Below are 57,671 nucleotides of genomic sequence, written 5' to 3'. Positions count from 1 at the left end.
TAATCAGCTGGCTAACTCTTTTTATCTGCCTGCGGTTACAGTGGATAATGCACCGTATGGCGGATTGAAAATTGTGCTGCAAGACATTGAAGCATTATTGGAGCGCCAGACCTCATTGGCACAGCTATTGCTTAGCTCGGCCCAACATATTTTTGGGGCTCTGGATTGTAGTTGTAGTCTCTATGGAGCCAATCGAGTTAAGCGCCGCTTACAGCAAGAGGGTGAGGACGAGGAAAAGACAGAGATGTTGGCCGCTCTTGAAGTCGCCTACATTCCAGACAGCACATACTATCAATGGATGCAGGCCCTCCGCCTCCTGACCGCGCGCCTCCAGTACTGGCAGCAGTGCAAGCATGCATGTGGATCGTTCAGCATCATCTTTGCCAGCCAGACCCTGCTCCATCCCACCCTATCCTCAATTGACATAACGCTGAATCAGTTGCGCGAAAATATCCAGACCATCTTTGGCACCATTCTGCCAGAATTCCACACCATACCCCGTGGAGACGATGCAACCCTGGCAGTCCACCTGCTCAATCTGATGCAATATGTAGACCTATTGCTGAAGCATATAGATAGATTAAGGGGAGCCATTCAACTCACAGCAAACCAATGTATGCTGGTGTCACAATGATCTCAACCGAGGTAACACCGTCTTAACAAAACCATAACCATAATCATGCTATCTTTATATCCATATAGCAGTATCCTTAGTATGAGTACATTCGAATTATTTTTCATCTAAGGAGTCGTGTCATGTGCAAGAAGGCATTATCACTTCCTGCATTTTCGTTGATTGAATATTCAGTAACATCTATTAACAGTGTGCAAGACGTCACTACAGCTATGCAACATCTGATAGCAGGCGCCACATCTTCACTGGCACTGATTATCTTGCCGCTGCACTTCGACTCCAGAGACAGAGCTCATAGTGCTGACACAGCGCACATCCAGCAGAGTATACAATATTACGCCGAACACCTGCGCAAACTCGTGCGCAAATCCGACCAGGTCCTCCTGCATGAAACGACCCTCTATATTCTCCTACCTAAGGCCGATATGCATGGAGCGGCGATCGTCCAGGAGCGTCTATGGGAAGAGCTTCTATGGCGCGTTCACAACGCCCCCGAAATAGAGATACTACGTCCTGCAGTAATGGCCATTGGTCATAGCGCCTATCCCCATCCAACCTCTGACATTCATAGTTGCATCCTGGCGGCCCGTAACAGCCATCTGCTCTTCGAGGTTCAACCCACCCAGAGCCATAGCGCCACCATAGAGCACGAGGAGCTCTCGCAGCAGGCACGTCAGCTTGGTATTCCTTATCTATCATTGTTGCCTCGTAAGGTACCGGCTCGTGTTCTGCAAGTTGTGCCACCCCAACTGGCCCAGGAACTCCACTGTTATCCAGTCGGTCGTGAGCGCAATACGCTGACCGTTGCAATGATCAATCCACACGACAACCAGGCCCTCACGCGCCTGCAACAGGTAACTGGGCTGCAGATTTTTCCAGTGATCGTTTCACCGCAAGAGTTACAAACGGCACTAGACCGATTTATTTGATATTAGCCCTCCCTTCTGCTACAATGAGCGCGGAATGGCGCAAACTGTAAGATTTGGGCCAGCCAGTCCAGATCGAGCTGGACTACATAGCAGCAGAAAGGTTCTGGCGCTTTATGAGAATACTGATTACCGGTGGAGCTGGCTTTATTGGCTCCCATATCGCAGATCACTATCTGGCAGAGAACCACGAAGTAGCGATTGTAGATAATATGTGGGAAGAAGGAGGGGGAAAAGAGGCCAATATCAATCCTGCTGCCCGCTTCTATAATGCAGATATCACTGATGAGAGCGCGCTAAGCCGCGTCTTCGAGGAATTCCAGCCCGAAATTGTCAATCATCACGCCGCTCAGCATAGCGTGGCTATCTCCACCAAAAATCCTCAATTCGATGCACGCGTAAATGTGCTTGGCTTACTTAATGTTTTAACCCAGAGCAAGCGGGTCGAAGCACGCAAAGTTATCTTTGCCTCTTCAGGCGCCACGTATGGAACACCGGTACGCTTGCCCATAGATGAAGATACACCTCAACGTCCCGAATCACCTTATGGCATCACTAAAATGGTGGCCGAACACTATCTACGCTACTGGCAAGAGTCCCAGGGACTCAACTTTACCGCACTTCGCTATGGTAACGTGTACGGACCACGGCAGGATCCCAATGGGGAAGCTGGCGTGATTTCTATCTTCGCAAAGCGTTTCCTGAACCACGAAGGGGTACGCATCGACTGGGATGGCGAGCAACGTAAAGATTATGTTTTTGTAGGAGATGTCGCACGTGCCAACGTGCAGGCGCTGCAACGCGGTGATAACGAAATCTTCTGTATCGGCAGCGGCCGACCCGTCTCAGTGAACGAGATCTACCATATCCTCAGCACCTTTACTGGTTTTGAAGCGCCGATTACCAGAGCGCCCAAACGACCAGGCGATATCTACCAGGCCGTCTTCAATGCCAGCAAAGCCGAGCGTCTACTGGCCTGGAAGCCGTCCGTAAGCTTTGAGGAAGGCGTGAAGGCCACCGTTGACTTCTTCCGTCAACAGGCATAACATATGCTCTGAGTATGCTTGAAAAGCATGCGTTGTGTGTCTGCGACCCCTGACGATTCGCGCCTGCGGCGCTCAAAAAGTCATTATGTTGGGTGCAAAATATGCGCCTTGCGCATATTTTGCACCCAACATAATGAAAAAAAGAGTGGGGACGTCAGCGTCCCCAGAGCCTTGTGCACGCTCTATCCTTGCGTAATCGGCTGGCGCATCGCTTCGATCAGTACGCTTGCCACTTCGGGCCGCGAAAACTCGCGAGGTGGAACCTCACCCGCCTGCAACATCTGGCGCACTTTGGTGCCGCTCAACATCACATGGCTCTCACTGCCATGCGGGCAGGTCTTTTTGGAAGCCATAGCGTCACAAACTTTGCAGAAGAAGGTATGGTCGAAAAACATCGGTGTAATACCCAGCTTATCGGCATCAAATTCGGCAAAGATATGCTGGGCATCATAGGTACCATAATAATTACCGACGCCCGCATGGTCACGCCCAACGATAAAGTGTGAACAACCATAGTTCTTACGCATCAGTGCATGGAAAATGGCCTCGCGAGGTCCCGCATAGCGCATGGCCGCCGGAAGCACGCCCAGAATCACCCGATCCTGCGGATAATAATTTTCCAGCAGGATTTCATAGCAACGCATGCGTACATCAGCTGGAATATCGTCGCCCTTGGTATCACCCACCAAAGGATGCAAATACAGACCATCCACGGTTTCGAGCGCACACTTCTGAATATATTCATGGGCACGATGGACAGGATTGCGGGTCTGGAAAGCCACGATACGCTTCCAGCCGCGCTCAGCAAACAAAGCTCGCGACTGAGTTGGGGTGTAGCGGTATTGCGCAAAGGTCTGCGGCTGCAATGCCACGACCTGAACCGGTCCACCCAGCAGCACATCACCTTGCTGATAAACAACCCTCACGCCGGGATGCGCCTCTTCTTCTGTACGATAGACTTGGCGAGCTTCCAGGGCCTTATCATAGCCGAACTTTTCCTGCACTGTCAGCACTGCCTGCACAACACCATCAGCATTGACCAGCGCCACTTCAGAGCCTTCTGGTATCTCTGCCGCCTGCTCAGTCGTCACCGACAGGGTAATTGGAATAGACCATGGTAAACCATTGCTCAGATGCATCGTATTCACCACAGACAGATAATCCGCCCGCGTCATAAACCCGCGCAACGGACTATATGCTCCATTGGCCAGCATCTCCAGGTCCGCCAGTTGCCGCGAACCAATCGTAATCTGAGGCAATGCGGCAGCCCGCTCCACCAGTGCCGCCCTCTCCGCTTCCGCTACCTGATTAATAATCAATTCCCCACCATGGGGCGCAATCAAGCCATTTGACATAATACACTTCCCTCTACATAAGAAACAAGTAAAGAACTAGTGTCCTGTGCGCCATTTACAGGCGCTTTCCTTCCAGACAATGACAGGCGAATTGGATTACACGCGTCCAATAATTGCCTCTGGCTCCAGGTAGCCTAACTCTTCTAATTTAGCAAAAATACGACCGACACTCTCCTCGATGGTTTCTTTATCTGTCTCGATAACCAGCTCGGGATGCTCTGGTTCCTCATAGGGATCATCCACACCGGTAAAATTCTTGACTTTTCCCTCATCCACAAGCTTATAAAGACCCTTGACATCACGCTGGCGACACACATCAATAGGGCACTTCACATAAACTTCCACAAAGTTTCCGATCTCCTGCCGGGCCCATTCACGAGCCTCACGATAAGGAGAAATAGCGGCAGAGATACAGACAACACCATTGCGGGTCAGCAAGCCACATACGAACGCGATACGCTTGATATTAGTGTCGCGATCCTCCTTGCTAAATCCCAACCCTTTACTCAGATGAGTACGCACCACATCTCCATCCAGAACTTCAACATTGCGGCCCCGGGCCCGTAAGCGCTGCTCAATAATCTCAGATAAAGTACTCTTGCCAGCACCAGACAGACCAGTGAACCAGATAGTAAAACCAGCGTTTGCCATAACGAGTCTCTCCTTTGTCAAACAGCAATCATCAGGATGAAATTTATCCTATCTAGCAATCAACTATGGCCTGATACCACACTACTGCGAGACAGACAGCCTGATTGCATGGATTAGATTTTTCGTAGGAATATTGTAACATCAGTTTCAATTAAATACTATAATTTGCGCAATGGCCAGCATTTATCGTGCAAAATAGCAACGCCAGTCACAACTCGTATGGTCAGAATATATATAATACGCTGCATTTTTTTGCAGCCAATGTCGAGCAGCAACAACAATACTTCCTTCTGGACTTTCTTCTGGTTTTTTGAGCGTGTTTGATTCCCGTACGCGCTATGATCTCTACGTATACGTTTTCGCGCCCCCGGTGCTCAAAAAAATGTGATGTGGAAAATGTGCCGGGGCATATTTTCCACATCACATCACAAAAAAAGGTGCGTCCGCCCGCAAACGGTCAACTCTTTGCAGAAGAATTATAAAAGAATTATTGGCAATTCATATTTCGTTGGGGGTATATTAATACGCAGCGTAATCTTTTAGCTGCATTCAGGTATAGCTCTTTACTGCTTTATCTGAATGAAAATTACTTATTTTTCAGGGAAATAAGCTCACTCAGGGACAGGACTCCATTCACATGTCTTTTCTGGTCAATCGGTTGATGTTTATTTCTCTGAATAAATGTGTAAAAGTACATCGTAGAGGAGTCACAGACTTAATGGCTAATAACAAGAAGGTACGTGTAGCGATTATTGGCGTCGGTAATTGCGCCAGCTCGCTTGTACAGGGAGTCCATTACTATCAGAATGCCCAGGAAGAGGACTTTGTGCCAGGCTTGATGCATGTCAATCTAGGTGGCTATCATATTCGCGATATCGAGTTCACAGCAGCTTTCGATATAGATAAGAACAAGGTCGGTAAGGATTTAAGCGAGGCCATCTATGCCGAACCCAATAACACCTATCGCTTCGCGGATGTGCCCCATCTAGGGGTCAAAGTCTATCGTGGCATGACCCATGATGGTCTGGGCAAATATTTGTCTCAAATCATCACGAAAGCACCGGGCCAGACCGATGATATCGTCAAAATTTTGAAAGAGACCAGAACCGATGTGGTCATCAGTTATCTTCCCGTTGGATCAGAGACCGCGACCAAGTGGTATGTAGAACAGATTCTGAAAGCTGGCGTGGGCTTTGTCAACTGCGTGCCGGTCTTTATTGCGCGTGAAAAATACTGGCAAGAACGCTTCAAAGAGGCGGGACTACCAATCATTGGCGATGACATCAAAAGCCAGGTAGGCGCCACCATAGTCCACCGTATGATGACGCGCCTCTTCCGCGAACGCGGCGTCAAGCTGGAACGCACCATGCAGTTAAATGTGGGTGGTAATACCGACTTCTATAATATGTTGGAGCGTGATCGCCTGGAATCGAAGAAAATCAGCAAGACCAATGCAGTCACCAGTCAGTTAGATTATGATATCGGCGACGACAATGTACATATCGGCCCATCGGACTACGTGGCCTGGTTGAAGGATCGCAAATGGGCCTATATCCGACTGGAGGGCCGGACCTTTGGCGATGTACCTCTAAATGCCGAGCTCAAACTTGAGGTCTGGGATTCACCTAACTCGGCTGGCGTAGTCATCGACGCGGTTCGCCTGATCAAGCTGGCCCTGGATCGCGGTATCAGCGGTACCCTGGAAGGTCCGAGCTCTTACCTGATGAAATCACCACCAGTGCAATATCATGATGATGTCGCCCGCGAATTGACTGAGGCCTTCATCACCAAGGAAGCAGCCAACGCAGACGCACCGGCTACGCCCATAGAGCGTGTCAACGGCCACAAAACTGAAAGCACGATCGAATAACAAAAAAGTTCGTACCCACAAATTGTGGGTACGAACAAACAACGCCCTTATAAAAGATTCTGGGAAAACCCCAAAGACGTTCTAAGCTTCCATACCACTTCAGCACAGCTCGTATCTTGTTGCCTGACGCACCATTCTACGCCTCTGGAGAAGAACACCTATTCTGTCTGGAAATCAGCCAGGGGAGCCACCAGAAAACGCAATGCCACAGGTTGTCATTATCGAGGTTGTGGTTGAGCAGGAGGCGTAGGTGTATTCGGATTTGTTGTTGGGTTTGTGGCCGGGTTTGGAGCCGGATTCGTACCCGGCTCTGTAACATTTGTACGCAACAGTTCCTCACGCACAATAGTCACATCAGGGGGCGCACTAATCCCTATTTTGACGCGCTCACCCTCGACAGCCAACACTGAAATGTTGATCACCCCAGCAAGCACAATACTTTCACCAACTTTTCGTCGCAAAACAAGCATGTAAAGCTCCCTTCATAAGAAGCATAGCCTAAGCGTCCCTGCGCCGCGACTAACATTAGCAAGGGCGCCTCTTTCAGCGTGACCGCATAAGAAAAATCAAGTAGCGCATGCGGGTCGCCATGCAACTTTCATTAGACGCAAAGGGATAACACGGTGGGTAGAGCAAACCTGGCTAATTCAAATCACAATTACTCTTGATGTATACATACAAAATGGGTTTCATTTCTTAGTATACACCTTGCCAGGGCAATACTATCAACACTATAGGCACCAATACGAATACACGTTTGCAATTCATCAACACGAGCCTCATATTCCACCGGTGCCAGCGGTGCGATACCTATCAACCATGGTATTGTGACCATACGCGCTACACGAGCCACCTGATCTAACCAGGACAATGACCTCTGCCGAGACGGCTGATTGGTGCAATCTCTCTGCTGCGCATTAATCAGGTACAATTGCGAGCCCACACTACCTACTTTCATGGAAACGACTCCCTATAAGAAAACACGTCGCATGAGCGTCAGACGTTCCATTAATTTCAGCCCATCCATTCTCCCTTTCCCATCATACACCATAGTATCGGACCCAATTTTTATGTTCAATAGGGCCAGATCAGGCCAGGCTTCGCGCAGCGTCAAGAAATTTTCCTGCGACCACGCGACCCATTTCCTGACAGCGCTTTTGTTTTTCTCGTTTCCTGATTCGCATAGGTATGAGAGACAGAACCCGTGTTTTCTTTTGGGCGAGCGTTCCCTTTTGCCGCGCCTGAATGTTTCTTACGACCCCGACCGGCACTGACTGTTTCCCCCTGCTCCCCTTCGTCCAGACGATACGTATGGAGAGCGCTTCGCAGCCGCATAATAGCCTGTATATGCAGCTGACAGACACGTGACTCCGAGACACTTAAGACTTTGCTGATCTCCTTCATAGTCAATTCTTCTTGATAGTACAAAGCTAATAGCAGTTTTTCACGCTCGGGCAAATGATCGACTGCCTCTCCCAGTATATCTGTGAGTTCCTGCTGTTCAGCCTGTTCGACAGGCCCAGGAGAACTTTGATCCTCTAGCAATTCAGAGAGGGAGGTCACTTCGTCATCTTGGAGGAGAGAGCCAAGTGGAGCATCAAGAGAGAGTACCGTGGCGTTCATTTCTAACAGCATTTGCCGATAGCGTTCCGTCGACACCCCTATTTCCTCCGCTACTTCGTTTTCCTTAGCTGGCCGCCCCAGACGCTGCTCCAGTACTGCCAATGCACTTTCAACCTGGCGCACCCGTGAGATCGCTGAGCGTGGTAGCCAGTTGAGAGAACGCAGTTGATCAATGACAGCGCCGCGAATGCGCACGGAAGCAAATGCTTCAAAGCGAACCCCACGAGCAGGATCAAAGCGATCAATAGCATTAATTAGGCCAATCATACCATAGCTGACAAGATCCTCGGCATCCAATAATCCTGTCGGAGGTATTCCTAAACGTCCAACCACAAATCGGACAAGAGGAGCATAGAGTGTAATTAATTCATTGCGAAGTTCAGCAGTCCTGTGCTCGACGTATTTTTCCCAGAGTATATCTACTTCAGCTGGCGCATCTGTACCCATACTACACCCCTTTTTGCATAAAACTTTCGCCGCACATTCCCCGCCCACTGTTGAGTAGAAGTGTAACGTCCAGGCAAGCTTTCTTAATATTGACACAGGTCCCTTGATTACTCCTGCAAGAGTCCTCAAGTCATAGGGGTATAGTTTGGCCTGTGGAGAGCCGATAGAAGAAGGTATGACAGCAAAATGGGGAGGCCAGATACAGGGAGGTGCAAGTTCACAATACCGCAGAAACGAAGGCTGATAAATAGAGGAGACGTGCGATGAGAGATATGCAACCACCCAACGGATTTACCGACCAGCCAAAACACAGCGCTCGCAAACTTGAAACGAAACACTATAGTCCTGGCACCAACAAAGATCAGCTTATGTTAGACTATCTGCTGGATAGTGGTTTCCAGTGGGAAGAGGCTGTAACATTACTCAATCTGCGCGAGCACCTCTATGAAAACGCGGAAATGCGCCAACGTATAACGGAAGATTATCGCATGCATTTCGTCAAATGGCTCTACGAACACGGCCTGGTGAACGACAGCTTTTAATCTTTATCATTTGCCAAAACAAGTAAAAAGCCACGCTGGGGTTTCCAGCGCGGCTTTTTACTTGTTTTTTCTTACCAGCCTTCGATGATATAAACATAGGCCTGAGCCTGGGGGTCCATGCAGGAGAGCCAGGCTCCTCCACAACCACTCACAGCACTATCCACGGCACCAGGGCCAGCGTTATAGGCTGCCAGCGCCTTGGCATAATCACCGTGAAAGCGGTTGTTAAGATTGCCCATGAATTTGGCGCCTCCATCCAGTGCTGCCACCGGATCCATTGGATCAAAGCCCATCTCGGCCGCCGTGGCAGGCATAAACTGGGCAATGCCGACCGCTCCAACGTAGGAATAGGCATTGGGATCAAAATGACTTTCCTGTTGAATCTGTCGCACATAGAGATCAGGGCTAATGCCATATTTCAAGGCATCGGCACGCGCCAGGGCCACATATTTGGCCTTGGTACCGCTCATCGGCTCATTGAAACCATTCAAAGATGGATTAGCGCTGCCGCTCCGGGTTAACAGGTCAAGGTCTCTGGACCTGGGAACACTGGTCCAGTGTAGCAGGCCATCAATACCTGCGCCATGCTGTTGTCCGAGCGGTGTCAAAGATAGCATCATGATCATGAATGTGCCCAAAATAGCCAGAACAGCCAGGCTGTGCCGCCAACGTATTGATAAATGATGCTTTCTTAAATCTATGACCTCTGTATCGGGCAGGTGCTTTCTTTTTCCAGGAATAACCAGCGGCACTTTTCTGTCACGCGACGCTGTAACACGCCGAGGATGGGGGGTCGCCGGAACATTGCTCAATGGAATTGAGATCGAGATAGGGTTCGGATACAGCTGCCCCGTCGTTCTGACAGCAGGCAGATTCTGCTGCCCTACAGGCAGGCCGCTCTCGCTCGTGGGCTCCATCGGCACCTGTGTGCGATTTCCATGGTGTGCAGGGCGCTGCATCGCAGCGGATCTCCATAAGCTTCCACCAGCATTCATACGAGGCATCGGTATCGTTTCTGGCTCTGGCGGCAATTTGTGCGTGGCATTCGCATCAGCGTCAGAAGCGACCAAAATAGTGTTGGCACGATGATCTCCTGGTGGGTTCTTCTTATTAAAAGATTGCTTTGATTGAAATTGAGACATTTCTGTACTCTAACCACCTTCGATATATTCAGTGCGCGTCACAGTGAAAATAAAACCATGCTACTTATTACACACCACAGACAGCTTAGCGAAAGAGTAATATATAGGTCAACTACGCTGTAAAGGACAGGACCTTCGGTCCATTCTGCGCACGTATTTAGTACTAAAAAAGGGCGCAAAAAGACTCGCCATCCCTACAAAAGTCATGTGTTTGAGTGGATAAATGCACTTTCTGGCTAGCGCCAGGCTAGAACTTTTCAGTTCTAGTTTTTGCCGCCTGCGGCAGCTGAGGAGAAGAGAGAGGGGGTGGAGGCACAGCCCTCATCCCCTCCCTCACTTTCGATGCTCAGGCACTCAATTTGACGATGGTGGCTCCGTCACCGCCTTCTTGAGGTGGCGCGGTGACAAAGGATTTGACTAATGGATGGCGGGATAGCGTCTCGCGTACTGCGGCACGCAAGGCGCCGGTGCCTTTTCCATGGACGATACGTACCGAGGACATGCCATACAGGACAGCATCATTAAGATAGGTGTCCAGCTCTTCCAGCGCATCTTCGACACGCCAGCCGCGTATATCCAATTGCAATCCCACGGGGGGACGCTCTTCTACTTCCGTTCGCACAACGCTCGGGCGCGCGCTGTACTTCTCTTCGCTACTGGCTTTGCGCTTACTGATGCGCTCGATATTGTCGACGTTGACGCGGAAGCGCAACGCACCCATCTGAACCTCGGCCTCATTACGATCAGCTGAGAGGCCAACCAGATCGGCATTCTGACCAAAGCTGAGCACGCGCACGGTATCACCGATTTGCAACGGCCCCTCCAGCTTCTCGATCTGCTCAACTGACCTCTTACGCTGTGGCTCAGGTACCATTGATACCTTTTCCTCCAGGCCACGGGCCCGCTGGCGCGCATCGTTGAGTCGCTCACGCGTCAATTGACCACGATTAACATCAACGCGCACTTTAGCTAATTCGCTCAGGACACTATCCAGCTCACGACGAGCCTGGGCACGCGCCTCATTTAAGATGCGTACACGCTCAATTTCTAGATCCTGTCGCTCTTTTTCCAATTGCTTACGCTGATATTCGGCCTCGGCATGCTCCATACTTAGCTGGAAACGCTCATCCTCAGCAGCCTTGCGCTCACTCTGCAGATCTTCAAGCAGATTCTCCATACGCACGCCTGCGCTGCCAAGGAAGCGGCGTGCGCCACGAGTAATGCGCTGATCCAATCCCAGCCGCTGCGCAATCGCCAGCGCGTTACTGCGTCCCGGCAAGCCTATGCTCAGCTTGTAGGTTGGCGACAACGTCTCTACATCGAACTCCACTGAAGCATTAACTACGTTCTTCTGTTCGTGGGCAAATGCTTTGAGCTCGGTATAGTGCGTGGTTGCCACCGTGGTAACATGGCGATCCAACAAGAAGGTTAGAATGGCACGCGCCAGGGCTGAACCTTCACTTGGATCGGTACCGGCACCCAGTTCGTCAAAGAGAACCAGCACGTTGACCGGCCTGGCCTCACGCTGAGCCAGTTCTTCGCCAAGTTTGCCGCGCAAGTCTGGCTTGCTACGCTTGCGCTCATCCTCAATCGTGCGCAAAATCTCAATGATGCGGCTAAGGTGAGAAGAAAAGGTACTCAGATTTTGTTCAATACTCTGCTCATCACCAATATCAGCAAAGACATCCTGGAAGATAGAGATCTCAGAGTCATCATCCACTGGAATATGCAGACCTGATTGCGCCATCAACGTTAACAGACCCACGGTTTTCAAAGCCACGGTTTTACCGCCAGTATTTGGACCCGTTATAACCACCATATAAAAGTCGCGCCCGATATGGAAATTCGTAGGCACAACTTTTCCAGTGAGCAACGGATGACGGGCATTGCGCAGGTTGATAATACCATCAGTATTGAGTTTGGGAGACGTTGAGCGGGTCATGCGGCTATAGCGGGCCTTGGCCAGATTGAGATCAAACTCAGCCAATAGCTCGACTCCCAGTTTTAACGCCTCCGCCTCTTTTCCAATCTCTGAAGAAATGACGCGCAGGATACGCTCAACTTCTTGCCGTTCCGCCACCTGGAGCTCGCGCAGACGATTGTTCAGCTCTACAATCACCATTGGCTCAACAAACACGGTCGCGCCACTGGAAGATTGATCATGGACGATGCCGCGCACCTGCCCACGCGCATCCGATTTTACCGGCACAACGTAGCGATCATTACGGGTCGTGATAATCGCTTCCTGCAAGGCAGGACCAAACTCGTGTACCAGGGTGCGCAAACGATCCTGCAAGCGTTGATTAGCGCCACGAATATCAAAGCGCAGCTTGCGCAGCGTGGGGCTGGCCGTATCCAGTACCTCTCCATCCTCACTGACCGTCTCCTCAATACGCCGCACGATCTGTGGCTTTTGTGGAATATCGGCTCCCAGAGCGCGTAGCAGTGGGAACGCATCCTGGTCCAGCTTATCCAACGTGCGCGCCACATACAGAATACTACGGGTGGTAGCCAGCACCTCGACTAGATCGCTGGCAGTCAACACACCATCGCGGGAGGCACGCACAAGCAGTGGGCGAATATCATGGGCACCCCGTACTCCAATATCCGCATTCAAATCAATTAAACGCGTTGCTTCAGAGGTAAACGCCAGGCGACGGCGCGCCTCATCGATATCAGTGGTCGGTTCCAGAGAGAGAACTAATTCTTTACTGGCCGAAAACGCCGCCTCATGCGCCACCTTTGCCAAAATTTTAGGAAATTCTAGCGTTTGTATACTTTTCTCGTGCATAATCTCGTCTTGGGTCCTTCTTTACACAGCACTGCGCCAACCCTGGACACAGCTTCTCTACACAAATTCTCATGGCATCTGCCCCGCATGGGTAATTCCCGCAGGTGCGCTCTATAGCTCTCCGGATAGGCGAAGCTCTCCATCTAACATTTTCGGAATATCCAACGTAAAATAGAATACACGGAGAGAATGAGTGCACAACGCTTACTTACATAACAGGCGTACTTCTTTCATAGAGGACATTTCAATCCCATTCATACAAACTGAGAACAACAAACGTACAGACAATTTCAGGCAGGTTTGTTGGTTTTACACATCAAAGGAAGAGAACACGATGGCAAAAGCACTTGGTGACACACACGACATCCATCAGACCCTGACAAAGGCGCCCACCATACAAACACTATGGGTGACGCGCTTCACAATCGGCCTGGGTATCGTACTATGTGCACTCATCTCGCTTGTAGGCACAAGCTGGGATATTCAATGGCATCTCTTTGTCGGTCGGGATCGCACACTGATCCCGCCTCATCTTATGATGCTTACAGGCATAACATTGGGTGGTCTCCTGGCATTAACAGCTGTCGGCGTAGAAACAATAGTGGTCCGGCGTAAACCCCAACTAGCACAGTATAGCACACAATTCGCTGGAATGTTCTACAGTTCGTTGGGAACCTATATTGCTGGCTTTGCGGCTCTGGATGCGGCAATCGCTTTTCCACTCGATAGCTACTGGCATTCCCTGTATGGTATCGATGTAGCTCTATGGACGCCATTTCACGTTATGATTCTGATGGGTATGGGCAGTATGCCGCTGGGAGCTACCTTTATGCTGCGCTCGGCGGGACAATTGGCGCAGATTGCCAGACAGCGGCGCGGTGAGCAGGTCAGTACATTGTTTACTTGCGTGGCATTGAGCCTGGTACTCAGTATTTTTACGATCCTGCTCTCAGATGCCCTCACACTTACCAATTATCTGGACCTGGGGCTCTTTAAGATCAATCTCTATCCCTTGCTGGCAGGTCTACTAACAACCTTTATCTTGATGGCGGCCCAGACCGCTGTACGCAGTCGCTGGGCGGCGACAACGGTCATTCTGGTCTATATTGTAGTGGCCTTGATCTTTACCACCTTTGTGCCACCAGCCACGAGCTACCTGGTTGGACTTGAACACCTGCAATATCGCCGTGCATTGAATGCATTCGCCTTCGTTTCAATCCTGGCGGTACGCCTCTGGCCTATCCTGCCTATCCTGCTGGCGCCCATCTTTGATCTCCTGATCAATCAGGCCCGAAGCCAGCAGTGGTCCTGGCGCCGTCTACACTGGAGCAGCGCCATATTGGGTTTACTGACCTGCATACCGATGACCGTCTTTCAACTTAACTCGGCGCTTATCGTCGCGAACCGCAGCGGAATAATCGGCGCTATAGCTGGCTTATTGCTTGGCTTGCTGGGCACCTATATAGGCACCACGCTAGGTCGGCAAACGGGCGAAAATATTCGGCAGGGAGATGCCAGCAATCAGGTCAGCGTACCTGGTTAGGATGACCGGGGCGCTCACATTTGGAACTATCTTCTACATAAGCCGTATACCAGATAGAGAGAAAAACATAGGCGAGAGCTAAATAAACAAGAAATTGGAGTGAGCATCGTGATTTTACATGTAGGAGAACGTGTCTTCTGGGGTGCCCCGGAAGTCATTTATCTGGAAGGTATTATTGCCTCACTACAACCAGCAAAACAATTGGCGATCGTGCATATTGACCGTGCGACTCCCCATTCTGCTCATTTGATCGATACTGATGTGCCCTTTGCAGCTAATGGCCTGGTTCCATTGAAAGGTGAAAGCCCTCCAGGTACCACGGATAAGCGAAGCGCGGAACGCCTTCCACCCCCTCAACTGAGCGACGACGAAAAGGTCCGGCGCACCGCGGCTACCGCAATCCACCAGATATACGGTTATAACCTGCCACCGGATAAAGAAGGTGCGTTAATCGAACAGGTCAAACAAGAACTGGAGCAAGATCCGGCCAGGCGCGCCCAGATCATCGCATCAATGGATGCGATTTTGAAGCGCGAATGGTAAGAGTTTAGCTTTATGATGTAACAAAAAATGTGTGAGATCCCCCACACATTTTTTGTTACATCATAAAAACACTAAAAAAAAGAAAGCGCCGTCGGGCCCTCTAGAAACTTTCTATCTACCTCATAGACTTTTTCATAGACAATAGCTATAAATCCGCATATACTTAAAAGTAACATCATCATTCTCTATGGAGCAAATTTGTCCATGAAGTGTCAACGATGTCAGACGCAACTAAGCCCGAAGGGGCGTTTCTGTCCACATTGCGGCGCGTTAGTGGAAAAGCCAGAGCCGACAGCTACAGAGGAAGATGCGTCAGTGGAGGAAGTGAAAAAGGTGGTAATCCCCGAACAACCTTCGACCGAGCTAGCGCTTGACGCCTTACACCTCTATGCCAGCGTCCCACTTCCTCAGGCGCCCGTTATACCTCAACATTTTACAGAGGAGCTACCGACCCAGCCTATCTCCACAGCCAACGTAACCCATCCAGAACTTCGTACAGCAGACGAACAACAATTAACCACTTCCCAGACTGCATTGTTACCATTACAGCAACCCTTCCCGTTATTATATTATAAGTTAAACACAACATCGAAAGGGTCTCAAATGTTTCCAGCTGTTATAAACTCGGCCTCTTCACAGAGTAAAGCGCAACACCGCAAGCGAAGCAAGGGTGGCTGTATTCTGGGTTGTCTCACCACCATCATTTTGCTCCTGGTTATCCTGGGGGCTGGCTGGGTCTTTATTCTGCGTCCCTATGCACATAATATCGCTCAAACAGAGCTAGATAAAGCTATGACATCCGCGGTCGACCAGGTGCCAACGTCTCAACTTACTCAACTACTACCACCGGGCTCAACGTTGCCAATCAATGAAAGCACAATCAACAATCTCATTGTGCTTAATCTGGCACCTTCTAACCCGGTCCAAAAACCTGAGACAAGCATTACACCCCAGCGGGTACGTATAGCTTTTCAGGTCTATGGCTATCCGTCTGCGATCAGTATGGTGCCAGCTTTAAATAGTAGCGGGCGCCTGGTTGCTAATGATGTCAACGTCGAAGGAGTGCTGGCTTTCATCATGTCACCGGATGAGCTAAAACCGCTGCTGGATAAGCATCTCTCAGATGCGCAGAACAAACTTGGGCGCTCAATCAAGGCCGTCAAACTCAGCGATCAACAGTTGAGCTTTACACTTTAATGTATAAATTTATAAACGCAAACAACAAAAAGGAGCAGGTTAGACGCCTGCTCCTTTTGTTATTGCATTGCTGTTTATGAGCGCTTTTTGTAGCTGCCAGTACGGCGGCGTTTCCACTTACTCCACCCGACAAAAATACTGGGCAGGAGCAGCATTCCGGCGGTACTCAAAGGATTGGTGCGCTGCTCAGCTGGGACAGCAACCTGAGCCTGCGCGGAGGTAGATGCAGCGGACGCGGTTGCAGGTTGGGTATGACGAATGGGGCACATATTCGTCCCGCTAGCGGCCTGCTGTGGTGTGGCGACCTTGTTATAGACAGCAGAAACGCCTGGCAAAAAACCATAGTTGTCCTGTCCTAGCGGCCAGTAGACCAGAGCCGCGCGCCCAATAATATTCTGTTGCGGAACACAACCCCAATCTCGTGAGTCAGAACTCCCATTGCGATTATCACCGAGCACAAAATAGGCTCCCTGGGGGACTGTCATGTTGGTAATGGGAGGATAGGGATTGCCCTGTCGGTATGGGTCCACATAGGTTTCGCTCAGTTGCTTATTATTGACGGTAACGCGTGTATCCTGTACTGAAATAACATCTCCTGGCAGGCCAACAATACGCTTGATATAATCCTGGGTAGGGTTTGGAGGAGCCACAAATACGATCACATCTCCATGAGCTGGTGCGTGAAAAAAATAAGACCATTTATCGACAATGACCAGCTCCTGGTTGTGTAAACTGGGTTCCATACTCATACCATCGATGTTAAAATTCTGTACCGCGAGACGAATCACCAGGAACATTAAAATAGTTAATACCAGGGTTTCTATAACTTCACGAACGAGTCGATATCGTTTCTCAAAATCAAATTCTAAATCCACCGATTTTCCTTTGCACTCTGGCTAGTATGAATAACTATCTCGACCAGAACGACGCTACCAGTGTTCGTGGTTACCTTGATAGATGCTAACCTGCTCATACACTATGCATTGTGTGCGCGGCTATACGCTTTACGCACATTATGCAAATCATCCAGATTGCACAAGCAGATCGTTGACCAAACAGCCTGCAGTAAAAAGCATTTGGGAATGCCACTTACTTGCAGCTAGCTACGCCGCCACGGCTCATTCTAAAGAATGACTCAGTTTCCAGAAACGGCACTGGTTTTCCAGGCGGCTCCGCTCATCCAAATGAATGGTATGCTACGCATCAGGATGTTTTTATTTTATTATGGTGCACGCTATGTCAACGTTTCTTTTTATACCTTGAGCATACCAGGAAAACTCCAGGTATAGCGAAAAATATCACTCCTTCCTCCCCAAAAGTACTATTTTCCAGGGGAACGTTGCCGGGTAAGTTATCTGCCTTGGAAGCATTGGCTGAAACGTGCGCAAATACAGCAGACACGTCGGGCAAGAAACCGCTATTCCCATCGTTTAATGGCCAGTAAACGAGAGCCGCCCGCCCAATGATGTTCTGGCGCGGCACAAACCCCCATAAACGGGAATCAGAACTATTTTTGCGGTCATCACCCATGACAAAATACTGGTCTTTGGGCACAACTCTGTTTATGATTGGCTGATAAGGATTTCCCTGGTACGAGGGATCAACATATGTCTCCTGTAAGGCCGTATTATTGATCTTAACGGTTGTGCCCTGGATGGTAATCACATCACCGGGAATACCAATAATACGCTTGACATAGTTCAAAGATGGATCTGGCGGAGCCACAAACACAACTACATCTCCACGGGCTGGATTATGCAGATGGTATGAGACTTTATCTACCATGATCCGCTCTTTATTATGCAAGCTTGGTTCCATACTGGGACCATCAACATCATAGTTTTGTACGGCCAGGTTAATGATAACAAACATCAAGATTGTGAGAATAACCGTCTCGATAATCTCGCGTATGAGGCGATGTTGTTTGTTGAGTTCTTTTTTGTCTTTCAAACCATTCACCTTGTCATTGCAGCGTATATGGAACAGTATTTGAATGAAAACCATCAATTGGTCGCTCGCTTAAACCAGACGGCTTTCAGCAACGCCCATCTTTATTATATATGCCCTCTAAACTTGACCTCCATATCAAATACGTCCACACCTGCACCTCTGTAATTAAGTATACCAACTTCGAGCGCTCTGGTTGTGCACAAGGGAGTTGGCAATTTGTTTAAAAAAGCTAGCATTTTAACTAAACGCTGGATGAAATATACATTTATTATACATTTTTTCCGCTACCACAACAAATTGCGACTAATTTATGGTAGGCTTAAGAGTGTGTCTGAATGCCATCTTTTCGCGCCTTCGGCCCCTGACGATTCGCACCTTCGGTGCTCAAAACGGTTGTAATTGGTGGTGCAGAAAATGTACTATGCACATTTTCTGCACCACCAATTACAACGGGTGCGGGCGTGCGTACGGGCGCGCTTTATTTCTCATTGTAATGGACTTCAGACATTTTCTAAAGAAATATCGCATGTAGCGCGTCCATTCTAGTATGGTAGATACTTTCAATAAAGGAGCCGCTCACAATGGAATTGACCAGTCAGCAAAAACAAAATTTCTTTGAACAGGGCTTTGTTAAGCTACCGGGTATTATTCCGACGCCATTGGTGCATAATGCATTACGTGCAATCAATACATCGCTGGGATCCAGGGGAATCGATCCGGCCCAACTACCAACGCTGCGCTCACGTTCTTATTGTCCGGAAATACAAGATTCTGAGGCCATTACAGGTCTGCTCAACTCTTCACCGCTCTGGAGCGTGGCCGAGTCAGCGATTGGCCAGGGACACATTAAACCAGTACACTCCGGTCAGATCGCCCTGCGCTTTCCACAAGATGGTCCAGCTCGTGTAGGTAACCCTCATCTTGATGGGATGCATACCCCCTCAATGGAGTGAAAGAAGGGATAATCGGTAATTTTACGGCCCTGTTCGGCGTCTTTCTGAGCGATATTCCACAGTCCTTCATGGGCAACTTTACGGTCTGGCCAGGGACGCACCGCCTCTATGAGCAATACTTCCGTACCCACACACCGCAAAGTCTGCTGCAGGGAATGCCGGACACACCTTTGCCAGAACCTCAGCAGGTCACAGCCAGAGCTGGCGACGCTGTATTGGTACATTATCAGCTCGCTCATAGCATCGCGGCCAACACATCGCCTTTCATTCGCTATGGCATCTTCTTTCGCCTTTCACACATTGATCATGATACCTTACACTGGGATTGTATGACTGATATCTGGCGGGAGTGGGCGGGGATGCGTGATGTCGTCAGTGCGACCGGGCACTGATGTTAACAATTATAGCAACGATTGATTTCACCCGCAAATGAGAACGGGAAGAGTGGTCGCTCGCTCGATCACTCTTCCCGTTCTTTCTGATATAGCATTGATATCGCTACCAGTTTCTGCACATGCAGAGTGGCAGGGAATAGAGCCATCGTCAAATTTGTTTTCTTTTATGAGTGGGATATGTGGAAGAGGTGTTTGTACATCCAGTATTCGCCTGGCATTATGCGCTACGAACATACCATCCGTTCTATGCAGCCTTTTTCCTACCTATGACCTATTTCAGGACCACTTGACGTCAATGGAACAAGTATAGTAGTGTATATGGAACGTTTGTTTGTATTAACGCCCATGAAATAATCAGTTAGTAACGGGTGGATTAAAAATATGCCCCAAGATAAGATCGTGATTCGTGGTGCCCGCGAGCACAACCTGAAGAATATCGATGTGATCATTCCCCGCGATCAACTCGTAGTCATTACGGGCCTGTCCGGTTCAGGTAAAAGTAGCCTGGCATTCGACACTATTTTTGCTGAAGGACAGCGCCGCTATGTTGAGTCCCTCTCAGCTTATGCGCGCCAGTTCCTGGATAAAATGGACAAGCCCGATGTAGAACATATCGATGGGCTTTCCCCGGCTATCTCCATTGATCAGAAGGGGGCCTCACATAACCCTCGTTCGACAGTGGGCACCGTCACTGAGATCTATGATTACCTGCGCTTGCTCTATGCACGTATTGGACATCAACACTGTCCTCAGTGCGGACGAGAAGTAAGCCAGCAAACTCTACAACAAATTGTCGATGCGGTCCTGAGCCTGCCTGACAGTTCACGCATCCTGTTACTCGCTCCCCTGGTTCAGGGGCGTAAAGGTGAGTATAAAAATATCTTTGAAGAAATGCGCCGTTCAGGCTACGTCCGTGTGCGTGTAGATGGCAAGATTCTGGATCTAAGCGACGAAATCGAGCTGGATAAACAGAAGAAACATACCATTGAGGTGGTGGTGGATCGCCTGATAATCCGCAAACAGAAAAAACAGGCGGAAGAGGGGTTGAATGGCAGTGCTCCCCTGAAAAAAGTTGCGGAACCGGCTGCTCTCTACGAGGTAAATGCTGCAAAAGAGTCGCACATAGATGAGAGCGGGATTGCCGAACCAGCTATTCCAGCCATCCTGCATGAAGAAGTAGATCCTGCTTTTCGACAGCGTCTCTCAGATTCGCTGGAGACCACGTTGAAGCTGGGCAATGGAGTGGTGCTGGTAGCGGTAGTGGATGGCGAGGAGATCCTGTTTTCCGAAAAGGCCTCCTGCGCCTATTGTGGTATCAGCCTGCCAGAGATTGCTCCTCGTACCTTTAGCTTTAATAGTCCACACGGCGCCTGCCCCACCTGTACAGGACTGGGAACGCAATTAGAGATCGACACCGAGCTGATTGTGACCAATCCTGATTTGAGCATCCTGCAAGGGGCTATCGCGCCATGGAGTAAAGTAGTCAATGGTAGCCAGTGGTATATGGCCACATTGGAGGCTCTGGCCCGGCGCCATAACTTTGATCTCAATCAACCATGGAAAGAGTTGAGCACCGATGTTCAGCAGAAGCTACTCTATGGGGATGATGAGCCTCTGAGTATTCGCTATACGCCACAGCATGGTCATACCAAAACCTATACAACCAACTTTGAAGGGGTTATTCCTAACCTGGATCGCCGTTATAAGCAGACCGAGAGCGAGGGTGTACGCGAAGACATCGAGCACTACATGTCGGCCCGCCTCTGCCCGGATTGTCGAGGGGCACGCCTGAAACCAGAGGCCCTGGCGGTCACGGTAGGCGGTCGTAACATTGTGCAGGTAACGCGCCTGGCTATCTCGCGCGCACAGGCCTTCTTTCATGAACTTGAAAATGGCGCGGCCGAGGTAACGCCTCCGATCACCCATGGAGTTGCCAATGGTAAAGGTAAGGGTCGCAATAAAAAAGCTACCAGCAACGGCTCTCTGCTTGGTGATCCATTGACGCCGATTCCTGCCAAAGGTCCCTTGCTGCTGAGCACCCTGAGTGAGCGTGATCGCTTTATCGCTCGCCAGATCTTAAAAGAGATTCGGGCACGCATCCAGTTCCTATTGGATGTCGGTCTGGATTATCTGACCCTGGATCGTTCAGCAACCAGTCTGTCGGGCGGCGAGGCCCAACGTATTCGCCTGGCAACCCAGATCGGTTCTGGCCTGATGGGCGTACTCTATATCCTGGATGAGCCCAGCATCGGTCTACACCAAAGGGACAATAATCGGCTGATCCAAACCCTGGAACGGCTGCGCAACCTGGGCAATACACTGCTGGTGGTTGAGCATGATGAAGATACCATGCGAGCCGCCGACTATATCATCGATATCGGTCCCGGTGCCGGTGAACATGGTGGACACGTGGTAGCGGCCGGTACCTATGACGAGATTGTGGCCAACACCAACTCGATTACAGGCGACTATCTCTCACATCGACGCCGTATCGAGGTGCCCCAGGAGCGCCGTGCGGGCAATGGCAACTACCTGACGATTCGGGGAGCCAAAGAAAACAACCTGAAAAACGTTGATGTAGATATTCCGCTTGGTAAGTTTGTGGCGATCACAGGCGTATCTGGTTCCGGTAAAAGTACCTTGATCACCGATATCCTGTATCGCAGGCTCTCGCAGCACTTCTTCCGTGCACATAACAAGCCTGGTCAGCACGATAGTATTGAGGGGCTCGAATACCTGGACAAGGTTATCGATATCGACCAGTCACCGATTGGACGCACACCGCGCTCTAATCCAGCCACATATACCAACGCTTTTACCAGCATTCGCGAACTATTCTCCCAGGTGCCAGAGTCAAGAATACGTGGCTACCAGGCTGGACGCTTCTCCTTTAACGTCAAGGGTGGACGCTGTGAGGCCTGTCGTGGTGAGGGTATCGTCAAGATCGAGATGAACTTCTTGCCAGACGTCTACGTTCCGTGTGATGTCTGTCAGGGCAAACGGTACAACCGCGAGGCGCTGGAGATCCATTACAAAGGCAAAACCATCTCAGATGTACTCGACATGACGGTGGAAGAGGCCCTGGACTTCTTCTCCAATGTGCCATCCATCCAGAATAAAATGAAGACATTGTATGATGTTGGTCTGGGCTATATGCGTTTAGGGCAGCCAGCCACCACATTATCAGGTGGTGAGGCCCAGCGCGTCAAACTGGCTACCGAACTGTCTCGTAGAGCCACTGGACGCACCATGTATATCCTGGACGAGCCCACGACAGGGCTGCACTTCGCCGATGTGGAACGACTGTTGGATGTTCTGCAGCGTCTGGTGGACGCTGGTAACACCATCGTTGTCATCGAGCACAACCTGGACGTGATTAAAAGCGCCGACTGGTTGATCGATCTGGGACCCGAAGGTGGCGATGCCGGTGGTAGCATCATTGCCCAGGGCACGCCCGAAGAGGTCGCAGAGAATCCTAAATCTTATACTGGCCATTTCTTGAAGCGCCTGCTCCACGAAGAGGTCGAAAATAAAACCGGGCGGGTTCTGACCAGCGTCCCCAATTAACAAATCGGGCGCATAATCTTTAACAAATAAAGCAGATATAAAGCGGGAAGGTGCAGGAGGGGCTGGCCGCCCCTCCTGCCGGGGTTTGGGCGAGCATGATCAAGTCCCCAAATTCCCTTCCCCCCTCCCGCCGCACGCGGGATATAGAAGAGGTCTTTTATACCTTCTTAAAAGATGAAAAATCATAGGCCCGAACCTACGGGAGGCGTTTATGTGGGCCTACGTATAAATCGGGCGCAAGGCCCAAACCTATGAGGAAAGAGGTCGCGACGGAGCGCTATTAACCACCTTTTCTGGTTGCTCGGCAATCGGCTCCCCATTGGGGCCAGGCTCATGATCATCATATGGGACACTTGTGACCGGGTCTTCAGTCGTTGGCACATCATTGACCGGACCCTTTGTGCCGGGATCAGATTTGTCCAGTTTGATTGGCAAGCCGCGTTTTTGCTGGCGCGAGTCGATCCAGACGATCAGTCCAGCCATCGTTACCATAACCAGGATAATACCAATCAACTTGAAGAAATGGCCAAAGGAGAGGGCCAGAACACCAAAGAGGATGGTCAGCCCATAGAAGATATAGCAGATCTGCCTGACGCTCAAGCCCGTAGCCTGCAAGCGATAGTGAAGATGGGTGCGATCATAATGCAACGGATGCTGGCCACGGCGAACACGGTTAATGATCACAATCGCCACATCCAGAATAGGGACACCCAGCACCATCAGAGCCAGGGCAATCTTAGCCCCTCCCATGATTGAAAGGACGGCCAGCGCCAGGCCTAGAAACTGTGAGCCGCTATCGCCCATAAATATTTTCGCTGGATTCCAGTTATGTGGCAGAAATCCCAGGACGGCACCGGCAAAGATGGCGCACAGCACAGCAATAGTATATTGCTGCAGGACCCAGCTGGTGATAGCAATGAAAATAGCTGTAATCGCGACCACACCACCAGCCAGTCCATCCAGGCCATCAATCAGGTTGACTGTATTCATCATCCCCACCATCCAAAACCAGGTGAAGATAACGGCCGGGATAGCCAGTAAGCGAATATCAGTGCTATTGATAAAAATATTGACGGTCGTACCATGGTAAAAGGGCACGACGCCAGTAGATAGAGACTGAAATGGATTGCCAAAACCGAACAGCAGCACGCCATTAAATTTGCCATTGATAAAAGGCCCCATGACGATAATGACCGCGATTGTCTGGGCCAGCAACTTGGGCAGCGGCTTCAGGGGTCGGACATCATCGTATGCGTGCACCGCCACAATCAAGGTAGCAGCAACCAGGAAGAGCCAGAAAATAATGATTTCTTTTTGCTGCAAATCTGGATTGTGGATATAGAAGAGTAAGGCCGAGATCACAAAGGAGAGAAAGATAGGTACTCCCCCCAGTCGCGGCACCGTATCTTGTTTACGCCCTGGCTCAACCTTGCGAATCAGCGAGTAACGCTGACTCAATTTAGAAACCGCAAAGATCAGCAGATACGATAGTACGAATGCGCAGATCGCGCCAGCCAGCAATAAAACAAAACTTACATCCGGATGGTCTGCATGGATAATAGAGGTAGATAATAGCGAAAAGAGCGGCTGGCTATATAGGACATTCGCCAGAACCATGAATATGCCCCCTAAAATGGTGGTAATAACTAGACGATTAGCAGCGACGTTGCTGTTCATCAATTCGTTCGATTATACGGCTCTCTTTAAGAAAACGCAAATACGCGCCTCGCTCGTAGGTGTGGGCGAGCATGCTAGGAACATGATCTCGCCCCCACTGCTCGCATCCCCACATTACAGACGAACATGTACCAGACGATCCCAGCCAGCATAGTCTTTCTGGCAGTGAATGGCGGCCTGTGGCCAGAGCTCTCGTAGAAGGCGTGTCAGCGGCTCGCATTGTTGATAGCCGATCTCTAATAGCATCACACCTCCTTTTTTTAGCGTACCAGATGCATGTGCATCTTTGCAGAATCGATACAAGAGGTCTAGCCCATGTGGGCCACTAAACAGGGCCAGGTGCGGCTCATAGCCCAGTACATCCACACTAATATCGCTACTTTCATTCTCTCCAACGTAGGGTAGATTGGCGAGCAACACATCCACCACTTCAGGAAGAGGCGCCAATAGATCTCCCTCTAATAAACGTACGCGGTCCGTCACATGATGACGCTCGCTATTCAGACGCGTAACTTCGAGTGCCTCAGAAGAAATATCGCAGGCATAGATATAGGGAAGGCGTGGCTCCGCAACGACCACACTGATTGGAATGGCGCCGCTGCCGGTGCCTACATCGGCTACCACTGGCGTTATCCCTCTGGCGAGGCGCTGGTCAATCTCTTGCAAGGCCGCCTCTACCAGTAACTCCGTTTCAGGGCGAGGAATAAGCACCCTCTGATCCACCAGAAAGTCCAGGCCATAAAACTCTTTATGGCCTACAATATATGCCACTGGCTCATGGGCGCTGCGCCGCTGAAGATAGCTGTGATAGAGCTGCTCTTGCTCGCATGTCAATACCTGCTCAGGATATGCCAGCAAACGCGAGCGGTCCATCCCCAGCACTTCGCCTAATAACACCTGTGCTTCCAACCGTGTTCCATGAATATCAGCCCGGGCCAGAACCTGTGCTCCCTGCGCCAAAGCCTCCCGCAACGTTGTCATCTTTTTTATCCTACACTACAATGGTTGGCGGCCTGCAAAACCGCCTTCAATGGGATGCCAGAACAAGATACGCTCTTCATCCAGTCGCCAGCATAGATATACTTCCTGCCCATCGCGCAAACTCAAAAAATCGATCAGTCCAGTATCGGGATCTTTAAGCTCACAGTCAAATTGCTGCAGTTCAAGCACGGCCTCGCGCAAAATGTCCGCTAGTAGGATCACCTTTTCCTGCAACTGCAAAATGTGTTGCTGCAAATGATGACCATTGTTCATGGCCTGTGCTTGAACTATCATCAGCTCCTCCTCCAGCTGCTGTATCTGCTGGCGAGCCCGCTGAATCCTCTTTAAGATGGGTAAAACCGCTGGTAGGAGCGCCTCGGCCTCTTCGCGTGTAAAATAATGGGCCATAGAAACAACCACCTTTGCCAGAGATATCATTCTATATACAACTATCACGCCATCTACAATGCTCTCAGTAACAATACAGCACGTTTTTAGCAGCTAATGAAAAAATAGCCCGGCTAAAACGTATCTATTCTTACAAAATAGAATAACGTATGCTACTCAATTTTGTAAGCGTAACCATCTCCATTTTCCTGGTAGTCGTCATGGTAAATAGCAAGTGATATGATAACATGATCGCTGTATACTGATTGAATAAGGAGTGTTTGGGCATGAATTTGTTCGGCAAGAAATCGACCACGTCGGTGGAGAAACGGCCAGATGGCCTGGATCGCCTGCCACCTGGACAATATCTGACAAAGAAATGGCCGGTCTTAAGCTATGAGCGCACCCCGGATGGAATGCCTGCTGATTGGAAATTAAAGATCAGTGGCATGGTTGAGCAACCGCTTGAGTTAAGCTGGGAAGAATTTCTGGCGCTACCCCGGACCACCATGACGTCGGATTTTCATTGCGTTACCAGCTGGAGCCGCTACGATAATACCTGGGAAGGGGTACATATCCGCGAGATTTTGCAGCGCGCCAAACCGCTGCCTAACGCCCATTTTGTGATGGCGCACTCATGGACGGGCTACACCACCAACCTTCCATTGCAGAATCTGGACGACGATGATGTAATGTTTGTCCTCAAACATGATGGACAACCGTTAGAAGCAGATCATGGCGGACCAGTCCGGTTATTGGTGCCCAAGCTATATGCCTATAAAAGTGCCAAATGGTTGGATGGCCTGGAATTCATGGAGCGTGATCACCCAGGCTTCTGGGAGCAGCGCGGCTACCACAACCGGGCCAATCCCTGGAAAGAAGAACGCTACTGGTAGTAGCGTAACACATAAGAGAGTGCCTGGCTCCCATCGCCATCGCAGTCTCTCTGCCTCACGCTTCGCTCCTGCGGAGCTCAAAATGAGATTTCATGTTGGTGCAACAAATGCGTGAATGCGCATTTGTTGCACCAACATGAAAAAAGAGTGGGGGCGTCTGCGCCCCCAGGCTGGCGCGCCATTCCAATGCGCATGGAAATGAAGCACGCCCATAGCGCTATTTATTTTCCAGCGTGCTCTTACTGTTGCGCTCGCCATCGTAAGTGAGCAGGATACGCTTCCCTTCGTAGACGGTCTCCAGGTGCACCGGACGGCCCCAGAGTATATAGACATACTGCAGGGTCTTCTCGGCATAATTTAAATCTAGTTCCTGGCCCTCGAAGAGATGGGTTAGATACAGCTCGCGATTGCCATGATAATCGCCATTATCGACCACCAGGTAGGGATGGCCAAAGTTGGTCATATTGGCCACAATGGTATCGCGCACCTTCTGCCAGTTCTTTTCAGCGACCACCCACTCATCGCCCTCTTTCTTGTAAAGGTAGAGGTCCAGATCTTTAACCAGGTCCTCGGTCAGATAATTGCGCAAGAACGAGACATCATTATCCAGTTCGCGCACCTCAAAGATCTTCTGGCGACCCTGTCCCGGCCTACGACCCAGCCGATCCTGTTCCTCACGGGTTGGATTATCCCAACGCCGCTCTATATCTTCAAAGATCTTAAAACCGATATAATATGGATTGAGCGAGGTGCGCGAAGGAGTCAGCACCCCGGAGTGCAGTTGCGCGAACTCTACCGTCTCGGAATCCGAGATAACTGAGCGATCACCCAGTTTTCGCATGATGCGCGAATGCCAGATGGAGGCCCAGCCCTCGTTCATCACCTTAGTCTGCATCTGTGGAATGAAGTAGAGCATCTCAGTACGCACAATCTCCAGAATGTCTCGTTGCCAGGGTTCCAGATGCGGCGAGTGGCGATTCAGAAACAGCAAGAGATCTTTCTCAGGCTTCTCTGGAAATTTGGGCGTCTTCCCTGGTCGGCGCTCGCGCTCTTCTTCAGCCTTCTTAGCTCGCTCCTCCAATCCCCACAAATCATCGTATTCGCTACTGGGCGGCTTATGGCTTTCCTCAGACTCAGCAGGCTCATCTGCATGCAACAAAAGATTATAGTCAACATGCTCCTGAATCGAGAGCACAGCATCCAGGAAGCGCTCAACCTCATCTTTACCATGGTCGAATTCGTATTTAGCGATCCGTTCAGCATGCACACTGGCCTTATCAATCATCCGGCGCGACGTATGCTGAAAGTAAGCATTATTTTTAAAGAAGTCGGTATGGCCAAAGACATGAGCAGCTACAAAGGTATTTTGCAGCAAATTGTTCATCTCCATCAGGAAAGCATAGCTAGGATTTGTGTTCACCACCATCTCATAGATCTTGCTCAACCCGAGGTCATACTGCATCTTCTGTCGGTGAAACGCCTTACCGTGAGTCCAGTGGCTAAAGCGTCCGGGAAGGCTATAGGAGGCGAATTCATACATGATGGATGCAGGGACCAACTCGAAATGCGTTGGAAAAGGATCGAGGCCAAAGTTCTTGGCCTCTTCCCATGCCGCATCGATTCCATCGCGCAGGCGCTCAATGTCGCTATGAGCAACATTATTCATGCAAGAACCTCCTGAATCTACCTGCCTGTCACAGGATCACGCTGAGCAAAGAACTTGCGCAACGCGGGATAGACCTCTTTTTTATCCGATATGGTAACAGGAATAAACTTCTTGTCATTGATTTTGTTGTAAGCCGACATAAGCGTGCTGGGAGAACGATAATGGCCCTCGCGGATCTCGCCATATCCGAAAATGTTGCACTGCTCCATCAGCTTATTAACCAGTTGCACACAGCGATCATTATCCCAGGGCAGATTATCTCCATCCGAGAAGTGGAAAGGATAAATGTTCCAATCGTTCGGATTATAGCGCTCCTGAATAATTTGTAGAGCCAGTTCATAGGCCGAGGATACCTGCGTGCCACCGCTCTCGCCCTTATGGAAGAACTCGTCTTCAGTCACCTCTTTGGCCTCAGTATGGTGGCTGATAAAAACGATACGCACATTATTATATTTTGTGCGCAAGAAACGCACCATCCAGAAGTAGAAGCTGCGCGCAATATACTTCTCGAATTCACCCATTGAGCCTGAAACGTCCATCATGGCAATCACAACAGCATTAGACTGATATTTAATGGTAGGTTCCCAGACCTTGAAGCGCAGATCATCAGATTTAATATTCTTAAACTCAGGCTCGCCTTTGGCTGCATTACGCTTGATGTTCTCCATGATCGTGCGCTTCTTGTCCAGGTTGGCCATCGCCCCTTTTTTACGGACATCCGTGAAACGGACCGCTTCGGTCTGCATTTCCTGCTGCCGCTTCTGCTCTAAGTTAGGCAATCCAAGATCTTCAAAGATGAGAGCCGCCAACTCTTCCATTGAGATCTCGGCTTCATAGTAATCATAACCAGCTTCTTTGCCCGCCTCGCCTTTTTTACCCTTACCCTGCTTGGGCTCTTGCGCAACGACATCCCCTACTTTACTCTTGCCATTGCCCTGACCGGCGTGCTGCTGACGACCAAAATCATAGCGGAAACTATATTCTTCAAGCGAGCGGATCGGGATACGGACAGTCTTTTTGCCATCGGAGAGGATGATGCTTTCTTCGCTGACAATATCGCCAAGATTCTTCTTGACCGCTTCGCGAATCTTTTCTTTGTGGCGCTCCTGGTCGATCTGACCTTTACGGTGCAAAGACCAATCATGTTGAGAGACAGACATGGATGATTTTCTCCTTGCTACTATGAGACAACTCTGAGGAAGGCGGTTCAACCGTTGGAAGCTCGTCGTTGAACTACCAACGGTTTCCTACACATTCCACACTGATCATCCTGCATCTGAGTGAGACGCGATTACCGATTTAAGAGGCTGCCAGTATAGCGGAGAAGCTCATTGGCGCTCTCATAGGTGTAGCCCTGTTCGGCTACCAGGCGCTCAATTACTTCATTGATTTTCCGCAACTGCTCTTTGTCTGGAGTACGGGTCGAGGTCGTAATCTTGACGACATCACGCAGGTCGGCAAACAACTTCTTCTCGATAGCCTCTTTCAAGCGCTCATGGCTGGTATAGTCAAAGGTCATGCCTTTACGGGCCAGCGAAGAAATGCGGATCAGGATCTCTTCGCGGAATGAACGCTTGGCGTTCTCCGACACCCCGATCTGCTCCTCAATTGAGCGCATCAGATGCTCATCAGGCTCCATCTCTTCATCGGTGATGGGGTCGCGTAACTTGGTTTTGTTGCAATACGATTCCACATTATCGAGGTAATTATTCAGCATCGTACGGGCCGACTCTTCATAGGAGTAGACGAAAGCGCGCTGGACTTCCTTCTTGGCAATCTCATCATACTCTTTACGGGCCTCGCTGATAAAGTTGAGGTAGCGCTCACGCTCTTCGCGGGTAATGCTGGTATGTTGATCCAGGCCATCGCGCAGCGCGCGTAGCGCATCAATAGGACTGATATAAGTAACGTTATTTTTGATCAAGGCATTGGAGAGGCGATTGATGACATAACGCGGGGAGATGCCATCCATACCTTCGCGCACCGCTTCGTCCTGCAACTCACGCACATCCTTCTGCTTAAAATCTTCCATGTCTTCGCCGTCATAGAGTTTGAGCTTCTTCATCAAGCTCATACCAGCTTTCTTCGAAGGCTCCAGACGGGTTAGAAGAGCAAAGATACTGGCGATGCGCAACGTATAGGGAGCGATATGCACATTTTGCAGAGCGCTTTGCTTGAGCAACTTCTCGTAAATTTTGACTTCATCAGAGACACGCAGGTTATAAGGAACTTTCACCAGAATAATGCGGTCCTGCAACGCTTCCGATTTCTTGTTGCCAACAAACGCCTGATACTCATGTTCATTCGTGTGGCTCACAACCACCTCATCAGCATAGATCATGCTGAAGCGCCCGGTCTTAATATTCTGCTCCTGGCTCAGGGTCAGGAGAACATAAAGGAACTTTTCGTCCGTTTTGAGCATCTCGACGAACTCCATCAAGCCACGGTTGGCAATGTTGAGCTCACCATCAAAACGGTACGCACGGGGATCACTTTCAACACCCACTTCGCCGATAGTGGACAAATCGATGCCGCCCACCAGCTCACTGATATCCTGGCTCTTGGGATCCGAAGGTGTAAACGTACCCACGCCGACACGATACTTCTCACTAAACGTAATACGCTTCAAAGGAACTTCTTCGATCCGGCCACGATACTGGTTATCTACCATATAGCGGCAATGGGGGCACAGATCACCCTCGATATAGATACCAAACTCTTTTTCCACATCGCCACGTAGCTCATATGGAATCAAATGGAGGGGCTCTTCGTGCATCGGACAATCTTTAATCGCATAGATCGCACCTTCTGGTGTACGACTATATGCTTCCAGGCCACGCTTAATCAGGTGGACAATCGTCGACTTACCGCCACCAACAGGTCCCATCAGCAAAAGTATGCGCTTACGAACCTCCAGACGCTGGGCAGCTGAATGGAAGTAGTCAACAATTTGCTGGAGAGGCTTCTCAATGCCAAAGATCTCATCACTAAAAAATTTGTAGCGCGTCTCTCCTGTGCGGGTAGTCTCTACTCCCGCATCCGTAATCATATGATAAATGCGTTCATGAGAAAGTCGAGCTACCGCTGGCTTCTTACAGGCTATCTCGAAGTATTCCGCGAAGGTCCCTTCCCACATGAGCTCGCGCTCACGGTCCCGGTATTCTTCTAACCGCTTCACCAGATCCATAGTTCATCCTCTCTGTGTATAACTAGTAGTGTATGAAGAATGGGTCTTTTTCCCTTCCTGGGCACTCCTACACTACACTTATTGACTGCTGCTACGTTGTACAAACCAGAAAACGCACTACGTGACCGGGAAAATCAAGAGGAGAAAAAAGGGTACAAATGCGAGTATCGCGCGCATACGTTCTTTATCCAGCATCCAGCGCTCCATACCGGAGTAAAAAGACCAAAAGGGCCGGATTCTTGCTCGTTGTTCCTAACGAGAAAACCAGCCCTTTCTACTTTTATGAGGATAATATTTAAATGTAAATCTGTGATACTCTTTGTCCAACCCTTAGATCGAATGTGTTGGGACAACATTGAGAGTTGCATCATATCGATGCTCCTACACTGTTTCAATCGGTCCTTTCTCACTCCAGGTGTCAGGCAAGAGATGAATATGATCGACGATTGAAAGTGTTATACCCATCCGCCATGCTTCTGCCGCCACTCGTCCCATTATCGTATAGGGTATAAGCTCATTATAGCATATTTTCCTATTCCTTGAGAAGGGGTCAAGCATGCAGTTTAAAGAACTGTTAAGAATTGTTAAGAATGTTTTCTTTATATCACGCATGGCGCCAGGTCAATGTAACGGCTTCACCACGACCAATATCCAGCGACCTTGCCGCCGAAGCATTGCGCATGGCGATGCCTATATAACCGGAGCTATCGACGTAAAGAAATGGTTCGGCGTCATTGCCCTGGTCAGCGAAGAAGCGTCGACGTTCGGTGATGATGAGCTGCTTTCTGGGAAGTAAGAGGCGCACCAGCGGCCAATCGAAGAAGTCAGGTAGCCTGGCAAGGGCAATAGAGGTCACCAGATTACCAAAGTGATCCACATAGGCTATTTCAGCCTCAATACGATCGGACTTCTGTACCGGCTGTGGTAGATCCAGACGACGCAATGTGTCCGCTGGTAGTGCCTCTCCTAACTCGTGCAGCTGACAACCAGCGGCAATATGCGCCCCAACCGGCGCAAAGAGGTCCCGACCTTGAAACGTTGCGCTGACTGTGGGGAGATGATATGAGGGGTTGGTGAGCTTGACCGCGGCATGAACGGGCTGGTCAGCCAGCACAAAATGGAACAGACCATTATCGGGCCCAACAAAATACCAGTCGCCAGCATGAAGAGCCACAGGGGCTCGCTCGCTTCCGACACCAGGATCTACCACACACACAAAAACGCTGCCTGCAGGGAAATAGCGATAGCCTGTTCCCAGCGCCCACGCTCCCGCCAGCACATCCTGTGGCGGAATATCATGGGTCAGATCAATGAACGTCGCGGTTGGCGCAATACCTGCCATCACACCTTTCATGACCCCAACAAAATTGTCATGTGTCCCAAAATCCGTTAGTAATCCTATCACTGGAGAAGCAATCTGTTGCATAGTACTATAGTCCTCCCTTAAACCTGAAAAAAAGCCGCTATAATATATACTCAAGTAATGATAAACGTAAAAAGCAAACAGGCAAGATATCAATAGTAACCTATCTTACCCGCTTGTTATGACATTATAAGAGAGGTATGCTATACTGGCTCGGAATACAGTCACGGCACAACACACGACAGAGCAGCAAGGCTTCCACAGCCTGTCCTATCATACTCTTCCTCTGCATTGTGCGTTTTTCCGTGCCTGTAAGGTAGGGGTATAGGCGCAGGAGGCTTTGATGGACAGCGTTGTAGGGTCAAGCGAGCACATATTGAAACTTACCCCTGTGAACTCAGTTATCATGCTATTAGCAACTGGAGTGATACAGGTATGAATATTAGTACGGGTGGACCACACACCCTTCTTTTTGAACGAGATCAACAATTTGCCACACTGCTTGGCAGTGAATTACAGTTAGCAGGCTATACCAATCATACAGCCCGTACCGCCGTTGAGGTCTTTGACGCCATTGCTCGCTATCCTATTCGACTGGTGATGGTTAATCTTGCGCAGGCGGCGGCCGCTCGGCGAGAATTCTGGGTCGCCCTGGATACCCAGCGTCGAGATCGCCAGGTTCAGGTGCTCACGTTTATCTGCACCAACCTGGCCGGTTACGGGCCACGTGAACTTGAAGATCATGCGCCACACACCAATGCAGATATGGAAATCGATGGTATGCTTGGGCTGATGAACCTGGTCGATGCTGTACGTAGCCGGCTGCCAAGCTCCACTATTCCCTTGAACACAAGTCATACTCAGCCACGGATGCCACGCTTCTCATCGCTATCCATGCCAGTCGCCGCTCAACATCCAGGCCAGGCGGGCAATGGCAGCGCCTTTTCCGCTACATTACCATCAGATACAGGCTCTCTTCAAACTCCTGCCAGATCTAGCAACTCAACATCTTTACCACAAACACCTTTAAACAATTCCATCACCTCTGCGCAACCGGCGATAAAAAATGTAGCCACGAATCAGAATCATATGCCCTCGCCAGCTACGGGTCTGCCCGGTTCAAATCAACCTTCTTACAGTGAAAAGATTCGCGCAGTTCTCTATCCTAACCAGCGTACATGGAACGCCCAGGATACAGGTGGACATCCAGTACCTCAGGAGAACCAGGAGAACAAAGAAAGCAAGGAGCATATCAACCCATTGCCCACAATCAATGCGCCTGCCTATAATGATGCTCCGGTACTCCAACGGCTCGCCAGCGGCCAGTTAAACTACGATGGACCAAATGAATCAGGACTCGCCCAACTCTCACGGATGGTGCAGGGGTTCCGTTCTACAGGCCGCGATGAGCCAGCTCCCGGGCCTACTGCCCACACTGTCTCAACAACCTATATGCCAACAGCCCCAACACAGCCGCCGGCAGCTTCTCAGTGGGCGCCACTCAATGCAACAAAATATACCATACCGGTCGAAACCAGGGAAGCATTACCAGGTCAGACAAATATGTATGCTGCGACTCAGCAGGCAGAAACCAGCAATTCAACCGCGATGCGCGCAGTACCTCCAACAACTACATCATATTCAATGCTTGAGGCAACACGTGAGAAAGATAATCGTCTGGAACAAATCAATCAGCCAGAAAAGCACCAGCAGCCATATACAGCGCCGATTACGCCAGCAGCTCGTCTTACACAATCCGAAGAGAAAATTGGCACCCAGCCATTGCGCGCCTCTCCTATTCAGGATATGCCTATTGAGCGTACCGTAACAGGGCCAGCCATTGGGGAAATCGCGCGCAGGCCCGATGTGCTCTCACGCACCAACTATGGTCCTCAAACCGCCCATCAGCCCGCGGTAAATCCAAACAAGCAGGCTACTTCGCCACACCTGGCGCCTATTTCAGCACCCCTTCCATCTGTTACCCCCGTGGTCAACAAAATATCAGTGCCACTTTTTACGCCAGAAGTGGGAAAAGAATCAATAAGCCAACCCGAAGCCAGATACGAGCCTAAAGCCAGCAAAAACAGTCAGCCGATCCCTACTATTACTGAACCGGAAACAGCTAAGAAAGCAGAGCCCGGCAATCAACCCTCTGTGGCACAGAAAGAACCGGAGCTGGCACCAGCGCGCGAGGAAGCAGCGGCCAGCAGCCAGCCAACAACATCAGCAAGCGAAGAACCAGTGGCCAGCAGCCAGCCAACAACATCAGCAAGCGAAGAACCAGTGGTCAGCAGCCAGCCAACAGCACCAGCCAGCGAGAAAGAAAAAACAAGCAATACAATGCATATGCCTGATGATCTGGCAGAAAGCATGACAACCAACAATGCTGTTTTACTGGATATCGTCCAGAGCCTCCCACCCATGCCAGCGCTATCTGAACAGCCTAATAGCGTTCAACCCCAGGTATTAAACGGTCGAGCAACACGTTCACTCAACAAGGTACTACTCGATGGGCACCTGGTGCCACAGGATCGCCTGGATGTCGCCCAAAATATCCAGCGGATGTTACGTGGTGTGGATTTAAATTATCAGCTTGGTGAAATATTGCTTATGTTTAAATTACTTACTCCTGATCAATTACTGGCAGCCAGCCTGGTAAGCTATGGGTTGATTACAACCACACAGATCAGTGCACTGGGCCGTATCCGTCAGGAGCTCCATTCAATGGGACTGGAATACGATCTGGAAAATCTGTTGATCCTGTTCAGAATTTTGACGCCTGAACAGTTGCGTGAGGTGCGCACTAGCTTGCAAAGCTAGATGTCTTTTTTCTTGCGCCGCCCGTCGCAGGCAGGCGCAAGAAAAAATATGTTTGTTTTAGAATATTTTTTCGATCTGGGCACCAAGGCTGCGCAATTTCATATCCAGGTGCTCATATCCGCGTTCAATGTGTTCAATGCCATAAACGGTTGAAGTACCCTCAGCACAGAGCGCAGCAATAATATAAGAACAACCGGCACGAATATCGGGGATATCCAGACGCGTAGCAACCAATGGCGTCGGACCTCGCACTACACAGCTATGCATATGCTGCTTCTCACGGAAGCGGCAAGGAACCTCACCCAAACATTTTGGATAGAGTCCAATATGAGCACCCATACGCTCCAGGGCACTGGTATAGCCAAAGCGATCCTCATAGATCGTCTCGTGAATCACTGACATACCCTTTGATTGCGTCAATAGTACTGTAAAAGGTTGCTGCCAGTCAGTCATAAAGCCCGGGTGTACATCAGTTTCCAGCGAGATCGCTGGTGGGGTCCTGGTATCGCCGATAAAACGAATACCCTCATCGTCAATCTCAAAGCGCAACCCCATCTTCAGCAGGGTATTTAAGAAAGAGAGCAAGGTATCCTGCTGGGCATGGCGCAAATAGACATCGCCCCTGGTTAAATAAGCTGCAACCGCCAGCGAGACGGCTTCATTGCGATCACTGAGCAGAGTATGGCTGGCCCCATGCAAAGCATCCACGCCTTCAATCACTATCCGGCGATCTACTTTAAATTCGATGATGGCGCCCATTTTTTGTAGCAGCTTGACCAGGTCGACAATTTCTGGTTCATTGGCAGCATTCTCAATAATCGTAACCCCTCTGGCTAGAGAAGCGGTGATCAGGAGATTCTCGGTCGCCATCACACTCGGGAATGGCAGCGAGATAGTGGCTCCATGCAGGCGCTCAGGGGCCCGGCAATAGTAATATCCATCCCTTTCAAGGATCTGGGCGCCCATCTGCTGAAGGCCCTGGATATGAAAATTAATGGGTCGCGGGCCAATGCGATCGCCGCCCGGCATGGGGATAACGGCCTCGCCACAACGATGCAATAGCGGTCCGATCATCATCACACAGATACGGTTGAGCCCTCCAACGGCACTCGAAACATGGTAGTCGCGCACATTGCTGGTGCAAATAGAGAGTAAATGGCGCTCCCGATCTAGCTGGACATGAGAACCTAATTCCTGGCACAGCTTAACGGTCAATTCTAGATCGCCCAGCACCGGGATATTACGCAATGTACAGGTATCAGACGTTAAAAGGGAGGCGATCACCATTTTGGTGACCGCGTTTTTGGCACCGCTCAGCGTTACCTCACCCCGCAAAGGCGTGCCCCCGGTGACCAGATAATGGGGAGCCTGCTGCTCTTCATATTCAAACATTATTTCCTAGACCTTCCTAAGGTTTTCCAGAGTTTCCGGGTGCCTTCCACAGCCAGCGCAACGCATTGAGACGGGAAGGGGGCGACATCACATTGCGCCTGAGACGACGGTCCACTTTACGCGCAATCGCCTGCTCCTGATCCAGATCATCTAAGAGATCTAGAAAATTATTGACACTCTGTGCCACACCCTCAACCATCAAATAGCCCGATGGTTTCACAGCATCGCCCACCAGGTACAGTCCCTGCACATCTAATTGTGGCTGCACATCTTCTCCCTGGACCACACGATTGACCGGCCATTCCCCCCGATAGGTGCCCATAGTCAGAATCTGGCAGTGCTGGTCAAAGGTCTCACCAAACATAGATCTCAAATCGGCCAAAGCCAGGGCACGCTCCTCCTCGACATTGTTGCTCTGAATCACCTGGTGGCTGATCAGAAGATGCTTGCCAGCAGGGGCGAGCGAAGGATCACTATTGGTTGGCTGCACCATACCCGCAATGCGTTTGGTGTCCAGACAGTACATGATGCCTTTATGGGGAATCAACGAGACATCGCTGAGAATATGCACTTTCAGGCCAACGGCCTCCTGAACATCATCGGTAGCCCGCGCAATCGCGGTGTGATCCTCGGCATATTTCTGCTTGAGCACATCCGATTGCTTCACACGGCGCTGCTGCAGCAAGCCATTGGTAGCGCGTGGGCCAATGTCACTGACGACCAGCGGCGCCTGCAACAACTTCTCTTCACCCGTCACCTTGTTCTTGACGAGTACACCAGTGACGCGCCCCTGTTCTTGCACAATACCCAGAACCTCCGAGGAGAGCATGATCTCCCCATTATAGGTCTCAATGATTTTTTCAAGCTGATGAGTGATCTCGCCACAGCCACCCTCTACAATCGCGGGAGCCCCAAACCGAAACATGTTTTTAGTCGTACGCACAACCTCGGCGGTACTGACCTGGTTTAGCTCAAGACTTAAGGCGAAGCGGGAGATGCTGGCAAAAAAGGCCACCAGCTGGGGATTACGCTCAACATTGATATGGCGCTCAAGCCAGAGGTCAAAGGGGAGCTGGCGTTCTTCAGCAGTCAACGGGCGGAAAAACATCAGATAACCCAGGCGCAGAAACCAGAAAAATTGGGCTGGTCCTAAAAATCGGGCCACGCCCAGGAGTCCACGAGAACGATATTGCTGGCCATGCACATGGAACGAGCCAAAGACATCAGCATCATAGAGACGATGAGGGACATTGAGGCGGCGCAGCATGTGTGACAACACACCACTGCTCCCAAAAGGTACCATATGTACAGCGCCAGTACTGACCTGTACGCCATGAAAGTTCTTGGCAGTAAAACGGCCACCGCAATGCGGCAAACGCTCCACCACCACCACATGCTTGCCGCGCTGCAAAAGATGGGCGGCACTGAGCAGGCCTCCCAGGCCCGCGCCAATAATGATAGCATCGAAATGCTTTACGGTATGCGTGCCAGAACCATCCTCAGGAAGATCCTCAACACGCGACGGTGCTTGTTTGTACATGAGATTTCCGGTAAGCTAGCAAAATTGCTGTACCCTGACACCCAACCATACACTGAGAGCTTACCAGGTTCTACAAAGAAACATACAGATCGCTCGACGTGTAGATAATCATCAGGTGTAAAGCAGCGGGACAACCAGAAGAGTTGAAAGGGCGGAGTTACATGTCCGCCCTGTAGATTATATGAAAGAACACTGGTACGTGATTACTTCTCTTCACCAATCAAACTGCGTAACAGGCTATTGCACTCAGCCATAGTATTCAGCACATTCTGGTGAATCTGGAACACTTTATTGAGTTCGCGCGCCTTACGAGCCAGTTTAGTAACATACTCGATGTCTCGAGGGTTATTCATCACATCTTCCATTAACTGGAGTAGTTCAGCCCAGGCTAACGCCTCACGGCTTCTGGCAACGTCAGCAATCATGCTATCCATACGATCAGAAACACGGCGAATGCCGGAGCGCAATTGGCTGGCTGTCTGGTTAACCTCAGCATCATGGTTGCGCATAGCATCCTGCGTCGCATTAAACTGCTCTTGCAGCGACATGATCTGCCCATCCAGAGAGGAGAGAGCCGCCATTAATGCGCTCATATCAGGCAGGGATGGCGAGGAAAGCGCAGAGAAACGACTGAATGTGACCGGGCTATCCGCAGCAGGAAGCGGAGAAGAAGGAACCGCATATGGGGTCTTTTCGATGCTGCCAGGTGTCATTGGGACACTCTCTTCGACATCATGCGCAGCTATGGGCGCAGCCGGTTCCTCCTGAACAGGAGCGGGAGCGGGCACTGGCTCATAGTGTGAGATCGGCGCATCTTCCTCGGGTGCGGGTGTAGCAGGAGGCTCTACATGAGCTGTTTCAGCGGCCGGAGCATCATAAACAGCAGACTCTTCTGGGCTATCCATCGTAGCCGTACCGTAATCGTCATTCTCAGAGATGGTTCCATGCTCATCATTCTGGGTGCGATAGGTAAAATCTGGATTGGCCGGGGCATTCTGAGGCTCAGAAATAGTTGGCAGATCTTCTACCACATTAGCCTGTGCGCCATGCGCCCGGAAGAGCAGTTCGTGCTCGCCAATGCCAACCTGATCACCATCTTGCAAAGCATAGGGCGTAGCTTCTTCTAGCTGTTGCCCATTCACAAAGGTGCCATTTGCACTATGCTCATCATGCAACAGATATTGATTATTTTCATAACGAACCGTAGCATGACGACGTGAAGTCAACTTATCCTTTGAGAGCAAAATGTCGCTGGTTGGAGCACGACCAATCACAATCTCGGTTTTATCCAGCGGATATTCCTGGATAACATCACCATTATCGGAACGAAGAATGAACATGCCTGGTTCGGAGATTCTATCCATTGTGGCTTGTGCTGTTCCGGCGGGCTCGCGTACGGTCGCAGCATCAGAAGGTGAGCCAAAAGCGGTCGGCGCGGCAAGATCAACACCCCAGGATTGACCACTGGCTGGCGCCGAGCTCGGGGGCACCGAATTCCACTCATCTGCTGCCGCAACAGTAGCTTCGCCAACTCCTGGCTGAGCCTGCTGACCTGAAGAAGGTGAGGGAGTTGCAGGAAGCAGGCGATTACCACAATTTAAACAGAAGTTGTCACCTTGCCGAGTCTCAGCCCCACAGTAGGGACACTTATCCATGATAAAAGTTCCTCCCAATTGTATGCACGCATGAATATATATTGCGTACACGTAAAACTTCTGTCCATTATATCAGAAGTGTAAGTTGAGCGTCGAGTATAATTCTTTAGAGAATAGCGTCCCCCGCTCTCTTTCACCACCTGCTCCGAAGAGGGCCGGACCCATATATGGTCAGTTTCTTTTTCCTTCCTACATATCAGGATCCGCTCTTGAGAGTATGGATTTAAAGAAGCAAAAGTAGTTTCGATACAATCGTTCCACTAACTAGGACGAACAGGATGGATAAATTTTACGGATCAATTTTAAAATGAAGTGGGCCCTATTTGGCTGGCATCCAATCAACATCAGGTTGCAAGCTCTGGAAGAATTGCTGCAGCGTAGCGGTGCTCCCCCGAGCCGAAAAAACGATATTAGTTTGATCACGAATGCCGTTACATAATTGAATGGGCTCCTTCGCTGCCGCGGCAGTCGATGTACTGCTAGCTTTAGTATCATTCCCTGTGTTACCCGTGGTCGTTGAGGAGGACGCTTGTGAAACGTTGCACTGAAAAGCTATATTTTTGATGCGCACGGGCGCTTGCGAAAAGCTAATAGCATTTTGGTCGGGCAGAACATATGTAATCGTAAAATTACTGCCGAAAATTGGATCACGCAGCGAACCCGACACGCTGAGCAAACAGGTACCGGCTGGCAGCGTTTTGGGCAAATAAATAGTGAAACCCAGATTTTGTTTCACAGTATTCCAATCAGTAACCGTTTTAGGCTTATCGTTGGCTGGTCCTAATCCCGTTGCCTGAGCCGTTCCCCCCTGAGCATGGGACGAAGCCTGGTCGCGAAAAATTTCGCTCGGTTTACCACACCAGTTGAATGAAGATAATTGCGCAGGCGCAGGAGTTGCCGTCGCCTTCGCACTGCCAGTGCTCTTGGTATTGCTATCACCTGTACAGGCGCTGATAAACATACTTAAACAGAAAAGCATACAGACAAGATAGATCAGTGATTGTTTTCGCGCATGTATACCGACAACATCTCGACGTGGATGCTGACCGACTCGGTAAAAGAGAGACATCAGAAGCTCCTTAAAATATATATTGCATTCTCAACCATTAAATCGATTCTTCCCTACCTATCGCCTCAGCCACACAACGTTTTTATGACTCTATTCTAAGAGAAAAGAAACTATCACCGGTTCAGTATACTTTACACAACGAATAAAAACTATAAGATAGCTCGCATTCTGGTACCAAAAGCCTCAATTCATCAAGAATATCTCCTTTGTTATAGCATAGCAGAGAGCGCATACAATAAACTCGTTCCGACAGCAGGTATAATGGTCTAGATGGTACGAAAGGAGGGCTTTACAGCGTTTTGATTTAATGCTACCATTACACTCTGCCGTCACGAGATTACTATCAGAGATTTATTTTTGTCTAAAAACACCTATACATACAACTGATAACGTGCGCAGAGCGTATTAAAAGCGAATTAAGACACTAGCGACCATAAACCAATCCCCAAAGGGGTGCTGCGTGTGAATGCAAAACAAATCTGGCAAACAGCAATAGAACGATTAAGACCAAGGGTAAACTCTGCGGTTTTCACCACCTGGTTTCAGGGAACATCGGCGCTCTCATTTCAAGATGGCGTCTTTATTATCCGTGTTCCCACCACCTTTGCGAAAGCACAGTTAGAGACCCGCTTTCGAGAATTAATTCGTTCTACGCTGATAGATATTACCGGTGGTCCGGTCGAAGTACGCTTTGAAGTGACCAAAGAGCAGCCTGCCTCATCCGATAATGGAGTTGATCCAAATACCAGTCGCCCGGCCAAACGCACCTACCGCCTTTCGAAAGGACGCCTGTCCGCACCACTGCGAGGGAAGCGCGTGACCCCACCGGATACCACGCCCGCGTTGAACTCGATGGCCTCATCAGCTCCGCAGGAAAATGCCTATCGGCAGAAGAAAGAGGATTACGGTATTCCACCTCGGCCGCCAGTAAACTATAAACAAGATCAAACAATGCAACCGGCCACTTCTCAATATGCTCCCTATGCCGAAAAAAATGCTTCAGCGGAGCCTGCACGCAAGGAACCACCTGCCACCCAGGAATATAGCCCGGTCCATCCCGGTGCTGAAGGCCTGTTGATGAATCCACGCTATACATTTAGCGCCTTTATTGTGGGCAAATCCAATAAGCTGGCGCATGCCACCTCGCTGGCAGTAGCCGAGAATCCAGGGAGAATTTATAATCCCCTCTTTTTATATGGAGGTGTCGGTCTGGGCAAGACTCACCTGCTACACGCTATTGGGCATGCAGGCGAGAGTGCTGGTCTGCACGTTTTATATACCACCTCCGAGAAGTTTACGAATGAGATCATCAACGCGATTCGGTTTCAAAAAACGGAGGAGTTCCGCTCCAAGTATCGTCAGATCGATATTTTGCTCGTTGACGATATCCAATTTATCGCGGGTAAGGAATCGACCGAGGAAGAGTTTTTCCATACGTTTAACTCGCTGCACAATGCCAATAAGCAAATCGTCGTCACCAGCGATCGTCCACCCAAGGCGATCAGCAGTTTGCAAGATCGTTTGCGCTCTCGCTTCGAATGGGGATTACTGGCGGATGTACAGCCACCTGAGTACGAGCATCGCCTGGCGATTTTACGTTCAAAATGCGACTCACTACGCTTCACCGTACCTGCCAGCGTGATCGAATATATTGCGCGACCGGTCTGTAGCAGCGTACGAGAGCTGGAGGGGGCGCTTAACCGCGTCATCGCTTATGCCACCCTGCATGATGCCCCACTGACCATCAGCCTGGCAGCGCAAGCGCTAGAACATATTTATGATAAAAAGCCGCCGACCACTTCAAATCTAACCATAAATGATGTGCTGGATGGTATTTGTCGTTATTATAATGTAGATCAAGAGTTGTTACGTGGCAAGCAACGCGATCGAGACATCGTCTGGCCACGCCAGGTGGCAATGTATCTGATGCGTGAAGAGACCACCGCTTCGCTACTCCAGATCGGAACGGCTTTAGGTGGGCGAGACCATACGACCATTATGCATGGCTGGGAAAAGGTTCATGCCGAAATGGGCAATAATGATCAGGTGCGGCAAGAGATCGCTTCTGTTCTTGAGTCTTTGCAGAATCATTCCTTTTAAATTCCCATTTTATTATGTGGTGCAGGGAATGTGCGGATGCACATTCCCTGCACCACATAATAAAAATAGGCTCGGGCGCGCATGTGCCCGTCCGTATAGAAAGCTACCTGCATACAAACCATTCAGCGAAGGTGTATAATACAACCAAAAACGAGTACCAGTTACCCTTGCTAGGAGCTACTTCGTATGCAGAAACAACAACCCGCCAGCTATGACCTGTTGGCGGTCTTCCCTGATGAGGCCAAAGCCGAAACAGCCTCTGAAAAGCTTAAACAAGCTGGTTTCAAAGAGGAAGAGATCTATCAACTTCCCACCGGTATCGTTGGAAGCGGCCAGTTCCGCGAACATGGTCCTAACCAGGCCCGCGGCGATATCTTCCTGCAGACACAACGCTCAGGTCCTAATCCAGCCATTATTGCGCTGTTCGCCGTTTTATGTTGTCTGGTAGTAACCGGGCTCACCTTTGCGGCGACCTTCGCACTACCGCATTTACCTGAACCAACAACCCTGATCGTAGGAGCCGCCCTCGGCCTGGTACTGGGCGCGATTCTCGGTTTACTACAACGTGGGCGCGTCCGAGGAGCCATTGGACAGGAAGCACCAAAAGTTCCACCACCAACCTCGTCCCGGCAGGCACAGGGAAAGCTCAATGTGATTGCCCTCCGCTTTGATGATCCAGACAATATCAGTCGCAACTCACGGGCACGGGCCATTCTCCTCAACAACCAGGGCCGCATCGATCGTAGCGTCAGCAGACAGGAATAAAACATTTCAACTCAAAAACATCCTACACACATGAGTAGGATGTTTTTTTTATATATATAGGATTGTTAGCTAAGACACTAGCAAAATGTATAACTCTTAGTTACAATAGATTTGGAATGCTTAAGACACCATCATATTGTTTGCTAATGGAGAATTTATCCATGTCCAAGGATCAGTGGACTGTAACACGTTTCCAGGTAAGACCGGAAGAGATTGTACTTGAGCGTACAAAACTGCTTCCTCCCTATAAGGTTATCGTCCATAATGATGATTACAATGAAATGAACTATGTAATCTTCGCTCTCGTGCATGCCGTCAATACATTGACCGTTCCAGAAGCAGAGCGCATTATGTTAACAGCACACCTGACCGGGCAAGCTATCGTTGTGGTCTGTCCCAGGGAAGTCGCTGAATATTACCAGGAACGATTATTAAGTTACAATCTCACAGCAACCATTGAACCCGAATAAAGAGAAAAGCGGCCGGTTGGTCGCTTTTCTCTTTATTCTAAGCTGGATAGTTACATTCAAATGCCATCACTATTACTTGGGCAACCATTCTTAAGCGTCTTTCGTATTATATGTGCAGCAGCAAACACGCAAGCACAAGGCAACGTGTATCACGCGGTTATGTGATCTCTAGCTAACCAGTACCGAAGTACTTATGTAAACTTACTTTATTGACGTCACTAACCCGGGAAGATAGAATGCTTAGTCGCTCGGATGTCATACCGTACAGTTAGATAAGTAAAGGCAGAGGGCCAACACTAGCCGCACCAGCGGTATCTCTAATTGTTTTATTTATATAAAAACTTTGGGGGACGTTCGTTGAGATTAGCTGACACTGAAGGTGCCAGATGATGCTGTTTTATCACGCTCCATCAGGAGGGGAGAAATCATGGTTCACTTATGGGGTTCCAAAACCAAAGAAGAGACTGAGATCAGCAAATCAGTTCTAGGAGAATGTGCTGCGGGCGCGATTGCTGTTGTCATTAGCGGCGAAAAGCTTGACGCCAATCTTGTCTATCTTGGTTGCCAGATGGCAAAAGGAGCCAAACGTAAGGTCCATCTCGTTCATGTCATCGAAGTACCACGTGCATTGCCACTAAAAGCCGTCCTTACTCAGGAATCCGAACGCGCAGACCAGATGCTCAACTCGGCTATGGGAATTGCTGATCGCGTGGGTTGCGAAGCAGTTGCTGAGGTTGTGCAAGCGCGTGATGCGGGTCCCGCTATTGTCGATGAGGCGAGAGACCACAATTGTGGTTTATTATTAATTGGCTTAATGCGCAGCAATGGTAAGAGTCAAAGCGAGCTAAACAAGACCGTCTCGTATGTGCTGGCTAACGCGCCCTGCCGCATCTGGTTGGTGCAAGATCCACCTCCAGGAAATCCAATGCATGAACAGAAGTGTGTCTAAAGTAAACCGTTGCTTGAAAAGGTTCCACCTCATCGTAGTTGTCAGGGAGACGTAATTGTCTCCCACACAGACCTCCCGTCAATGACTGAAACATGTTTTTTAAAACATGCAGTACAATCAGCCTCAAAAGGAAACTGAACTGAAGGGAATTCGGGCTTTTTCCCGATGGAACTGATACGTATATCGCTATGTATACGTATTACTAAGTGTAACTGCAATTTTAAACACATCTAACACACAGTGTGTTGTTGGGGGAGAAATTATGATGAATGACGACTCAAACAATAAGAGCCAGGTGGAACTCCCAGTGAGAGATTACTATAAAGCACTTCATCAGGCCGCGCTTACCATTTCGTCAAGTCTTGAGCTGGACCAGGTCTTGCAAAGCGTGGTGATCAGTATTACTGAAGCGATGCAAGTGAAAGCCTGTGCGCTACGCCTCCTGGACCCGGAGACGGGGCAATTGCAGTTGAGCGCGGTAAATGGACTAAGCAATGAATATCTGTCCAAAGGGCCGGTCAACGTTGGTAGTAGCCCCATTGATAGTGAAGCTCTCAAAGGCTCTCCTATCTGCATCCCCGATGTACGCATCGATCCACGTTTCCAATATAAGGAAGCCGCTCGCCAGGAAGGCATTGTTTCGGTGCTGTGTGTTCCATTGGAAGTACACGGTAACGCCATTGGCGTCATGCGTGTCTATACGGATAAGCCGACTGATTTTATGGAAGACGACATTCAATTTCTTTCGGTTCTGGCCAGCCTGGCTGCTCTGGCCATTGAAAATGCCCGTCTCTATGAAAACATTCGCAGCTCTTATCATGGAGTCATGAATGCCTTTTGGGGCACCCATGTCTCCTTGTAAATTGTATACGCGGTAACCCATATTATGGTGCAATCCGTGTATTGGTAAGATACGGTGAAGTGAACTGCGTATATTCTCCAGCTCGTCGCCCCGGTACCGGGAAGAGGCGAGCTGAGAGTGGTTTTTGGTAACGTACCGCCAGGGTCGCCACGTCCATTAATAAATGAGCAATATGCTCTGGCGCACTATCGCCCGCCAGTGGAATAGTATCTAAACCTGTTCCACAGACCGCTGAATAGAACAACAGCTGATGGGCATTCACTACCCCTTCCGCCCAACGCTGTCCCAGCACCGCATCCTCCAATACTGGTAACATCAAGCCATTATAGCCACAGGTTGGCAAAGAGGTACTTTTCAAAGCGGCCGTCAGGGCTGCGGCCACTGCCAGCGTGCCTGGAGCACCTAACTGACCATAGCCACATAACTCCATGGCTCGCACGATACTGACCTCACCCATCGGAGCTGGCGACAGATCGATACCGCCAAACTGCAAGCCGGTGTCTCGTGCAACATTTTGTCCCAATGTAACGATGGGGCGGACCCGCTCTTCAAGCAACGTGCTAATATATTCGGTAACCTGATTTAGATCCAATACCCTCTGGCCATCGGCCTGTAATGTCTGTAGCGCTTCAGTGATCAAGGGAGCGCCCTGTAAACCGCAGCTTAAACTGGACGGACCCGCGTGGTAGGCGGCAGGGAAAAAAGGACTGCCAGGAGCGACGCAGGCCAGCATGGCAAAACGAAAATTGCCAAAGCCTTCTGGCGTCTCATGGGCCAGGCGCAACATCAACCGTGCAATAGGCAACGCGGCCTCGGCACGCATACCGTGCTCGGCATCAGCCAGGCTGACCGTGGCACTAAGCGCATTGGTCGCGATCAAAATATCACCCAGCAGGTTTAAGCGCTCCAACGGAAAAGCTGGACGAGAGGCAAAAGCAGTCCCCAGCGAACAATATTCTATCCCTAACTCATTGAGTAATAACTGCCGATCCTGCACATACTCACGAATAGCGTTAGCTGACCACTCGGCCAGATCATCGAAAAGAGGACGCGTTGAGAGACGTAGCGTTTGCAGTTCATAGCCCGCATCCTCATACTGTACCCGCGCCCGCTGGAGAATCCGCCACGCCTCCACCAGGGTTTGATGCTCAATGGGATGGGCCTCCGCAATACCCAGCGTCACAGTACGAATAGTTGGCAAAGACATATTCTTCCTCACTTCTAAACGCTAGCTACCTTTCCTACGAAGGCATTATAGCATTCTCACAATTAGCAAGCTGGCTCTATTTAACATGTGCTACTATGCATTGAGATGTGTTCCCTGGAGCATCACGTTTATTATTTGACATAACATATTTTCTTATGCCAAGATATATAAATATTTAAACGTATTCATACCGGAAAAAGAGTGCTATTTGAACGGAGGACACCGATGTTCCACCAAATACTCACCCCGGTCGCTGGGAACCTCTTTCTCTCGCTCATCGTTGGCTTTATCCCGATTATTGTCGTCCTCGTATTATTAGGCATTGTACGCCGTCCCGCCTGGCAAGCTGCACTGGCCGGTTTGCTTATCGGTCTGATTATTGCAACCCTGGTCTGGCAAATGCCCGTCCAGCAGGCTGCTAGCTCAACCCTGAACGGCATGGCATTCGCATTGTTTCCCGTCATGTGGATTGTCTGGAATGCTATGTGGCTCTACAATATTGCGGTGCGCTCCGGCAAATTCGAATTATTTAGACGCTGGATGGTGTATAATGTGCCGCCCGATAAGCGTATTTTACTCTTAATTATTGGCTTCAGTTTTGGAGCGCTCATGGAAGGGGTTGCTGGCTTTGGAACTCCAGTAGCGATTGGGAGCGCCTTGCTGATTGCTCTCGGTTTTCCCGCCCTCGAAGCAGTTACGCTGACCTTGATCTTTAATACGACGCCGGTCGCCTTCGGCGCGCTGGGGGTACCAATCACGACCCTGGCCAGCGTAACCGGTCTGCATGCTGCCCCCCTGGCAGCCATGGTTGGTCGCCAGCTTCCGTTCTTTGGATTATTTTTACCTTTCTACGCGATGGTGGTCTTCACCGGATTTCGTAGCCTGCGCACAATCTGGCCAGTCTCCCTGGTGGCCGGACTCTCCTTCGCCTTGATGCAGTTTACAATCTCGAACTTTGTAGGGCCAGAGCTGCCTGATGTGCTGGCCTCGCTCTTCTCATTGATCTGTGTCATTCTCTTTGTGCAGGCCTGGAAACCGCGCGACATGGAGCTTTATCGCGCAACCTTTGCGCCTGTTGTACAGGGAGCCGATAATGCTGGCAATGTAATGGCGCCAGAGGACGGTCAGGCTGACACGATCAGCGATCGCGCTTCCACCCTCAAACCGAGCATGAAAGAAGCTATCCTGGCCTGGCTACCCTGGCTACTGGTAAGCATCATCGTAATCGCCTGGACGTTTCTCAAAGTTCCCGCCATCAGCGCCTTGTCCATCCACTGGCCCGGTCTGGATAAGCAGATCTTTCTAACCCTCTACAACAAGCCCTATGCAGCACTCTATGCCTTCCAGCCACTAGGAACAGGCACTGCCATTTTACTGACTGTGATCGTAACAGCGATCATAATGATCGCCACTGGATCAAGCGCCAGCATCGTCTGGCTGGCTCTGGCCGATACGTGGCGGCAACTGCGCTTCCCGATCCTGACGGTAATGCTGATTATAGGCCTGGCCTATCTGTACAACTACTCTGGTATGTCATACACGCTGGGCCTGGCAATCTCCAAAGTGGGAGTTATCTTCCCATTCTTCTCGGTCTTCCTGGGCTGGATCGCCTGCTTCTTGAGTGGAAGTGATACCTCCAGCAATGCACTCTTCGGCAATCTGCAAGTAGTAGCGGCACGCCAGCTTAATATCAGCCCGGTGTTGATGGCGGCCAGCAATAGCAGTGGAGCGGTCATGTCGAAAATGATCAGTCCCCAGAATGTCAGCACTGGCGTATCAACCACAGAACTGAACGGGAAAGAGGGCTTGATTATCCGGCGCACCTTCTTCCACAGCATTATACTGGCAACCATCCTGGGCATTATTGTGATGATACAGCAATATCTGATACCAGGCATTATCCCACATTAAGCTCAAATACCCGGTCAAAATGACAATAGCAGGGAGGAATGATCAACTTCCCTGCTACCCCATAACTCCTCATTCTCTTGACGAAATTTTGTTCTTACCGTACACTTTCAGCATGCCGAGCAAATAAGGGGGGAGTGTACAATCATGCAAATCCATAAGGCGGATTATCATCAGTCAAAAGAGGCTGGACAGCGCCATGAGTGCTTCCTTTGTACACTTGATCCTAAACAACCCTGTCACACACCACAGCTCTCTGGACGACTTGTGGCAGCCCAGGAACGCCAACTGCAGGGCGAACGCGTGCCGATCATCACGTTAGATACCGGTACAGAACGCGTTGAAGTGCAGCTAGAAGACCAATACTATCGCAGTCTGATCAAGGAGATCAAAGTGCGCGGTAGCGCCATCGCTCCTTACGCGTTGAAGATTCAACTCTATCACCTGCCAGGCGAACCAGTTGTGATCGAATATAAAAACGGTTCGCGCCGGCGCTACCAGGGCAATTCCTATACGCTGGCAGTGCTGGAATCAGATATTCTGCTAAATATTACAGCCCTCAATCAGGCCGAATATTGTACGCGCCAGTATCTGCTGAATCGGCTCATCCCATCCGCTGCAACCTCGGCTACTATTCGCGGTAACATCGTGCATTATTGCTTCAAAGAGCTGCTCAAAGAACATGATCGCGGCACCTTTACAGAAGCCGCACAGGATACGGTAAAGCAAGAGACCGAGACGGCACTCCAGGTTATGCAGAGGCATCTTGACCAGGCCATCGAACTCAATAGCATCGATATCGCCCTGGCAGATGTATCGGTCGAGACGATGCGCTCGGATGTGCAACCACACCTGGAGAGTCTGGCACGCTGGTACGAGAGCGAGAGCAATACGCTCTGGACGCTGCCAGGGGTGGTCGCGGATGACCAGCAGACGACCGTGGGCAATCAGGTACGTGCCGAGACGTTCCTGCTGGCACCCGAGATTGGTTTGCGTGGGCGACTGGACATTTTCTGGCAGCAGACCGGTCAGCAGCGGTTGCTAGAACTAAAAACCGGTGGAGCAAGTGGCGATCTCCCCAAGCGAGACCATCGTTGGCAGGTGCTGGGCTATCATGCGTTGCTGGCGGTACGCCGCCAGTCAAAGATGAAGCGGGCCTTTGCCACCTTGTTATATAGTGGCACACCGGGTAAAGCGCAGGCCTTTGGCATTCGCGCCAGTATCCGCGAGATTCAGCGCGTCAATGAGACACGCAATAATTTGATCCTGAACCATGTCACTGGCATACCATCGGCGCCACCAGGACCTTCGCGCTGCAGCAAGTGCGCCATGCTTGAACATTGCCAGACCGTTTCTGCGCTCTTACAATGGCAGCCACCAGAAACGGCGAAACCAGAAACCGCCGAGCAGAAGGTAACGGCTACTCCCAACCAGGAAAATGGTGTCGCCGCTGTATCTGCCAGAGCTCCCCAGGCGATTCCCAATGCCGAACGCGACTTCTTTAGCAGGTACTATCACCTGCTCCAGATAGAGGGGCAGACAGGAGAGCAACAGCAGGCTCAGCTCTGGCTCACACCGGTAGAGGAGCGTATTGAACGCGGCAGCGCGATCCTGGGACTAAAACAAATCGGACAACCAGCAATCCAGAGCGATGGCTGGTCCCTCACCTTTAGCTGCGTCAATACCTCTGAGCTACGAGAAGGGGATGAAATCCTGCTCAGCGATGGCAATCCGGTCGCGGGTGAAGTGGTCAGTGGCACCATTACCTCCATCAGTGCCGAAAATGTAACCGTGTGGACGCGCGAGTTGATCGCGCAACCGCAGCTCATCGACCGCTACGACAACGATCTCGTCCATGTGCGCACGCTACAAAACCTGATTCGCTGGTACCATGTCCCGGCGCATATACAAGATCTGGTAGCCGGCAAGATTCGCCCGCGCTTTATGCACGAAGAGATCACCGGCCGTGCTGATTTCAATCGCGAGCAAAACCTGGCTGTGCTACGGGCGCTGCAGATGAAAGATTACCTGCTCATTCATGGTCCTCCCGGCACCGGCAAAACCAGTGTTATTGCGGAGATCGTGAAGCGTCTGACCGAGCAGGGCCAGCGTATCTTGCTGGCCGCCTTCACCAATCAGGCCGTAGACAATATGCTGAAAAGGCTACAGCGGGAAGGTTTTACACAGTTCCTACGCCTGGGCAGCGAGCGCAGTGTCAGCGATGAGATCAAGCCCTGGCTGCTCAAAGAGCGGCTCAAAGTCGCCCAACAGGCGCTGGCAAACGGGCAGAGATTAAAAGATGATCCATTTCACCCGGACATGTCTTATCAGGATCTTGTCTTTGACATGTTGTATACTACGCCCGTGGTGGCCTCTACGACCGCCACCTGGTCTTCAGATAAATACACGCCCAATACGGCCAGAAATGGCGAGCATGCAGAAACGAATGCAGGTTTTGCCTTTGATGTCGCCATTATTGATGAAGCTGGCCAACTGACAATTCCAGCCATTCTGGGTGCCCTGCGTTTTGCCCGCCGCTTTATCCTGGTCGGAGACGAGAAACAACTACCGCCCCTGGTGCTCAGTCAGGAAGCCAGTGAGGCTGGACTTGCCGATTCGCTCTTTAGTTTCTTGAAGCAGCGGGATGAGGAATATATGGAGCAACACCGGCTCGATGTCAGTGCCTGCGTGCCGCTCCTGACCCAGTATCGCATGAATAAATGGATCTCGCATTTCTCGTCCACCGTCTTTTATGATCAGAAGTTGCTGGCCCATGCTTCAGTTGCCAATCGCCGCTTGCCCTTGCCGCAAGCCTCCAACCTGCTCCAGCTTCGGAAAACGGAGGCAGAAACAGTATACAAAGCCCTGGACCCCAAATTTCCGCTGGTTTTCTGGGATGTACGCGACAAGGACGCGAGCCCCGAAGCCAAACAAAACAATGCGGAAGCGCGCGCCGTCCGCGGGCTGGTCGCAGGATTGCTGGCACGCGGCATTCAGCCACAAGATATTGGTATTATCGCGCCCTACCGAGCGCAGGTCGCCAATATCCGTCGCCACCTGTTCGCCAACCATCCTGATAGCAACTGGCAGGCCTTCCCGACTGATACACCACTGAGCGTCGATACAGTGGATCGTTTTCAGGGGGGTGAGCGCCTGGTCATGATTATATCGTTTGCCACTAGCCATGAACCGGCCAGCGAAAGTCAACGCCGCCAATTTCTGATCGATCCACATCGCCTGAACGTAGCCCTGACGCGCGCACAACGTAAACTCATCCTGGTGGGCTGTGTTCCGGCACTTGAGCCGCTACCAACCTTTTCACGCCTGATCACCTATTGCAAAAGCATGAATACCTTACTGGCCGAACCGGTCGCTATCACGGCATCATAACAGAGCAACCAGGTCTTTACAGCGACTGCAAGTCCACCAGTCCTTTTTTCATGGCATAGATGACCAGTTGGGAACGATCGTAAACGGCCAGCTTATGATAAATGTTGCTGATATGGTTACGCACTGTCTTCTCGCTTACCTTTAAGATGCGCGCAATCTCTTTAACCACCAATCCTTGCGCAATCAAAATGATCAGCTCACGTTCACGAGTAGTTAAACCATCGTCCTGTGGCAGCTCCTCGGCTTCCTGATTGCTCTGTGCCTGATAAGAAAGAGCAGCTGGCACAGATACAGGCATCGGAATATCCATATTCAGTCGTGTCCCTTGTTGGGGCATGCTTTCAATCGTAATACGCCCACCGAGCATCAGCACACGCTCGCGCAGGCCGTTTAATCCCTGGTGCCAGCCGTGGGCTGAGCCTACCGTGGTAACAGAGGTAGCCATCCCTACTCCGTCGTCACAAACATACATATGTAAACAACCATCAGCCCCATACAGATTGACAATGATCGCCGAGGCAGCAGCATGTTTACATACATTGATAATAGCTTCGCGCAAGACATAGTAGAGATTTGAGGCATATTCAACTGGCAGCTGGTTCGGCCAGTTATTGCACTCGAAAGTTACGCGATAGCCCGCATCCTGCATGCTTTTTAGCATCGCCAGAATATGTTCGATAAAGTCGAAATTACCCATAATGGCTGGTCGCATGCCGCTTAACGTCTGGCGCAAGGTCAGCAGACTGTTACGGGCCAGCGCGTGCCAGTTCTCGATGTTTTCGCTCAATTCATGCTCAAAGAACTGCTGAGAACGAAAATGCTCAAGATCAGTCACCAGGGCGGTCAGAGACTGGACAACGCCATCGTGCAATTCGCGCGCGAGACGGCGACGCTCCTCATTTTGCGTCACATGAATATCGGAAGCCTCAATAATATTTAGCATCTTTTTTCCTTCCTTCCTCCGCTTACCACATTGCTAAATTGATGGCTCATTTCAGGCAAGATGCATCTGGTTGCTTCCAGCTCGTAAGAGGTTTGAGCCGACCGATGGGTGTTATAGTGCCTGGATGTTATTTCCACCTCGCCACAAGCAAGCCCAACCATCAGAGCGCAAGCATACATTAATATATATAACAACCTATATGTATATTATAGTAATATAATGGCATAAAATAGGCGAAATTCAGAGTCCCCTATGACAAATGTCTCAATCCACTTCGCCCATAGTAATCCCAACCCACTCAGTAACCCCAACTTATAACTGATGCTCTTTGACAAATACTTTCTGTTCGGTATATATTACAGTAAAGTATAATCCTACTAATTTACTCGGATTAAGAGAGCAACAGGAAGTCCTGGCATAGTAGTTGAAAATATCTGAAAATGTATATTAAACTGGACGGGCCACCAGAAGCGGATTTTAGTGCATAAAGCTCCTTTTCTCTCAGCATAGATATGTGGCAAATTAGCATAAGCTCTATGGCATGGGTCCTGTTCCTGGCTTGAGCACGACATGAAATCGTCCAGACGGTAATCCTTACATTTTCATATGTTTGGAAAGGCAGCTGCATCCAATGGCAGAAATTAATGAAGCAGAGCTCATGGACGCGCTTCGTGAGTGTTATGATCCGGAGATACCAGTTAATATTGTCGATCTCGGACTGATTTACAGCCTGGATATCAACAATGAGACCGGAAACGTTGACGTCTCGATGACGCTAACGGCCCTGGGATGTCCGATGGCAGGGGAGGTTATGTCAGAGGTCGAGATGCGCGTGCAACAGGTAGAGAATGTCAAAAGCTGCAAAGTTGAATTGACATTTGATCCTCCCTGGTCGCCAGATCGCATGACTGAAGATGCTAAATGGGAACTGGGCATGATCTAAGCGATCTACCGGTATGCCAAAAAGCGCATGATTTATGCTATAGCATAAATCATGCGCTTTTTATTGTTTTTAAAACCTCTTTTATGATTTTGTAATATAGCACGCGATTATGTGGTTCTCTGTACAATGTGGGTAGGAGGTTGATGATGGAATTTGAGGCCGAGTCAAACAAAGAACTACCGAAGACAATATATAAAAATAAATTTTCCAGGCTAATGCTGGTGATTGTGCTGGCGCTACTCTTACTGGTGGGTATCAGCACCTTGATTGGCTACAATGTAGCTTACCAGCCCTATATACAACATATGCAGAGCACGGCCACAGTTAAGGCCAGAATACAGCAAACTGCTCAGGCTAAATCTACGTATGCCGCACAGGTCTCAGCGACCCTGATAGCTCAAACCAGAGCCACCGCCACGTTTGTGGCCCGCCATCAAAACAACTATGATCAGATTACCAGTACGTTTCCAGATATAAACGACGACCTCCACAATCCTGATACTTATAACTGGGATACAGGTTCAGGCTGTTCGTTCACCAATTCCACTTATAACGCCTCAGTTGCCGAGAAAGGTTTTTTCTTACCTTGTCTCGCTCAGAATACAAAATTGAGCAACTTTGTCTATCAGGTAGATATGAAAATCATTACTGGCGATGCTGGTGGCCTGATCATTCGTGCTCGTGAAGCTAACTTGCAATCCTATATCTTTGTAGCAGGCCAGGATGGGAGTTATAGCATTTATTATTATTCTGGCGAGAATAAAAAGGCCGCTCAGACGCTGGTAGATGGATATAGCGATCAGATTATTACAGGCTATAAGCAGGTAAATACCCTGGCAGTACTCGCCAGTGGAAGCTCGTTGGATTTTTATATCAACAAAAAATATGTCGCCAGTGCAATTGATACCACGTTAAGCAGCGGACAGATCGGGGTGCTGGCTAATAATTATAAGCGCTCTACTGTGGTTACTTACTCGCATGCCAGAATCTGGAAACTTTAGCAGGGGCGGAGGCGATCCTGCATCAACTGTATGATAGGAGAGAGTTGTTCATGCAAAATTGTCCTGACTGCGGAAATATGCTGTCACCAGGAATGACACGCTGTCCCTACTGCCGTTGTAATCTGCCAACGGCCGTTGCAGAAGATACCTATCATACATACTATGCTGGCTCGAGGGGAGCAACATCCGGCTATACAGCCCATGGAGAAACTTATAATACGTCTGCATCCTCACGCGGTCATTCCTATATGGTCTCGGTGGCTACGGCTCCAACAATCCAGACACACGAGGTACAGCAACACAAAATAGTAATTGGTATTATGCTCGGAGCCATTATGCTCCTGTCGTTGCTACTGATAGTCAGTGGCGTCAGCCTGCTGTATTACACAAAGGTCACCCATCCAGTCCAGTTACATACTCAGGCTACCGCGACCGCCTATGCGAACCACATCATCAATATCCACAACAAAGCAACAGCGCAGGCGCAAACCACACGGACCGCTATCAGGCAGAAGAAAGCGACCTCGATTGCTTCTACGCAGGCTACGGCTCAGGCGCAAGCCACAGCGACAATCCTGAAAAACCTCTATGCAAAGAGTACCAGTGGACGACCTGCTATCGCTGCGCCATTGCTATTTGAAACCGGCCAGAAATGGGATGTCTATCCAACCAGAGATGGGGGAGGCTGTGCATTTACACCGGATGGCTTGCATAGTAGTGTTTTTAAAACGGATTCTTATGCTCCCTGCTTTGCTCATGCTACCCGTTTCCACAATTTTGCGCTGGAAATTCGGATGGCGATTAAGGAAGGAGATGAAGGCGGCGTCATTTTTCGTTCCACTAACCATGACAAAAGCTTCTATAGCTTCCGGCTTAATCGCTCCGGCGTCTATGGCCTTATTCTCACTAGAAGCGATGGTTATGCCATACCCCTGATATACGATAAAAGCCCGTTCATTAAAACAGGGACAGGCCAGACCAATACCCTGACAATTATTGCTCAAGGTAACAATATTTATCTCTACATCAACAAACGGTATGTGGGCAGTGCCAGCGATAGCAGTTATAAGGTCGGCACCATTGGGATCATGGCCGTCAATCGCGCACATGATACGGTCGTAAGCTTTAATAATCTACATATCTGGCGATTGTAGCTACAATCAGCCCAATTAAGCAAAAGAAGAAAATACCTCTTAGAGTATCTTGCGGATAGTACCATACCCCAAATAACTTACCTGGTATATACATTGGTAAATAAATAGTAGATCATATAAAATATAACTATTGATTTTGCAGCACCAAAAAGTGGAGACAATAAATCGCTC

At 50.0% G+C, this 57,671-nt stretch carries 45 protein-coding genes (1 of these 45 only partly in view); 23 read left to right on the top strand and 22 right to left on the bottom strand.

The features are described from left to right. The 3 genes from JMI88_RS28500 to JMI88_RS28490 form a co-directional block, all read left to right on the top strand. Positions 1-634: the 3' portion of a hypothetical protein gene (locus JMI88_RS28500; protein WP_201365345.1), read on the top strand. Its footprint begins 308 nt before the window's first position; only the last 634 of its 942 coding nucleotides appear in the window; the start codon falls outside the window, past its left edge; its stop codon occupies positions 632-634. A gap of 122 nt (positions 635-756) precedes the next feature. Continuing rightward, entirely contained in the window at positions 757-1,563 is an 807-nt protein-coding gene (locus JMI88_RS28495; protein WP_201365344.1) for a GspE/PulE/PilB domain-containing protein, read from the top strand. A gap of 113 nt (positions 1,564-1,676) precedes the next feature. After that, positions 1,677-2,606 carry a GDP-mannose 4,6-dehydratase gene (locus JMI88_RS28490; protein ID WP_201365343.1) on the top strand — a complete coding sequence of 310 codons (930 nt, stop codon included), beginning with the start codon at positions 1,677-1,679 and terminating at the stop codon, positions 2,604-2,606. A gap of 182 nt (positions 2,607-2,788) precedes the next feature. Here the strand turns inward: JMI88_RS28490 and sat are convergent, their stop codons facing one another. Together sat and cysC are read right to left on the bottom strand one after the other, a co-directional pair. Then, positions 2,789-3,961 carry a sulfate adenylyltransferase gene (sat, locus tag JMI88_RS28485; RefSeq protein WP_201365342.1) on the bottom strand — a complete coding sequence of 391 codons (1,173 nt, stop codon included), beginning with the start codon at positions 3,959-3,961 and terminating at the stop codon, positions 2,789-2,791. Between the two features lie 96 nt (positions 3,962-4,057). Further along, the gene (cysC, locus tag JMI88_RS28480; RefSeq protein ID WP_268906031.1) at positions 4,058-4,633 is read right to left on the bottom strand and encodes an adenylyl-sulfate kinase; all 576 of its coding nucleotides are present in this window, start codon (positions 4,631-4,633) and stop codon (positions 4,058-4,060) included. Positions 4,634-5,330: 697 nt separating this feature from the next. On the opposite strand from cysC, the gene JMI88_RS28475 reads away from it, so the two are divergent. Next, positions 5,331-6,482 carry an inositol-3-phosphate synthase gene (locus JMI88_RS28475; protein ID WP_201365340.1) on the top strand — a complete coding sequence of 384 codons (1,152 nt, stop codon included), beginning with the start codon at positions 5,331-5,333 and terminating at the stop codon, positions 6,480-6,482. 218 nt (positions 6,483-6,700) lie between these two features. On the opposite strand, the gene JMI88_RS39710 is transcribed toward JMI88_RS28475, so the two are convergent. The 3 genes from JMI88_RS39710 to JMI88_RS28460 form a co-directional block, all read right to left on the bottom strand. Next, complete coding sequence (locus JMI88_RS39710) at positions 6,701-6,952, bottom strand: carbon storage regulator (protein WP_236023108.1); 252 nt, start codon at positions 6,950-6,952, stop codon at positions 6,701-6,703. Between the two features lie 188 nt (positions 6,953-7,140). Then, entirely contained in the window at positions 7,141-7,440 is a 300-nt protein-coding gene (locus JMI88_RS28465) for a hypothetical protein (protein WP_201365339.1), read from the bottom strand. Positions 7,441-7,592: 152 nt separating this feature from the next. Continuing rightward, entirely contained in the window at positions 7,593-8,552 is a 960-nt protein-coding gene (locus JMI88_RS28460; RefSeq protein ID WP_201365338.1) for a sigma-70 family RNA polymerase sigma factor, read from the bottom strand. A gap of 263 nt (positions 8,553-8,815) precedes the next feature. On the opposite strand from JMI88_RS28460, the gene JMI88_RS28455 reads away from it, so the two are divergent. Further along, a complete protein-coding gene (locus JMI88_RS28455; RefSeq protein ID WP_201365337.1) occupies positions 8,816-9,094 on the top strand; it encodes a hypothetical protein in 279 nt (92 codons plus the stop codon). Positions 9,095-9,165: 71 nt separating this feature from the next. Here JMI88_RS28455 and JMI88_RS28450 read toward each other — a convergent pair whose 3' ends face one another. Together JMI88_RS28450 and JMI88_RS28445 are read right to left on the bottom strand one after the other, a co-directional pair. After that, a complete protein-coding gene (locus JMI88_RS28450) occupies positions 9,166-10,236 on the bottom strand; it encodes a lytic transglycosylase domain-containing protein (RefSeq protein ID WP_201365336.1) in 1,071 nt (356 codons plus the stop codon). 346 nt (positions 10,237-10,582) lie between these two features. After that, positions 10,583-13,027: an endonuclease MutS2 gene (locus tag JMI88_RS28445; protein ID WP_201365335.1), complete on the bottom strand. Its 2,445-nt coding sequence runs from the start codon at positions 13,025-13,027 to the stop codon at positions 10,583-10,585. Between the two features lie 334 nt (positions 13,028-13,361). On the opposite strand from JMI88_RS28445, the gene JMI88_RS28440 reads away from it, so the two are divergent. The 3 genes from JMI88_RS28440 (at position 13,362) to JMI88_RS28430 (ending at position 16,310) form a co-directional block, all read left to right on the top strand. Continuing rightward, a complete protein-coding gene (locus JMI88_RS28440; protein WP_201365334.1) occupies positions 13,362-14,570 on the top strand; it encodes a hypothetical protein in 1,209 nt (402 codons plus the stop codon). A 108-nt stretch (positions 14,571-14,678) separates the two neighbouring features. Further along, on the top strand, positions 14,679-15,113 hold the full coding sequence (locus tag JMI88_RS28435; protein WP_201365333.1) for a hypothetical protein: 435 nt from the start codon (positions 14,679-14,681) through the stop codon (positions 15,111-15,113). A gap of 204 nt (positions 15,114-15,317) precedes the next feature. Continuing rightward, positions 15,318-16,310, top strand: a complete 993-nt coding sequence (locus JMI88_RS28430) for a zinc ribbon domain-containing protein (RefSeq protein ID WP_201365332.1) — start codon at positions 15,318-15,320, stop codon at positions 16,308-16,310. A gap of 74 nt (positions 16,311-16,384) precedes the next feature. Here JMI88_RS28430 and lepB (JMI88_RS28425) read toward each other — a convergent pair whose 3' ends face one another. Together lepB (JMI88_RS28425) and lepB (JMI88_RS28420) are read right to left on the bottom strand one after the other, a co-directional pair. Next, positions 16,385-17,185, bottom strand: a complete 801-nt coding sequence (lepB, locus tag JMI88_RS28425; RefSeq protein ID WP_236023107.1) for a signal peptidase I — start codon at positions 17,183-17,185, stop codon at positions 16,385-16,387. A 364-nt stretch (positions 17,186-17,549) separates the two neighbouring features. Then, on the bottom strand, positions 17,550-18,260 hold the full coding sequence (gene lepB, locus JMI88_RS28420; RefSeq protein ID WP_236023106.1) for a signal peptidase I: 711 nt from the start codon (positions 18,258-18,260) through the stop codon (positions 17,550-17,552). 581 nt (positions 18,261-18,841) lie between these two features. Between lepB (JMI88_RS28420) and JMI88_RS28415 the strand changes: the two genes are divergently transcribed. The 3 genes from JMI88_RS28415 to uvrA all read left to right on the top strand — a co-directional run bounded on the left by JMI88_RS28415 (position 18,842) and on the right by uvrA (position 23,175). Further along, the gene (locus JMI88_RS28415) at positions 18,842-19,213 is read left to right on the top strand and encodes a hypothetical protein (RefSeq protein WP_201365330.1); all 372 of its coding nucleotides are present in this window, start codon (positions 18,842-18,844) and stop codon (positions 19,211-19,213) included. Further along, on the top strand, positions 19,210-19,605 hold the full coding sequence (locus JMI88_RS28410) for a phytanoyl-CoA dioxygenase family protein (protein WP_201365329.1): 396 nt from the start codon (positions 19,210-19,212) through the stop codon (positions 19,603-19,605). Before JMI88_RS28415 ends, JMI88_RS28410 begins: the two co-directional genes overlap by 4 nt. Before the next feature lie 384 nt (positions 19,606-19,989). After that, positions 19,990-23,175 carry an excinuclease ABC subunit UvrA gene (gene uvrA / locus JMI88_RS28405; protein WP_201365328.1) on the top strand — a complete coding sequence of 1,062 codons (3,186 nt, stop codon included), beginning with the start codon at positions 19,990-19,992 and terminating at the stop codon, positions 23,173-23,175. 249 nt (positions 23,176-23,424) lie between these two features. Here the strand turns inward: uvrA and JMI88_RS28400 are convergent, their stop codons facing one another. From JMI88_RS28400 to JMI88_RS28390, 3 genes are all read right to left on the bottom strand, one after another. Continuing rightward, entirely contained in the window at positions 23,425-24,792 is a 1,368-nt protein-coding gene (locus JMI88_RS28400) for a glycosyltransferase family 4 protein (protein WP_201365327.1), read from the bottom strand. A 174-nt stretch (positions 24,793-24,966) separates the two neighbouring features. Beyond that, the gene (gene prmC / locus JMI88_RS28395) at positions 24,967-25,833 is read right to left on the bottom strand and encodes a peptide chain release factor N(5)-glutamine methyltransferase (protein WP_201365326.1); all 867 of its coding nucleotides are present in this window, start codon (positions 25,831-25,833) and stop codon (positions 24,967-24,969) included. A gap of 15 nt (positions 25,834-25,848) precedes the next feature. Continuing rightward, positions 25,849-26,241 (bottom strand): DUF2203 domain-containing protein, encoded by a 393-nt coding sequence (locus JMI88_RS28390; RefSeq protein WP_201365325.1) that lies wholly within the window; start codon positions 26,239-26,241, stop codon positions 25,849-25,851. A gap of 266 nt (positions 26,242-26,507) precedes the next feature. On the opposite strand from JMI88_RS28390, the gene JMI88_RS28385 reads away from it, so the two are divergent. After that, positions 26,508-27,116 (top strand): sulfite oxidase-like oxidoreductase, encoded by a 609-nt coding sequence (locus JMI88_RS28385; protein WP_201365324.1) that lies wholly within the window; start codon positions 26,508-26,510, stop codon positions 27,114-27,116. A gap of 217 nt (positions 27,117-27,333) precedes the next feature. Here JMI88_RS28385 and JMI88_RS28380 read toward each other — a convergent pair whose 3' ends face one another. The 4 genes from JMI88_RS28380 to JMI88_RS28365 all read right to left on the bottom strand — a co-directional run bounded on the left by JMI88_RS28380 (position 27,334) and on the right by JMI88_RS28365 (position 33,395). After that, a complete protein-coding gene (locus JMI88_RS28380) occupies positions 27,334-28,782 on the bottom strand; it encodes a SpoVR family protein (protein ID WP_201365323.1) in 1,449 nt (482 codons plus the stop codon). Between the two features lie 17 nt (positions 28,783-28,799). After that, positions 28,800-29,942, bottom strand: a complete 1,143-nt coding sequence (gene yhbH, locus JMI88_RS28375) for a sporulation protein YhbH (RefSeq protein ID WP_201365322.1) — start codon at positions 29,940-29,942, stop codon at positions 28,800-28,802. Between the two features lie 131 nt (positions 29,943-30,073). After that, positions 30,074-31,969 (bottom strand): PrkA family serine protein kinase, encoded by a 1,896-nt coding sequence (locus tag JMI88_RS28370; RefSeq protein WP_201365321.1) that lies wholly within the window; start codon positions 31,967-31,969, stop codon positions 30,074-30,076. Positions 31,970-32,573: 604 nt separating this feature from the next. Beyond that, the gene (locus JMI88_RS28365) at positions 32,574-33,395 is read right to left on the bottom strand and encodes an SAM hydrolase/SAM-dependent halogenase family protein (protein WP_201365320.1); all 822 of its coding nucleotides are present in this window, start codon (positions 33,393-33,395) and stop codon (positions 32,574-32,576) included. Positions 33,396-33,767: 372 nt separating this feature from the next. On the opposite strand from JMI88_RS28365, the gene JMI88_RS28360 reads away from it, so the two are divergent. Then, on the top strand, positions 33,768-36,152 hold the full coding sequence (locus tag JMI88_RS28360) for a hypothetical protein (protein ID WP_201365319.1): 2,385 nt from the start codon (positions 33,768-33,770) through the stop codon (positions 36,150-36,152). A gap of 57 nt (positions 36,153-36,209) precedes the next feature. On the opposite strand, the gene murA is transcribed toward JMI88_RS28360, so the two are convergent. The 4 genes from murA to JMI88_RS28340 form a co-directional block, all read right to left on the bottom strand. Continuing rightward, positions 36,210-37,544 (bottom strand): UDP-N-acetylglucosamine 1-carboxyvinyltransferase, encoded by a 1,335-nt coding sequence (gene murA / locus JMI88_RS28355; protein WP_201365318.1) that lies wholly within the window; start codon positions 37,542-37,544, stop codon positions 36,210-36,212. 16 nt (positions 37,545-37,560) lie between these two features. After that, complete coding sequence (locus tag JMI88_RS28350) at positions 37,561-39,084, bottom strand: phytoene desaturase family protein (protein WP_201365317.1); 1,524 nt, start codon at positions 39,082-39,084, stop codon at positions 37,561-37,563. A 203-nt stretch (positions 39,085-39,287) separates the two neighbouring features. Next, positions 39,288-40,739 carry an FHA domain-containing protein gene (locus JMI88_RS28345; protein WP_201365316.1) on the bottom strand — a complete coding sequence of 484 codons (1,452 nt, stop codon included), beginning with the start codon at positions 40,737-40,739 and terminating at the stop codon, positions 39,288-39,290. 319 nt (positions 40,740-41,058) lie between these two features. Then, complete coding sequence (locus JMI88_RS28340; RefSeq protein ID WP_201365315.1) at positions 41,059-41,808, bottom strand: hypothetical protein; 750 nt, start codon at positions 41,806-41,808, stop codon at positions 41,059-41,061. A gap of 462 nt (positions 41,809-42,270) precedes the next feature. On the opposite strand from JMI88_RS28340, the gene dnaA reads away from it, so the two are divergent. The 5 genes from dnaA (at position 42,271) to JMI88_RS28315 (ending at position 46,954) form a co-directional block, all read left to right on the top strand. After that, a complete protein-coding gene (dnaA, locus tag JMI88_RS28335) occupies positions 42,271-43,908 on the top strand; it encodes a chromosomal replication initiator protein DnaA (RefSeq protein WP_201365314.1) in 1,638 nt (545 codons plus the stop codon). 186 nt (positions 43,909-44,094) lie between these two features. Continuing rightward, positions 44,095-44,673 carry a hypothetical protein gene (locus JMI88_RS28330; RefSeq protein ID WP_201365313.1) on the top strand — a complete coding sequence of 193 codons (579 nt, stop codon included), beginning with the start codon at positions 44,095-44,097 and terminating at the stop codon, positions 44,671-44,673. Positions 44,674-44,834: 161 nt separating this feature from the next. Continuing rightward, on the top strand, positions 44,835-45,143 hold the full coding sequence (locus tag JMI88_RS28325; protein WP_201365312.1) for an ATP-dependent Clp protease adaptor ClpS: 309 nt from the start codon (positions 44,835-44,837) through the stop codon (positions 45,141-45,143). 427 nt (positions 45,144-45,570) lie between these two features. Beyond that, entirely contained in the window at positions 45,571-46,092 is a 522-nt protein-coding gene (locus JMI88_RS28320; protein WP_201365311.1) for a universal stress protein, read from the top strand. 262 nt (positions 46,093-46,354) lie between these two features. After that, positions 46,355-46,954 carry a GAF domain-containing protein gene (locus JMI88_RS28315; RefSeq protein ID WP_201365310.1) on the top strand — a complete coding sequence of 200 codons (600 nt, stop codon included), beginning with the start codon at positions 46,355-46,357 and terminating at the stop codon, positions 46,952-46,954. Between the two features lie 22 nt (positions 46,955-46,976). Here the strand turns inward: JMI88_RS28315 and JMI88_RS28310 are convergent, their stop codons facing one another. Beyond that, positions 46,977-48,161 carry a DUF711 family protein gene (locus tag JMI88_RS28310; protein WP_201365309.1) on the bottom strand — a complete coding sequence of 395 codons (1,185 nt, stop codon included), beginning with the start codon at positions 48,159-48,161 and terminating at the stop codon, positions 46,977-46,979. A gap of 225 nt (positions 48,162-48,386) precedes the next feature. Here JMI88_RS28310 and JMI88_RS28305 point away from each other — a divergent pair, with 225 nt between their 5' ends. Continuing rightward, a complete protein-coding gene (locus JMI88_RS28305; RefSeq protein WP_201365308.1) occupies positions 48,387-50,072 on the top strand; it encodes an L-lactate permease in 1,686 nt (561 codons plus the stop codon). A 144-nt stretch (positions 50,073-50,216) separates the two neighbouring features. Then, positions 50,217-53,459, top strand: coding sequence for an AAA domain-containing protein (locus JMI88_RS28300; protein WP_201365307.1), 3,243 nt, complete (start codon positions 50,217-50,219; stop codon positions 53,457-53,459). Positions 53,460-53,475: 16 nt separating this feature from the next. Here JMI88_RS28300 and JMI88_RS40410 read toward each other — a convergent pair whose 3' ends face one another. After that, on the bottom strand, positions 53,476-54,402 hold the full coding sequence (locus JMI88_RS40410; protein ID WP_201365306.1) for a helix-turn-helix transcriptional regulator: 927 nt from the start codon (positions 54,400-54,402) through the stop codon (positions 53,476-53,478). 631 nt (positions 54,403-55,033) lie between these two features. On the opposite strand from JMI88_RS40410, the gene JMI88_RS28290 reads away from it, so the two are divergent. The 3 genes from JMI88_RS28290 to JMI88_RS28280 all read left to right on the top strand — a co-directional run bounded on the left by JMI88_RS28290 (position 55,034) and on the right by JMI88_RS28280 (position 57,500). After that, positions 55,034-55,345 (top strand): metal-sulfur cluster assembly factor, encoded by a 312-nt coding sequence (locus JMI88_RS28290; protein WP_201365305.1) that lies wholly within the window; start codon positions 55,034-55,036, stop codon positions 55,343-55,345. A gap of 143 nt (positions 55,346-55,488) precedes the next feature. After that, positions 55,489-56,346 carry a hypothetical protein gene (locus JMI88_RS28285; protein WP_201365304.1) on the top strand — a complete coding sequence of 286 codons (858 nt, stop codon included), beginning with the start codon at positions 55,489-55,491 and terminating at the stop codon, positions 56,344-56,346. Between the two features lie 50 nt (positions 56,347-56,396). Continuing rightward, positions 56,397-57,500, top strand: coding sequence for a hypothetical protein (locus JMI88_RS28280; RefSeq protein ID WP_201365303.1), 1,104 nt, complete (start codon positions 56,397-56,399; stop codon positions 57,498-57,500). Positions 57,501-57,671 lie beyond the last annotated feature (171 nt).

Source organism: Dictyobacter formicarum, from assembly GCF_016587435.1.
This window is presented reverse-complemented; position numbering and strand designations above follow the sequence as displayed.

Coding starts and splice junctions, on each gene's coding strand:
- JMI88_RS28495 (WP_201365344.1), top strand. CDS start 757: ATGTGCAAGAAGGCATTATCACTTCCTGCATTTTCGTTGATTGAATAT.
- JMI88_RS28490 (WP_201365343.1), top strand. CDS start 1,677: ATGAGAATACTGATTACCGGTGGAGCTGGCTTTATTGGCTCCCATATC.
- sat (WP_201365342.1), bottom strand. CDS start 3,961: ATGTCAAATGGCTTGATTGCGCCCCATGGTGGGGAATTGATTATTAAT.
- JMI88_RS28475 (WP_201365340.1), top strand. CDS start 5,331: ATGGCTAATAACAAGAAGGTACGTGTAGCGATTATTGGCGTCGGTAAT.
- JMI88_RS39710 (WP_236023108.1), bottom strand. CDS start 6,952: ATGCTTGTTTTGCGACGAAAAGTTGGTGAAAGTATTGTGCTTGCTGGG.
- JMI88_RS28465 (WP_201365339.1), bottom strand. CDS start 7,440: ATGAAAGTAGGTAGTGTGGGCTCGCAATTGTACCTGATTAATGCGCAG.
- JMI88_RS28460 (WP_201365338.1), bottom strand. CDS start 8,552: ATGGGTACAGATGCGCCAGCTGAAGTAGATATACTCTGGGAAAAATAC.
- JMI88_RS28455 (WP_201365337.1), top strand. CDS start 8,816: ATGAGAGATATGCAACCACCCAACGGATTTACCGACCAGCCAAAACAC.
- JMI88_RS28450 (WP_201365336.1), bottom strand. CDS start 10,236: ATGTCTCAATTTCAATCAAAGCAATCTTTTAATAAGAAGAACCCACCA.
- JMI88_RS28445 (WP_201365335.1), bottom strand. CDS start 13,027: ATGCACGAGAAAAGTATACAAACGCTAGAATTTCCTAAAATTTTGGCA.
- JMI88_RS28440 (WP_201365334.1), top strand. CDS start 13,362: ATGGCAAAAGCACTTGGTGACACACACGACATCCATCAGACCCTGACA.
- JMI88_RS28430 (WP_201365332.1), top strand. CDS start 15,318: ATGAAGTGTCAACGATGTCAGACGCAACTAAGCCCGAAGGGGCGTTTC.
- JMI88_RS28415 (WP_201365330.1), top strand. CDS start 18,842: ATGGAATTGACCAGTCAGCAAAAACAAAATTTCTTTGAACAGGGCTTT.
- uvrA (WP_201365328.1), top strand. CDS start 19,990: ATGCCCCAAGATAAGATCGTGATTCGTGGTGCCCGCGAGCACAACCTG.
- JMI88_RS28400 (WP_201365327.1), bottom strand. CDS start 24,792: ATGGTTCTGGCGAATGTCCTATATAGCCAGCCGCTCTTTTCGCTATTA.
- prmC (WP_201365326.1), bottom strand. CDS start 25,833: ATGACAACGTTGCGGGAGGCTTTGGCGCAGGGAGCACAGGTTCTGGCC.
- JMI88_RS28390 (WP_201365325.1), bottom strand. CDS start 26,241: ATGGCCCATTATTTTACACGCGAAGAGGCCGAGGCGCTCCTACCAGCG.
- JMI88_RS28385 (WP_201365324.1), top strand. CDS start 26,508: ATGAATTTGTTCGGCAAGAAATCGACCACGTCGGTGGAGAAACGGCCA.
- JMI88_RS28380 (WP_201365323.1), bottom strand. CDS start 28,782: ATGAATAATGTTGCTCATAGCGACATTGAGCGCCTGCGCGATGGAATC.
- yhbH (WP_201365322.1), bottom strand. CDS start 29,942: ATGTCTGTCTCTCAACATGATTGGTCTTTGCACCGTAAAGGTCAGATC.
- JMI88_RS28370 (WP_201365321.1), bottom strand. CDS start 31,969: ATGGATCTGGTGAAGCGGTTAGAAGAATACCGGGACCGTGAGCGCGAG.
- JMI88_RS28365 (WP_201365320.1), bottom strand. CDS start 33,395: ATGCAACAGATTGCTTCTCCAGTGATAGGATTACTAACGGATTTTGGG.
- JMI88_RS28360 (WP_201365319.1), top strand. CDS start 33,768: ATGAATATTAGTACGGGTGGACCACACACCCTTCTTTTTGAACGAGAT.
- murA (WP_201365318.1), bottom strand. CDS start 37,544: ATGTTTGAATATGAAGAGCAGCAGGCTCCCCATTATCTGGTCACCGGG.
- JMI88_RS28350 (WP_201365317.1), bottom strand. CDS start 39,084: ATGTACAAACAAGCACCGTCGCGTGTTGAGGATCTTCCTGAGGATGGT.
- JMI88_RS28345 (WP_201365316.1), bottom strand. CDS start 40,739: ATGGATAAGTGTCCCTACTGTGGGGCTGAGACTCGGCAAGGTGACAAC.
- JMI88_RS28340 (WP_201365315.1), bottom strand. CDS start 41,808: ATGTCTCTCTTTTACCGAGTCGGTCAGCATCCACGTCGAGATGTTGTC.
- JMI88_RS28330 (WP_201365313.1), top strand. CDS start 44,095: ATGCAGAAACAACAACCCGCCAGCTATGACCTGTTGGCGGTCTTCCCT.
- JMI88_RS28325 (WP_201365312.1), top strand. CDS start 44,835: ATGTCCAAGGATCAGTGGACTGTAACACGTTTCCAGGTAAGACCGGAA.
- JMI88_RS28320 (WP_201365311.1), top strand. CDS start 45,571: ATGGTTCACTTATGGGGTTCCAAAACCAAAGAAGAGACTGAGATCAGC.
- JMI88_RS28315 (WP_201365310.1), top strand. CDS start 46,355: ATGATGAATGACGACTCAAACAATAAGAGCCAGGTGGAACTCCCAGTG.
- JMI88_RS28310 (WP_201365309.1), bottom strand. CDS start 48,161: ATGTCTTTGCCAACTATTCGTACTGTGACGCTGGGTATTGCGGAGGCC.
- JMI88_RS28305 (WP_201365308.1), top strand. CDS start 48,387: ATGTTCCACCAAATACTCACCCCGGTCGCTGGGAACCTCTTTCTCTCG.
- JMI88_RS28300 (WP_201365307.1), top strand. CDS start 50,217: ATGCAAATCCATAAGGCGGATTATCATCAGTCAAAAGAGGCTGGACAG.
- JMI88_RS40410 (WP_201365306.1), bottom strand. CDS start 54,402: ATGCTAAATATTATTGAGGCTTCCGATATTCATGTGACGCAAAATGAG.
- JMI88_RS28290 (WP_201365305.1), top strand. CDS start 55,034: ATGGCAGAAATTAATGAAGCAGAGCTCATGGACGCGCTTCGTGAGTGT.
- JMI88_RS28285 (WP_201365304.1), top strand. CDS start 55,489: ATGATGGAATTTGAGGCCGAGTCAAACAAAGAACTACCGAAGACAATA.
- JMI88_RS28280 (WP_201365303.1), top strand. CDS start 56,397: ATGCAAAATTGTCCTGACTGCGGAAATATGCTGTCACCAGGAATGACA.